This window comes from Streptomyces sp. NPDC001406 (assembly GCF_042895285.1).
GTDB lineage: Bacteria > Actinomycetota > Actinomycetes > Streptomycetales > Streptomycetaceae > Streptomyces.
On sequence record NZ_JBIAWG010000018.1, the window covers coordinates 126,560 to 182,690 of the forward strand.

Sequence of the window (56,131 nt, forward strand, 5' to 3'; positions counted from 1 at the left end):
GTCGCGGGTGACGGTCTCGCCCACGAGGCGGATCGGGTGGGAGCAGCCGCCGGTACGGTGGACCTGTTCCTGCCAGCGGTCGAAGCCGGGCGAGTTCGCCACCCGCAGCAGGTCGGCGAGGGTTAACGGGTCGGTGCCCAGGGAGGCCGCAGCACCGGCCACGGCCTCAGGGGCGACGGGGAAGACCGTCACGCGGCGACCTCCAGCCGCACCGGGGCCGGGGCGGGGGTCGAGCCGAAGTGCCGGTCACGCGGGCAGATCACGTCCCCGTCGTGGGTCAGGACGCGCAGGCTGTCGACCGCGACGCGGGTCCAGGCCGGGGCATGGGTGCCGCAGCCGGGGCAGGTGGCCGCCCGGGCGGGGACGTCCAGGAGGTCGAGGACGGAGGGGAAGATGCTCACGCCGCCCTACCTTCTTGAGTGCGTCCCGTGAGTTCGCGACTCTGGGACTGCGCGGGTGGGGCAGGGATGGTTTTCATGCTGGCTGCCCTCCATGGCTTCGGTGGCTGATCCCCCTGCTCCGCCACTTCTTCCGGACTGCTGATTAGGCTCTGCGGACCATCGCTGTGTAGGGCGAGGACGGGCGGAAGAGGTCGCGCCGCAGGTCGCACGGCGAGGGGAGCGTCATGTCCGCCACCGCAGGATTCGACATCGCCAAGGAGTTTCACTGGCTGACCGTCATCGACCACCGTGCCCGGCTCCTGGCCAGCCACCGGGTCGACAACGACTCCGCGGCCATCGCCCAGGCACTGGGGGAACTGCACGCCTTCGAAGCCGAACACGGCCCGGTCAGCGTCGGGCTGGACGTCGTCGGCGCGATCTCCGGCCTGCTGACCGCGCGGCTTCCGGCCGGGCGAACGAGTCGAGATCCTTAACGCTGGACTTGTGCCCGCCCCGGCGGAGGCCGCCGAAGCCCTCGGAGTGGCGGAGGGGGAATCTGTGGTCCAGCGGCGACGGCGCTACCTGGACGACGAGGGTGTAGTCACCGTGTCCACGTCGTGGCTGCCGGGGGATCTCGCCGAGGCCGCCCCGGAACTGATCGTCGCGGAAGCGCTGCCCAAGATGACCTTTGGTCTGATCGAAGAGCGCACGGGGCGGCGTGCTGTCCGCCGACGCGATGTAGTCGCCCTGAAGCCCGTGCCTGACGACATCGCCCCGCTACTCGACGCCGAGGCTGGGACGCTTGCCCTGACCATGACCAACCAGTACTGGGACCAAAACGGATCTTCGACGGAGTGCGCCATCGACTTCCTGGGAGCAAGCCGACAGCTCACAGCGGAGTACGACCTCAACTGAGTGACGCGGCCCGGTTACAGGTTTCTCTACCTCATCAAGCCCCGGCTGCGCTCCGCTCCGCCGGGCGCGCTTCCCGGCTCCGCTGCGGGCGACGCTCCTACCTCCGGCCCGCTCCGCCCGCGCTGCGCCGACGCGCGCCCACTGGTGGATAGGGCCGGTGGCCATGAGTCGAGCACCGCATAGCGGGGCCGCGGTCAAGGCAATGCCTCCGGCGGGGGATCGGCCGGCACCGGGATGGAGGGGGCGCCGTCGCCGACCGCGGGCACGTAGTGGCGTGCGCGGGGTGCTCCCATCCCATCCACCGTCGCCCCAGGCAGAGCCGAGCAGACGCGGCCCAGGGGCGTCAAGGTCGTTCGTACAGTGGCGCGCTCCACCTTGACGCCCCTGAACCACGCCCGCTCCACGGTGTGTGGGTCGAGGGCGGACGGGATGGGAGCTGTTGGCGGGGGACGTTGAGGTGTCCTTCGCGGGCGTGGTACTGGTGGGCGGCGGTGAGGTTGAGCTGCGTCGGAGTGGATGATCCACCGGCTCTCGGCCGGTTCGAACCGGGCGTCTTCCACCACCGTCTGAAGTCCGTCCGCAGGCGCCACTCGCAGCTGCGGGCTGACGGTGAGGTAGCGGCGCAGCACCTCCATCTCGGCTCGGCGCAGGCCGATCCAATGCTGATGCGCGGGCTGCGCGGGCTGCGCGGGCTGCGCCTCGCGCGGTGGCGGCGCTGCGGTGTGCGTGTGGGCGTAGGCGAGGGTGTCCCAGCCGTCGTCGGCGAGCAGGAACACGATTGCCTCGAGCGCGTTCATTAGGGCTCTCCACCGCCTGCCGCAGGCATCGAGGTCACCACGGCGGGCGCCCGACCAGCGCTGCGGGGACGCGCCCCCGCCCCTGCGGTTCCTGGACACCGTTTCCCGCTGCTCTGGCTGCCGAACGTTGCCTCCCGTACGCGGCCTGCGCGCAGCGGCATCAACGCAGGCATGGGCGCCCGGTGGCGCGGGACCTCACGATGGTCTACCTGCTATAAACCCACAGGAGTATGATTCATGCGCATGACATAAGGAGATCTGTGCGAATACGACGTGTCCTTACTGCCCTGGGTGCGGGCGCTGCAACGCTCATGCTCGTTGCAACCAACGCATCCGCAGCCACCGCTGAGATAGACCTCGCCACCGCCTCGCCCATGCCCGAGGGCAACAGCCAGGTATGTGCCGAAGGTGGCTGGTACACCGGCGCTGACAGCCACCGCACCACCGCCTGCTTCATGAAGACGGGCGACTGGTGGGTGATCACCGACACGCAGTCCGACGGCTACTCGGCAGTTGCTCTGTGGCAGGTCACCGACGGTCACGGGGACGTCGTACGGCAAGGGCGCGTGTACAACACCGCCGGCTGGGGCGAGACCCGCTACAAGAACAAGAACTACCCCGAGGGCTACGACATTTCGATCAGGGCATGCGTCGGGCACTGGAACGGTGGGGACAGCCCCACCGTTTTCACGGAGGGATGCAGCGCCCCGGTGTACACCACCACCTGACGGCTTAGTCAGTAGAGCAGCCCCGGCAGGGCATTCGAAACCCTGCCGGGGCTGCGGCGTACCCATAGCCGTCCACGTCCGCACCCCCGGCGAACCTGTCAAGCCCGCCCACGGTGGCTGACACCAACGCCTGACACCAACAGCCCCGAACAGCAGCGGTTGGCGTCGGATTCCCAGCGGATGGTCAGCCTAGGAGCACGGCTTATTGACCATCCTCACCGAGGCCCCATGATCGACCTGATAAGGATGAGGCCACAGGTTCAAATCCTGTTAGCCCCACAGCATGAAGACCCCCGGTCCAGCAGGGCCGGGGGTCTTCGCGTGTTGCGGCGCGTCGGATTCCAGGGGGCGCGAGAACGCCGGACGGCACACGAAAAGGCCCGACCGCTGGCGACGGGGGATGCACCAGCGGTCGGGCTGTGTCCAACAGTAACAAGGCTGTCGGCGCCGTGGGAGCCGACTCCTCGGCTGCACCGAGCAGTTGTGATCGGGATCACGCAAGCGCTGTCTGGAACGGTCGGTGACGTCACCGGCCGCAAGGCGGCTCGTACGAGAGCCTGGGCAGGTACTCCTGCCACTTCTCCGGCGTCAGAACGCCCCGGGTGATCGAGCAGATGTGGTCGATCGCCTCGTCCACGTCCAGCTTCCACAGCCGCACGGTGTCGGCGCCGCTGGACACCCCGAGCATGTGGCTGTTGGGGCTGAACGACAGGAAGTTGCCCGTCTTGGCGTTGGGGCTCATCGACTGGCCGATGGGAGAGGCCGAGGAGGGGTGGGCGACGTTCCACAGCCGGACCGTGTCGTCGTTGCCGCCGCTGGCCAGCGTGCGGCCGTCCTGGCTGAACGTCAGCGACACGACCGCCTCGGTGTGGCCGCTGGGAACGGGGCCGAGCCCCGTCGCCCGCACGGGGTCGGCGACGTTCCACAGCCGGACCGTGCCGTCGTCGCTGCCGCTGGCCAGCGTGTGGCCGTCGGGGCTGTAGGCGAGCGCGTTGACCGGCCCCAGGTGCTCCTTGAGGGGAGCGCCGAGGACGGTGGCGTGACGTGGGTCGGTCACGTTCCACAGGCGGACCGTCGTATCGGCGCTGCCACTGGCGAGAGTGCGGCCGTCCGGGCTGAAGACGAGCGCGTTGACGTATCCGGTGTGGCCGGTGAGGAGCTTGCCCAGGCGCCTCGGGCGGGCCGGGTCGGTGATGTCCAGCAGCTGGATTGTCCGGTCGTCGTAGTCGGCGGCCAGGGTGCGGCCGTCGGGGCTGATGGCCAGCGCGTCGCCGCCCGCGAACCGGGTCCGCAGCGCGAGCGGCCGGCCGTGGGCGACGGGATCACCGGGGTCGGCGACGTTCCACAGCTGCACCGTGTTGCTGGTCCCGGTCAGCACGGCGAGCGTGCGGCCGTCGGGGGAGAACACCAGCGACCGCAGGTCCCGCTCCCCGGTCGTGAAGGGCTCGCTCAGCAGGACGGGCCGGTCGGGGCTCTGCACGTTCCACAGCCGCACGCGCCCGTCGCGCGCGGCCGTGGCGAGCACCCGCCCGTCCGGGCGGTACGCCCCGATCCGGCCGATCATGTCCGAGGCCGGGATCGACCACAACCGCACCTTGTTGTCCCCGCTGCCGGTGGCCAGGGTCCGCCCGTCGGGGCTGAAGCCCACCGCGTACATCTCGCCGCTGCTGCCCGCGAGGGGCTCGCCGACCTGGGACGGGTAGGCCGGATTGCGGACGTTCCACAGGCTCGCCGTGCTGTCGGCGCTGCCGGCGGCGAGCATGGTGCCGTCCGGGCTGAAGGCCACCGACCAGATGGGACCGGTGTGCCCGGTGAGCGGCGCGCCGAACTGGCGGACACGGCGCGGTGAGCTCACGTCCCACAGGCGGATGGTGTTGTCCGCGCTGCCGGAGGCGAGGGTGCGGCCGTCGGGGCTGAAGGCGACCGAGTGCACGGTGGAGGTGTGGCCGGTGAGCGGGGTGCCGAGCGGCGCCGGACGGCGTGGGTCGGTGGTGTTCCACAGCAGGATCGTGTTGTCGTCGCCCCCGGCCGCCAGCGTGTGGCCGTCGGGGCTGAAGGCCACGGAGCGTACGGCGCCGGTGTGGCCGGTCAGGGTGGAGAGCGAGGTGGGCCGGGCCGGTGCGTGTACGTCCCACAGGCGTACGGTGCGATCTTCGTCCGCGGCGGCCAGGGTGCGGCCGTCCGGGCTGAAGGCGAGCAGGTAGATCGTGCCGTCGTGGCCGGTCAGGGGCTTGCCGAGGGCGCGCGGGTGCGCGGGGTCCCGTACGTCCCACAGCCGGATCGTCCCGTCGTCCGCGGCGCTGGCGAGGGTGTGGCCGTCGGGGCTGAAGACCGCGGTGCTCACCCAACTGGTGTGGCCGGTGAGGGGCTTGCCGAGGGGCCTCGGGTGGGTCGGGTCGGTCACGTCCCACAGCCGGACGGTCCGGTCGTAGCTGGCGGTGGCCAGGACGTGGCCGTTCGGGCTGAACGTGGTGAGGTAGACGGCGCCGGTGTGGCCCAGGAGGGGGGTGGCCAGCGGGGCGTTGACGATCGAGATCAGCCGGCTGTTCGTGCCCTCGTCGTCGGGCCGCAGACCGTGCGCCACCAGGTCGAGCTGGGCGGACAGCGACGGGTCCGTGTACTGGACGCGGTCGGCCTCGGCGACCACCTGCTGGAACACCGCGTCGTCGCGCTGCTGGCGGGCGATCACCGCCGAGCCGACGGCCAGTACGGCCAGGACGACCAGGGCCGACACGGCGGCACGGCTGATCCACACCGTGCGCCTGCGCAGCCGGACCGAAGCCTCCAGGAACTCCACCGCGCTCCTGGTGAGGAAGGTGTCACCGGCGGACTTCACCCAGTTGTGGGCCTGCTCCAGCCTGGAACCCCGGTAGAGCAGTGACGTGTCGCGCTCGGAGTCCTCCCAGGACCGGCCGTCCTCCTCCAGTCGCTGGCGCAGCAGATTGCCGCCCCGGTCCTCGTCGATCCAGTCGCGCAGCCGGGGCCAGGCGTGCAGCAGCGCCTCATGGGTGATCTCGACGGTCTCCGCGTCCAGGGTCACCAGCCGGGCACGCACCAGGGCCTCCAGCGACTCCTCCGTCTTGCCGGGGTCCGTCGACTCCTGGGCCAGCTGGCGTCGAGTGCCCCGGCGACGGGTGGCCTGGGTGTCCTCGCTCAGCCGGACCAGCCTGAGCAGGAGCAGCCGCGCTGCCGTGCGGGCCGCCGGGTCGAGGCCGGACCAGGCCCGTTCGGCGGTCGCCGCCACCGCCCCCTGGATGCCGCCCGCCGCGCGGTAGCCGGCCAGGGTCAGCCGTCCCGCCTTGCGGCGCTGCCAGGTGGCGAGCAGGGCGTGGGACAACAGCGGCAGTACGCCGGCGTCGTGCGCCCCCCGGGGGCCGTCGGCGCTCACCTCCCGGACTATCAGCTCCGCGAGCCCCGGCTCGAGTTCCACGCCGACGGCCTTGGCCGGACCCGTCACCGCCTCGCGCAGTTCCGCCGTGGTCAGCGGGCCGAGGACCATGTGCCGGTGCTGCAGCGCGTCGGCGAGTTCGGGGTGGCGCAGGCACTGATCGTAGAAGTCGGCGCGTATGCCCAGGACCACGAGCACGGGGGCCGGGTCGTCAGGGCCGCCGGGTGAGCAGGCGGTGTGCAGCAGCCGGACGAAGGTGCGCCTGCTCGTCTCGTCGGAGCAGAGGGTGAACGCCTCTTCGAACTGGTCCACGATGACGACCGGACGGGCGGCCCCGGGCGCCTCGCGCCGCGCCCATGCCGTCATGGCCTCCCGCACCGCCCGATCGAACTCCGGGGTGCCGGGTTCCTCCTTCGAGGAGAGGACCTTCTCCAGTTCGGGGATGCGGCGGACCAGTTCCGCGAGCGGATCGGCGCCGGGCATGAGCTGCAGGACGCCCCGGGCCGGGCTGTCCTCGTCGTCCGCCGCGCCGCTCTGCAGCGCGGGCACCAGACCGGCGTTCAGCAGGGAGGACTTCCCCGCGCCCGAGGCGCCGACGAGCACGACCAGACCACCGGTCCGCTCGGCGGCGCGGAGCTGGGCGACCAGGGCGTCCGTGCTGCGCTCGCGGCCGAAGAACCACCGGGCGTCCTGCCTGCGGTACGAGGCGAGCCCCCGGTACGGGCACACACCGGGGACGGCCCGGGCGTCGGCCGGAGCCTGTTCCTCATCCTCCGCGGATCCCGCGGCCCGGTCGCCCACCGGGTCGGCCACCGCGCGCTCCCACAGACGCTGCCACTGGGCCAGGTCGTACAGGCCCGCGGAGACCGGCGCGGGCTGCGAGCGCCGGGCCTGGGGGATCAGTACGTGCAGCACCGCGGCGAGCGCGGCGAACTGGGCCGGTACGTTCTTCGCCCGCCGCCAGTCGCTGATCCGCTGGGCGGACACCCGCACCGGACGCCCTCGTTCGTCGACCCGGTGAAGCCGGTCGACCGCCTCGGCCACGCGTTTGAGGGGAGGGTTTCCCGCCTCCTTGTACAGCAGCGCGAGACGTTCCGCGAAGGCTGTTCGTGCCCCTGAGTCGGAACTCAAGGTGTCCACCCCTTACTTCCCCCCGCACCTGGGCATCCGGACCGGAAAACCCACTCTATCCGGCTGACCTGCGAGGAAGCCGGTACCCGGACGCCCGAGCCTCCTCGGCGGGGGCCTCGACTGGCAGGATTCCGCCGTAGGGGCGGGTCCCGCGGACGCCGCCCGGACAGGCCACCTGCTCAGCGTTCGAAGAGACAGCTCACGACGCCGCATGTTCTCGGTCACCTTCCGGCGGCCTCACCGGACGGCGGTGTCGCTCTCGTCGTACGAGCTTGAAGGACCCGTGCGGACAGTCCCTCGAGGGCTGTCTCCAACCCACCTCGGGTCCGGCCTCCTCCGCGTCGTTCGGCGCCGGTCCCCACGTGGGGAGGGACCGGAGCCGAACGACGCGGCACAGCAGAGGTCCCGGTTCCGGTCAGCGGATCCAGCCCGCGGCACGAGCGGCGGCGACCGCGTGTCCCTCCGTGGCCTCGGCCGCGTCGTTCAGGGACGGGTCCCTTCCCGCAGCCGTCCCGCCCGCCGCGACCGCGGCGGCCCGGGAGGCGGCCAGGGCCGCGCGCAGCGCCTCGACGGCTTCGGTGCGGTCGTCGCGCGACTGGGCCACCTGCGCGGCCAGCGCCGCGGCGGCCGCGGCGTTCCGGGCGCACCGGGCGTCCGCCGCCGGGTCGGGTGCCCTCTCGGTGAACCCGGTGATCGACTCCCCGGACAGGCGCAGGGCGTTGGCGGCCCGTCCGGCGGGGCTCTTCGGCACGATCTCGGCCGCGTCCCGCTCGATTCCGGCGTGCCGGCACATGGCCGCGGCGCGGTCGTACGCGCTGTTCGCGCGGGCGGAGTGAAGTTTCCTGAGCGCCTCCACCGACACCGGATCCCCTACGCCCCGTACACCCTGTACGTCCTGTGCGTCTTGCGTGTCTCGCGGTTCAGTCATCCCTGCCTCCTCGTTCGCCCGTACGACGCCTGACGCTGCTCGGCGGCGCGGGCAGGGTGTCACGACGGGGGCGAAGAGACCAGAAGCGTGCCCTTGCCCGTCAAGGGGGCCGGTCCTAACCTTCTTCTGACGGACCGTCAGATATTGCATCGGCCAGTGAGAGGCGAGGCCATGGTCACCAGCGCCGGCGAAACCAGTGAGCTGCCGAAGGTCATCAGCGTGGACGATCACGTGATCGAGCCCGCGCACCTCTTCGAGACGTGGCTCCCGAGCAAGTACCGCGACAAGGGGCCGAAGCCGTTCACGGCGGGCATCGGCGAGCTCCAGTACATCGGCGGCAAGTACCGGTTCACCACCGACCCGGACGGCCAGATCACCGACTGGTGGGAGTACGAGGGGGGCCTGTTCCCGTACAAGCGGATCATCGCGGCCGTCGGCTTCTCCCGGGACGAGATGACGCTCGACGGCATCACCCGCGAGCAGATGCGCCGCGGCTGCTGGGACCCCAAGGCCCGGCTGGAGGACATGGACCTCAACCATGTCGAGGCCTCCCTCTGCTTCCCGACCTTCCCGCGCTTCTGCGGGCAGACCTTCGCCGAGGCCGAGGACAAGGAGGTCGCCCTCGCCTGTGTGCGCGCCTACAACGACTGGATGGTCGAGGAGTGGTGCGGTGACAGCGGCGGGCGCCTGATCCCGCTGTGTCTCATCCCGCTGTGGGACGTCGGGCTCGCGGTCGCCGAGATCCGGCGCAACGCCGCCCGTGGTGTACGGGCCGTGACCTTCAGCGAGATCCCCACCTACCTGGGGCTGCCCTCGATCCACTCGGGCTACTGGGACCCGTTCTTCGCGGCGTGCGAGGAGACGGGCACCGTGGTCAACATGCACATCGGGTCCTCGTCGCAGATGCCGGCCGCGTCGCCGGACGCTCCCCCCGCGGTCCAGGCCTCGCTGAGCTTCAACAACGCCATGGCGTCGATGATGGACTTCCTCTTCTCCGGGGTCCTGGTCAGGTTCCCGCGGCTGAAACTGGCGTACAGCGAAGGACAGATGGGGTGGATCCCGTACGCCCTGGAACGCGCCGACGACGTGTGGGAGGAACACCGGGCCTGGGGCGGGGTGAAGGACCTGATCCCCCAGCCGCCGTCGACGTACTACTACCGGCAGATCTTCTGCTGCTTCTTCCGCGACAGGCATGGCATCGAGGCGATCGAGACCGTGGGCGTGGACAACGCGACCTTCGAGACCGATTATCCGCACGTCGACTCGACCTGGCCGGACACGAAGCGGGTGGCCCAGGAGCATGTGGGCGGCCTGCCCGCCGACGTGGCCTACAAGCTGCTGCGCGGCAACGCGATCCGGATGCTGGAGCTGCCTTTCAAGTAGGCCGCGTAGGAGGGGGCACCGCTGGGAAGGGACCTCGCATGAAGGTCTCCATCGACGCCGGCCTCTGTTACGGTTCCGCGGAGTGCGCCCACCGCGCGCCGGCCGTGTTCGCGTTCGAGGACGGGTACGGCGTGGTCCGGCCCGGCCATGAGGACGCCGGCGACGACGGACTCGTACAGGAAGCCGCCGAGCGGTGCCCCTCCCAGGCCATAAGGATCAGCGAGAACGCATGAGCAGTGCCCTTTCCGAGGCCATGGTCACCCTCGGCCGACGCTATGTGCGTGACGCCCCGGGCTCCCTCGGCAAAGCGCTGCTGGCCGGGCGCTATCTGAATCCGTATCTGCGCGACCACCCGCGGCGGCGGGTGGTCGAGACCCGCGCCGGCGCCCGGTTCGCGGTCGACACCCAGGACCTCATCCAGCGCTATCTGTATCTCTTCGGGGTGTGGGAGCCGCACATGACCAGCTGGCTCCGGGGCCGGCTGCGGCAAGGTGACGTCCTGGTCGACGTCGGGGCGAACGTCGGCTGTCTGAGCCTGGTGGCGGCCCGCCTGGTCGGGGACACGGGCCGGGTGGTCGCCGTCGAGGCGTCACCCGACTTCCACCGCAGGCTGCTGCGCAACATCGAGCTGAACCGGTGCGGCACCGTCCGCGCGGTCAACGCCGCCGTCTCGGACAAGCGGGAGACGCTGACCTTCGTCCTGGCCAGCTCCCACAACATGGGCGCCAACAGCATCGTGCCCTACGACGGTCCCGCCGAGTCGAGCTTCGAGGCGCAGGCGTGCCCGCTGCCCGAACTCCTGGAGCCGGAGGAGATCGCCCGGGCCCGCGTCATCAAGATCGACGTCGAGGGCGCGGAGGGCGCCGTCGTCAAGGGCCTGGCCCCGATCCTCGACGAACTGCGCCCCGACGTGGAGATCGCCGTCGAGGTCACCCCGGAGCGCATGGCCAACCTCGGCTACTCGGTCGACGACCTGCTGGAGACCATGCGCAAGGCCGGGTTCCATACGTATCGCCTGCTCAACGACTATGCGCCGGAGAGCTATCCGGCGGCCCTGAGCCGGCCGGTGGCCCCGGTGCGATGGCGGGGACCGGTCGTGGGCGAGAGCGAGCTGGTGTTCTCGCGCGTCGACGCCGAGACGCTCGGGTGACGCGGCCTCGGCGAGTGTCCCGACCGTCGTGCCTCTTCCCCCCGGCGGATCCGGCGGTTCACGCAGGCGGATAGCGCCAGTCGACGTCTGCCAGCGCCCGCGCCCTCGCCTCGACGACCGCCATGCGCGCCTCGCGTTCCACCGGATCGACGTGGGAGGCCTGTCCGGTCGCCTGCCCCTCCCACTTCCGGTAGAGAAGTCCCACCTCCGCCGAGAACCAGCCACGGCTCACGGCGTTCAGCGCGAGCAGCAGACCGGTGTCCTCGGACGCCGGGAGGGCCATCCAGCCGCCGAGCGCGAGCAGCAGACCGCGGCGGACGAAGAGCGTCGCGGGGTGGACCTGGGCGCGGAAGCCGTTGGCCTTCCAGAAGTCGAGCACGGCCCCGCGCTCGACGGGGCCCTCGTCCGGGTCGCCCGGGAAGCCTGCGGTCGAGCCGTCGGGCAGCAGGTCCAGGACCCGGGAAGTGGCCCACCCGATGGTGCGGTCGGCCTCCAGAACGGCCAGGTCACGGGCGAGTGCGCCCGGCGTGAGCTGGTCGTCGGCGTCCAGGATCCTGACGTACTCGCCGTCCGCGTGCGCCAGGGCGATCGTGCGGGCGACGCCGGGACCGCCGGGCCGGCCCTGCCGGAAGGTCACCCGCACGTCGTCGGGGACGTACGGACGGACCTCGTCCGTCCTTCCGTCCTCCTGGACGACCCAGTGCCACTCCCAGCCGTCCGGGAGCCGTTGTTCGCACAGGGACTTGTACGCCTCCGGCAGGAACCGGGCCGAGGGGGCGTGCACAGCGGTGACGATGATGACGCGCCGGCTCACGGCGGCACTCACCACCTTTCCAGGGACGTGGTGAAGAGCAGTTCCGTGCGGTCGCCCGGCAGCGTGACGACGGAGACGTCGACCACGCGTCCGTCGATGTCGTACGAGGTCTTCCTGAGGACGATCACCGATGTGCCCGCCGGGAGCTCCAGCGCCTTGGCCTCCTCCGGCGTCGGGGGGCGGGCGGTGAAGCGTTCCTCGACGCGGTCCACCTCGATGCCGACGGTGTACAGCTGGTGCTGTGTGCCGCCGGGCCAGGGCTCCTTGGTCTCGTCCAGCAGGTCGGGGTTGGCCGCGATCATGTCGCGGACGAGATAGGAGGTGACGAGGTTGAAGGGTGCGGTCTCGGCCGCGTACCGCGTCCTGTACGTGCGTTCGAGCAGCGTCGTGCCCACCGGCACCCCGAAGGCGTCCGCCAATTCGTCGGGTGCCTCGAACTCGCGGTATTTCGCGTAGAAGACGAGGTCGTCGAGGCACAGACCGGTGTCGTGCTCCGTGGCTCCGGTCTCGGCCCGGGTGGCCTCGGGCGCACGGGCGCGGTTCTTCTCCCACTGGTGCCGCCCGTTGTCGCGGACCGCGAGCGTACGGGGGCGCCTGACGAAGTTGCCGCGGCCGTGCTGCTTGTCGATCAGGCCTTCCTCGCTGAGCAGCCGCAAGGCGCTCTGCACGGTCGGCACGCTCCGGCCGTAGTGCTCGGCCAGCGCGGCCTCGGACGGCAGCCGGTCGCCGGGCTTGCGCAGGCGCTCCCGGATGGACCGACGTATGTCGTCGGCGATCTCCTCGTAGGCCTTGGGCACGGATTCAGTCTAGCGACTCCTAAAGAGGTCTTGACGAGTTGAGGAGGAGGCCGGCCGTTTTGGGCGCGACGAGGACCCCCGGCCCGTGGAGGCCGAGGGTCCTGCCTGTTCAGTACGCAAGCTCGCCGTCACATCTGTCCTGCTCGTGCCGACCGTGTCTGTCAGCAGGCGAGGGGTGCTGTGCGTTCGCCCAGGGCCTCCAGCTCGTCCGCTTCCGTCGTGTCGTCGAGGGGGCGGTGGCGGCAGCTGGGGGATTTGCCGTGGGCCTCCGCGTGGATCCGTTGTTTCATCGTGGGGGGCAGGGCCCTGACGTTGGGTCGGGACGCGGTAGGGGACCAGGACCATCGGGACAACGACGGCAACGTGGGATGCGCCTTGCTGTTGCGCGGGGTCTCGGTCTGCGGTACCGCCGCGGCGGTGGTCGCCGAGACGAGTCCGAGCGCCGTGAACAGCGCGAGGAAGGCGGTGACGATGGTGGTCCACAGCTTCATGACCTTGTTCCGGGCCATGGCCCCTCACTTTCGGGTCGGGCGATTTGCGTACTTTCCTCATGATGTGTATGGGGGTCGCGAAGTGGTGGACCTCCGCCCGTGGCGCGTCGATGTTCTGATGAACACCACCCGGATGGAGGCACGGGCGTCGGAAATGTTCCAGAACGGGGCGGTAGAGCCCGAAGAGCGAACAAAGTGACCGTCCGTGGGGGTGTGATCACCCTCCGATCGGAGCGGCGCGATCCTCACCCATTGCCCTGTCGCGGGCGGGAGTTGGCGTCCGACGCAGGTCACCGATCGATATCGGTCGGTGTGTATAGTCGGGCGGCAGAGGTCCCCTACGTCAAGGAAAGACGAGGTCGCGCGGTGAAGAAGCTTCTCCTGGTCGCACTGGCCGCCATCGGCGGGCTCCTCGTGTACCGCCAGATCCAGGCGGATCGCGCCGAGCAGGATCTGTGGACGGAGGCGACTGACTCCGTGCCCACGGGTTCGTGAGTACCGATACCGGTATCTGATCAGACCCCGACCGCCCTCGCGGTCGGGGTTTTGTGTTGCCGGGCGCGGCCGGACGCGACCGGGCGCCGCAGGCACCGGGGGCAAGGGCTCCGAGACGGCGCTTTTCGGACGCTCGTCCGGATTTCGCGGATGGCGCGGGCGCGGGCGGGGCAGGATGGCCACGGTCCGGCACGACTCGGTCACGACGGCCGGTGTACGACGACGAGGGGGCGCGTGATGTTGCGGCGTACGGCGTGGCGGTGGACGGGAGGACACCGGAGCCTTCGTCGTCCACGTCATCCACGTCATCCACGTCATCCACGTCGTCCACGTGGTCCGCGCGCTGCCGCTGTGCGAGCCGTCGTCGCGGGCGCGGTGCTGTGCGCGGCGGGGCTGCTGCCGAGCGGGAGCGCCGTGGCGGCCGGTCCGGGCGGCAGCGCCTATGACTTCGCCCCGGGCGACCGTGGCGTCGCCGGAGCGAAAAGCACCACGGGCGCCGTAGCGCTGGAGCCGGGCCGGACGTACCGCAGCTCCATCGCCCACGGCGCCAAGCTCTCCTACCGCCTCGAACTCGACTCCACGACGACCGCGTACGTCCCCGTCACCCTCGTACCCCCCGCGAACGCCACCGTCACCGCCTCCGACGGCATCAGGGTGTCGCTGCAGGACGCCGACGGAACCCCCTGCTCCTATGCGTCCGCCCGCTTCGGCGGCGGACTGAGCCCGCGTCCCGTCACGGCGCTCGGGGTGCGCGAGAGCGGCAAGACGCTCTGCCAGGGGCCCGGCACCTACTACCTGCTCGTCGAGCGGCTCGACGCCACCGGATCCGGGAACACCGTCTCGCCCGGAGTCTGGGACCTGGAACTCGCTCCCGTCACGGAACCCCGTCTGAAGCAGGCCGGGGCCACGACAGCGCCCGAGGTCTGGAACTCCGCCTCCCCCGAGGCCCTCGCCGGCGAGCCCAGGAGCCGCGCCGGCGGAGCGGGCTTCGCCACGGCACGGGGTCTGGAACAGGGCGTGTGGCAGACCGGCATCGAGCCGGGACAGACCCTCTTCTACAAGGTGCCGGTCGACTGGGGCCAGCAGCTCTACGCCACCGCCGAACTGGGCAGTTCGAGCAGCGACGGCGGCTATGTCAACGGCGCCCTCGACCTCGCGGTGCACAACCCCGTCCGCGGCCGCGTCGACGACGTGGCCCGTGGTTACACCGGAAGCCAGACGACGGCCACCATCTCCCCTCTGCCCCCCGTCGAGTACCGCAACCGGTACGCCGTCGCCGAAGACGTGCGCGGCATGCGCTTCGCCGGCTTCTACTACCTCGTCGTCCATCTCAGCGCCAAGACGGCCGACACGTTCGGCAAGGGACCCTACGGGCTGACGCTGCGCGTGCGCGTCAGCGGCACCGCGCACTTTGGACCGGGATACGCGGGCCCGCCCGCGCAGCACAAGCTCTTCGAAGTCACCCGGCAGGACCGCCGGGCGGCGGCGGCCGGGGCCGCGGGGGAATCCGGCGGTGGTGACCCGGCGATGAGGGCGGTTGCGGTCGCCGGCCTCGGCACGGGCACCGCGCTGCTGATCCTGCTCGGGGTGTGGACGGTGGTGGCCCGGCGGCGGGCGGGGGCTCAGATCCGGGTCAGCGCCCAGAAGCCCACGGCGTAACAGGCCAGCGCGAGCAGCAGGATCGGGACCGCCGCCTTCGCCGGGGGACCGGGGCGGCGGGCGCGGCGCGCCCGGCGTCTGGAGCGCTGTGGCCGAGCCCCCGGCGCGGGCGGCGCGGGCGGCGGGAACTGCGGCTCCTGGGCGGTGTACGAAGCGGTGGAGGCGTCGACCCGCTGCTGCGTCACCGGTGTCAGGACCTGGGTGGGGTTCCACGGCTGATGCGGCTGGAACGGCTGGAACGGCGGGAGCGGCTGCTGGTACGGCTGCTGTTGAGGCTGGAACCCCTGGGGAGTGTGCGCGGTGTACGTCGGCTGGGCGGGCGTTTCCGGCGGCTCCTCCGGCTGGGCCGTATGCGGCGGCGGCAGATGGAAGCTGCCGGTGTCCGACATGGCGGAGGGCTGCGAGCCGGTCGCCCGGCGCGGATCGGCGGGTACGGCGGTATTGCCGGTGCCGGCAGTGTCGGCGGCGTCGGCGGCGGGCGTGGCCGCGCCGGCGGCCGGATTCGACGGCCGGGAGCCCGTGTCCCCCGCTCCGACGGCCTGAGCGCCCGTGTCCACACCTCCGTCCACACCCGGAGCCCGCTCCAGGGGCCCGTCGAGTGCGAAGCCCGGTGGGAGCGGCCCGAGTTGGTCGAAGATCTCGATCCACTCGTCGTCGGGGCCCGGCTCGGGCAGCAGCTCCCTGGCTGAGGCGAGGGCCTTGCGCGCCCCCGTCGCCGTACGGAAGCGGGCCTGTGGATCGGGCTGGATCAGCGTGGCCACGACCTGCCAGAGCGGATCCGGGATGCCCTTGGGCGCACCCGGTGTGCCGTGCTCGGCGAAGTACTGGACGAGTGCCTTGGCGTCAGGCTTGGCACCCTCCAGCAGATACAGCGCGACCAGGCCCACCGCGAACAGGTCGGACGGGAAGTCCGGTTCCGCGCCCATCATCTGCTCGGGCGCGAGGTAGCCGGGCGTCCCCACCACGAGGTTGGTCTCCGTCAGACGGGGTTCGCCCAGCCGCATCGCGATCCCGAAGTCGGACAGCCGCAGTCGCGGGCGTCCGGTGCCGGTCGCTTCGAGCAGGATGTTGGCGGGCTTGATGTCACGGTGCACCACCCCTTCCCCGTGGACCGCGGCGAGCCCGGACAGGAGCTGGTCGAGCAGCGTGCAGACGAACACCGGCGGCAGCGGGCCGTAGTCCCCGACCAGATGGACCAGCGAACCTCCGGCGACCAGGTCCATGGTGAACAGGACCTGGTCGTCGTCGGCGGCCCAGCTGGCCGGTGCGAGCACATGCGGATGGTCGATCCGCAGGGCCTGCTCCCGCACGAAGCGCAGGAGCGAGTGGGCGTCGCGCTGCTGCAGCACCTTGGCGGCCACATAGCGTCGGCGGCGGTGGTCCCAGGCGCGCCACACGGCGCCGACTCCTCCGCGGCCGATCGGGTCGACCAGTTCGTACCGGCCGGCGAAGACCTCACCCATGGCTGCTCGTCGCTCCTCCCCCTGCGGTTGCCCCCTGCTTCCCCCGTACTTCCCTCGTGCTTCCCCCGTGATGAGTGATACGACCCCTCCGTGCCCCGAGCCGTTCCCCGACCCCGATCCGCCGGACCCCCTCCGGTGGACCGGGCCGTGGGATCAGCTCTGGTGGGACTGGTAGTGCGCGACCGCGTCGGAGGTGCGGCCCGCGCCGTACACCCGGAGAAACTCTGCCAGTTCCGGGTGGGTCGGGGCGAGGGTGTCGGCGGCCTCGATGATGTCCCCCGCGGCGGCCACCGAACGCAGCAGTGACTGGATCTCCCGCACCACCCGCTTGACCGTGGGCGCACCCGAACTGGTCGTCGGCTGCGAGGTGTTGCTGAGCACGGAGCCCCCCTGCGACTTCTTGATCTCGTCCATGCGGTCCGTCGCCTCGGCCGCGCTCACGCTGCCGTCCGCGACCTGCGCCGCCAGGTCCTGCAGCAGCTGCACCCGCTGGACCACCGCGGGATTGCCGATCTTCGCGCGCTGGCCGCTCATCAGCTGTGACAGCATCGGCGCGGAGAGTCCCAGCACCGCCGCGAGACGAGCCTGGTTGAGGCCAAGATCGTCGATGAGCTTACGGAAGAGCGCCCCCAACGGCTCCCCGTACCAGTTCCGCTGCAGCTCCCGCGCTCTTGCGGTGGCTTCCTGCTGTGCGGCGTCCATTGCGTCTCCCCATCGCTTCCCCAGAACGTGGTTCGCTGTAGCGAACCACGACGAGCATCCTACGGAGAGTGGTCGTCCACGGGGACCCCCAAGTTTTTTGCGAGATACCGGGGGTGACCCGGTACTCTGGTCTGCGGCGCCCACCGGAGTGATCCGGCGGCTGCTTTTTGCACGGGGCCTTAGCTCAGTTGGTAGAGCGCTGTCTTTGCATGGCAGATGTCAGGGGTTCGACTCCCCTAGGCTCCACTTCTTCAGACCCCTCCGACCAGCGGGAACGCTGTTGGAGGGGTCTTTTTGTCCCGGTTTTCCGTGCTGGCGGACGTCTCGGCCGGTATGGGTGCGGGGCCGGACACCAGGTGTCCGGCCCCGCTGTCACCACCGCCCGCGCCGGCCCGCCGGGTCACCCCGTCGGGTCCGCCCCGGTCGGCAGGGGCGGTTCGGCCGCGACGCGCCGCCACTCCTCGTCGGTGAGGACCCGGGACCGGAGCAGGAAGCGCACGCCCTCGGGGGCTTCGAGGGAGAAGCCGCTGCCCCGGCCGGGGACCACGTCGACGGTGAGGCGGGTGTGCCGCCAGTACGCGTACTGGCCGGCGCTCATCCAGAACGGGGTGTCCCCGGCGACCCGGCCCAGCAGGACGTCCGCGGCGCCGACCCGGAACTCGCCGCGCGGGTAGCACATCGGCGCGCTGCCGTCGCAGCAGCCGCCGGACTGGTGGAACATCAGCGGGCCGTGACGTGCCGTCAGCTGCCGTACCAAGTCCTCGGCGGCGGCGGTCAGTTCGACTCGCGTCGCCCGCTCGCTCATCGTGAAACCCCCGGCCTAGAAGAAGCCGAGCTTCTGCTCCGAGTAGCTGACCAGGAGGTTCTTGGTCTGCTGGTAGTGGTCGAGCATCATCTTGTGGGTCTCGCGGCCGATGCCGGAACCCTTGTAGCCACCGAAGGCCGCGTGGGCCGGGTAGGCGTGGTAGCAGTTGGTCCACACGCGGCCGGCCTTGATCTCGCGGCCCAGGCGGTAGGCGAGGTTGCCGTTGCGGGACCAGACGCCGGCGCCGAGGCCGTAGAGGGTGTCGTTGGCGATCTTGAGGGCCTCTTCGGGGGAGTCGAAGGTGGTGACCGAGACGACCGGGCCGAAGATCTCCTCCTGGAAGATCCGCATGTCGTTGGTGCCCTTGAAGACGGTCGGCTCGATGTAGTAGCCGCCTTCCAGGCCGTCGACGGTGCGGGCCCTGCCGCCGGTGAGGAGTTCGGCGCCCTCCTGCTTGCCGATGTCGATGTAGGAGAGGATCTTCTCGAACTGGTCGTTGCTGGCCTGCGCGCCGATCATCGTCTCGGGGTCGAGCGGGCTGCCGCCCTTGATGGCCTTGGTGCGCTCCAGGACGCGGGCCATGAACTCGTCGTAGATGGAGGAGGCGATCAGGGCCCGGGAGGGGCAGGTGCACACCTCGCCCTGGTTGACCGCGAACATCACGAAGCCCTCGACGGCCTTGTCCAGATAGGCGTCGTCGGCGGCCATGACGTCGGACAGGAAGATGTTCGGGCTCTTGCCCCCCAGCTCCAGGGTGACCGGGATGATGTTCTCGGACGCGTACTGCATGATCAGCCGGCCGGTCGTGGTCTCGCCGGTGAAGGCGATCTTGGCGATGCGCGGACTGGAGGCGAGCGGCTTGCCGGCCTCGACGCCGAAGCCGTTGACCACGTTGAGCACGCCCGGCGGAAGCAGGTCGGCGATCAGCTCGATGACCTTCAGCAGGCTGACCGGGGTCTGCTCGGCGGGCTTGATGACCACGCAGTTGCCCGCCGCCAGGGCCGGGGCGAGCTTCCACGCGGCCATCAGGATCGGGAAGTTCCACGGGATGATCTGGCCGACCACGCCCAGCGGCTCGTGGAAGTGGTAGGCGACGGTGTCCTCGTCGATCTCGCCGACGGTGCCCTCCTGGCTGCGGACCACGCCCGCGAAGTAGCGGAAGTGGTCGACGGCGAGCGGGATGTCGACGTTCAGGGTCTCCCGGACGGGCTTGCCGTTCTCCCAGGTCTCGGCGACGGCGATCTTCTCCAGGCTCTCCTCGATGCGGTCCGCGATCCTGTTGAGGAGGTTCGCCCGCTCGGCGGTGGAGGTCCGGCCCCAGCGGTCGGCGGCGGCGTGGGCGGCGTCCAGCGCGAGCTCGACGTCGGCGGCGGAGGAGCGGGCGACCTCGCAGAAGACCTTGCCGTCCACCGGCGAGAGGTTGTCGAAGTAGCGGCCCTCGACGGGGGCGACCCAGTCACCGCCGATGAAGTTGTCGTAGCGGCGGGCGAAGTCGACGATGCTGCCTTCTGTTCCTGGCTGCGCGTACACCATGGCGGCTCTCCTCGGGGGATGGTGAGGGCTGTACGACGGCCCGTGCCGCCGTGCCGCCGCTCACTGTGAGCCCCGGAGGTTGGCGCGAGGTTGGCGTACCGGACGCCAGGAGCCAGGCGGCGGGTGTCAGTCGCGCAGCGCCGTGCTCAGCCGTCCCGCCGCGACCGCGCGGCGCGCGTCGCCCTGGTCGAGCAGGCGCAGCGCGTGCTCGTGCACCTCCGCGTCGTACGGGGCGCGCTCGCCGTAGCGCAGGGCGTGCTCCGGGCGGGTGCTCGCCAGTACGGCCTCGCGGACGGCCACCTCCAGGTACGCACGCCACTGCTCGATGCCCGGCGCCGCCGAGCGGGGCAGCAGCGGGCCGCGGTACAGGCGCAGGGCGGTCTCCGCGTCACCGTTCTCCAGGGCGCGCAGCACGTCCACGGCGTCGCAGGACACGGGGGTGGTCAGGGCGTAGCGGCGGGTGGCGATGCCGCCCGAGAGGGCCCGGCGCAGGTGGGAGATCTCCGCCTTGAACGTGGAAGCCGTGACGGGCCGGTCGCCGTACAGGGCCTCGCGCAGCCGCTCCGGTGAGAAGCCGTCCGGTTCGAGGGCGAGCAGGGTCAGGATCTCCAGCTGCCGGGGGCGCAGCGCAAGGGGCCGCTCCTCGCGGACGGCCTGGTCGGTCCCCAGGCAGGTCAGGCGCACCTGGCCCGGGTTGTCGCGGGTCAAGCGGGGCAGCTCGGTGCGCAGCCGTGCCTCGATGACGGACACCAGCGAGCGCACCGTGGACATGGCCAGCGGGTTCGACCGGTCCCAGGTGGTGGACATGTCCAGGACGCCCAGGACGCGGCCGTCCGGGCCGTGGACGGGGGCGCAGTAGCAGACCCACCCGTGCAGTGCCGTCACCAGGTGCTCGGCGGAGAAGACGGAGCTGGGGCGGCCGGTGCGCAGGGCGAGGGAGAGCGCGTTGGTGCCCATGGCCTGCTCGTCCCACCGTCCGCCGGGCGCGAAGTTGACGCGCTCGGCCCGGCGGGTCATGGTCCGGCCGCCGCAGGTCCACAGGATGGTCCCGGACTCGTCGGTGACCGCGGTGACGAATCCGGCGTCGTCGGCGATGCCGCGCAGCTCGTCGGCGAGGTCGTCGACCGGCCGGCGCAGCGGCGAGTCGGTCCAGCGGTGGTGCACCGTGCCGCCGTCGGTGACCGGGGCGCTGTCCCGGCCGGGGTCCACACTGCTGAGCGAGCGCGCCCAGGACTCGGTCACCTCGTGGCGCAACGCGTCGGCGCCACCGCCCGCCGCCGGCCCGGTGGTCTTCAGCCGCGGCACCAGGCGGAACCACTCGCCCTCCAGCGTGGCCTTGCGGCGCTGGAGGTCACTGCGCTGTGACATCTGCATTTCCCCTGCCGTCGAACGGGGACATTCGGCTATTGTCCGCGGGAACTTCACCGGCACACCTGACCTGTCGGGCCGTTTTCCCCGTCCGATCGGACAGGTGCCCCACCCGGACCGGCATGCCTAGCGTGGTCTTCGGTCTGTACAAAGTTTTATCGGCCAATCGGGCGGTAAAATCAAGGTTGCGTCCGCGTTGCGGGCCTCGCGCCCATGGGAGGTCGCATGACGCTCATGTCCGGCGCCGTGACGACCGGTGGCAGCGATCCGAGCGCCGACTGGAGTCGTGACGAGTACTGCGAGCTGCTGGGGCCGCAGGAGACGAGCAGTGACGCCGTCCGCAGGTCGGCCCGGCTGACCAAGTTCCACGTGCCCGAGGTCGTGTTCGGGCCCGGTTCGCTGACCGAGCTGGGGCACTGCGCGCTGCGCCTCGGCGGCCGTCGCCCGTTCCTGGTCACCGACCCCGGACTGCTGGAGGCGGGCTGGACGGACGAGGCGGTCGGCCATCTCAGGCGGGTCGGCCTGCGTCCCGTCGTATGGCACGACGTCACCCCCAATCCCAAGGACCACGAGGTCCAGGCCGCCTTCGAGAGGTACGCGCAGAGCGGCTGCGACGTGATCGTCGGGGTGGGCGGCGGCTCGGTCATCGACGCCGCCAAGGGCGTGGCGATCCTGTCCGGCAACGGCGGACACATTCTCGACTACGAGGGTGTGGACCAGGTCGTGCAGCCCATCCCGCCCACCGTGATGGTGCCGTCCACGTCGGGCACCGGGGCGGACGTCTCGCAGTTCACCATCATCACCGACACCACCCAGCACATCAAGATCAGCATCGTCAGCCGCACGCTGGTCCCGGACATCTCGGTGATCGACCCGCGCCTGCTGACCACCATGCCGGACTGGCTGAACGCCGCGACCGGGCTGGACGCCCTGACCCACGCCGTCGAGGCGTTCGTGTCCCGGGCCCACAACCCGCTGACCGACATCCACGCGCTGCATGCGGTGGAACTGATCACCGGCAACCTGATACGGACCCAGGTGCAGCCGAAGAACTTCGGCGCCCGGCTCGCCATGGCCCAGGCCGCCCTGGAGGCGGGCATGGCCTTCACCAACGCGATCCTCGGAGCGACGCACGCCATGAGCCACCAGGTCGGCGGACTGCTGGACGCGCCGCACGGCGTGGTCAACGGTGTCCTGCTGCCGCATGTCATCCGGTTCAACGCCGCGGCGTGGCCGGAGCGGTTCGTCGCGCTCGGCGCGGCGGCCGGCCTGCCGACCGACGGCGTTCCGCCGCACGAGGTGGCCGAGCGGCTCGCGGACCTGGTGCGCGCGCTCGCGGACGACCTCGGCGTCCCGAAGAGCCTGACGAGCCTGGGGGTCGCGGAAGCCGACGTGCCCGTGCTGGCCCGCACCACACTGAGGGACGCCTGCATGGCCACCAACCCCCGGGACGTCGACGTGCGGGACGTCGAGCGACTGTTCCGCGAAGCCCTGTGAGGCGATTCCGGTGAGCGTGCCAGAACGGTCCCCCCAGACCGCCGACCTGGGCGTCCTCACCGGGCTGCGGTCCGGCAAGCGGTCGTACTACCCGGCGTACGTGCGCTCCGCCGAGCGGCTGGAGCGGACGGTGGAGGCACTCGACGGGATCTCCCGCGCCCTGGTGCGCACCGCCGAGGGCCCGCGTGCCCTGGTCGAGGCGGTCGTCCGGACGGCGGCCGAGCATCTGCAGGCCCGCTGGCTGCTGCTGGCCGTGGCGGACGGAGCGCTGCGCGCGGCCCGGCCGCGCTTCCTGCTCTATGCCGACGACTTGCTGATCGACGACGAGAGCAGGGTGCCCGCCGAGGTGCGGGAGCATCTGGCGCTGCTGCGCAGCCACCCCTGGGAGGCCGGCACGCCGGACCGGGGCCGGGACTGGGTGCGCGCGCCGATGACCCTCGACGACGAGCCGGTCGGCGGGATCGCGGCGGCGCCCGGCCCCGGTGTCGAGGTCGCCGACACCGACCTGGCGATCCTGCGGGTCCTGGCCAACCAGGCCGCCGTGGCACTGCACCACACCTTCCTCTTCCACGCGGCGACCACCCTGCGCGGCCGGGCCGAGGAACTGTCCGAGGCGGCCGAGCGGCAGGCCCGCGACCTGGCCGCGCGCAGCGCCGAGCTGGCCGAGACACAGGCACGGCTGCTGGAGGCGCTGCAGCGGCAGGCACTGGACGACGAACGGCGCCGTATCGCGCGCGAACTGCACGACAGCGTCTCCCAGTACGTGCTCAGCGCGGGCATGACCGTCGAGGTGTGCCGGGCGGAGCTGGAGGCGCTCGGCGGGCCGGCCGCGGACATCGCCGAACGGCTGGCCGGCGCCAAGGACCTCAACCGGCAGGCCGTGGAGCGGCTGCGGGCCGCGATCTACGCCCTCCAGCACACCTCGCAGGAGCCCGCGGGGCCGCTGCCGGTGATGCTGGAGCGGCTGTCCACGGTGCACCTGACCACGGACCTCGACGTACGGGTACAGGTCACGGGCAGCCCGGTGCCGCTGCCGCCCGAGGCCGACCAGTCGATCCTCCGGCTGGCCGGCGAGGCCCTGTTCAACTCCGCCACGCACGGCAAGGCGGGCCGGGCACTGGTCCGGCTGCGGTATCTGCCCGAGGCCGTCGTGCTGACGGTGTCCGACGACGGCTGCGGCGATCCGGCCCAGCTGCGCCGCGCGCTGCGGCTGTCCACGGCCACCGATCTGGGCGGCCGGCACCGCGGCCTCGCCAACATGGTCACCCGGGCGGAGGAGTTCGGCGGCCGGCTGTCCATCCGCCGGTCGGGCATGGGCGGCGTCCTGCTGCGGGTCGGCATCCCGCTGCCGGTGAAGCACTGTTCAGGAGGCAGGCGATGACCACTCAGCAGTCGGCCGCGGCGCCCGCGCAGGCCCAGCGGATCGTCCTGGTCGACGACCATGCGATCGTCCGGCACGGCCTCAGGTCGATCCTGGAACGCGAGAGCGACCTGGAGGTGGTGGGCGAGGCGAGCACGGCCGCCGAGGCCGCCGCCGTCGTGGAGCGGACCGGCCCGTCGATCGTGCTGCTCGACCTGAAGCTGTCCACCGCGGCCGACACCGAGGGCCTGGACCTGTGCGCCCGGCTGACCCAGCGGTACCCGGATCTGGCGGTGCTGGTGCTCACCACCTTCCTCGACGACTCCCTGGTGGTGCAGGCGATCCAGCACGGTGCGCGCGGTTACGTCGTCAAGGACGTCGACACCACCGAGCTGCTGCGCTCCATCCGCGCGGTCGCCCGCAACGAGAGCGCCTTCGACTCGCACGCCGCCGCGGCGATGGTGCGGTCGATGCGCGTGCAGCCCGACCGGCCGAAGTTCACCGACCGCGAGCTCAAGGTGCTCCGGCTGCTCGCCCGCGGGCTGAGCAACCGGGAGATCGGCGCCGAGCTGTACATCTCGGAGACCACGGTGAAGTTCCACGTCCGCAACATCATGCGGAAGACGGAGGCCGGAAGCCGGGCCGAAGTCGTGTACGAGGCCAGCAAGCTGGGCGTGATCTGAGAACGGAAAGGGAGCGGGGTCAGCTCGCGTCGAGGACCAGCCAGCCGCCGTGGTGCGAGGTGACGCAGAAGCGGTGGCCGGTGCGGCGGCCCAGGGCGGTGAGCCCGGCCGGGTCGAAACACCGCACGTGCCCGTAGGCGGCGGTGGGTTCGTCCTCGTACGGCACGGCCACCACCACCCGTTGCCGGGCCAGCCGCAGTGCCTCCCGTACGACGGTGTCGCCGTGCCCGGGATCGAGGTGCTCCAGGACGTGGATGACCGTGACGGTGTCCACCGAGCGGTCCGGCCGGGGGACCTGTGCCGCGTCGCAGGCCAGGGTGTCCAGCGCGAGGCCGCGTGCCCCCGCCACGGCGGCCAGCAGGCGCATGGTGCCGCGTGAGAGATCCGAGGCGATCACCGCGTACCCCTCTCGCTCGGCGAGCAGCAGGGGCAGGAAGCCGAAGCAGGCGCCCATGTCCAGCACCGTGCCCGGGGCCACCAGGTCCAGGGTGCGGCGGTAGACGGGGGCGAACCCGGCGATCGACGAGTGACCGGCCGGCTTCGGCGCCCGCCAGTACTCCCGGATGCGGGCCAGTGTGTTGTCGTAGAACGTGGTCCAGGCGGGCAGCGCCCCGTCCACGCAGGAGCGCACCACCCCGGTGAAGACCCGCTCGAAGATGTCGCTGCCGGACAGCCAGCCGGGGGCGAACAGCTCCTCGGCGAGCAGGCCGGCCAGATCGTTGTCCAGTTGCCCGGGGCGCAGCGAGTGACCCAGCTCGACCCGGCGGCCCCGGCGGCGCAGGCTGAAGTGCTCGGTACGGACGATGGGCCGGGGGGTGGCGTCGTCGAGGCGAGGGCTGTCGCGGATCACCCGGACCAGGTGGTCGGCGTACGCGCCGGACGGGCAGGGAGCCAAGGGGTCGATGCGGCGCGCGGTGATCGCGCTGCGCAGGCTGGGCACGCTCATCGTCCGGTCACCTCCGTGGCCATGCGGTGGGCGGTGCGTTCGAGACCGGTGAGGTCGGAGACCACCTGGACGCGGTCGCAGTACTCGGCGTAGCGAGGCAGGTCGCAGGAGCCGAGGCCCCAGGAGAACCGGGGTTCCGGGGTCAGCCAGATCGTCTCGCGCACCCTGCGGGTGATCTCCTCGAAGGCGGGCAGCCCAGGGGGGTTGCCGTTGCCGCGTCCGTCGCCCAGGACCAGCAGGGTGGTACGGCGGTTCAGGGCGGGGGCGTGTTCGGCGAGCAGCAGCTCGAACGTCCGGCCGTAGTCGGAGTTCGCGTCCACGTCGAGCAGGCCGCCGGCCGGGAGGCCGTCGAAGACCAGGCCCAGTGCCCGCTCCAGGGGGTGCTCGGTGAACAGCTCGGTGATCTCGGTCGGTTCGTCCACGAAGGCGAAGGAGCGGACCTGTCCGAAGAGGGACTGCAGCCCGTGCACCAGGTGCAGGGTGAAACGGGCGGTGGCCCGCACGGACAGGGAGACGTCGGTGAGGATCACCAGGCGGGGGCGGTCCTCGGCGCGGGTGACGGTGACCGGGCGGAACGGCACTCCGTCGTAGCGCATGTTGCGGCGCATGGTGCGGCCCGGATGCACGCGCCCGCGTGGCGTGGTGCGCTTCCGGCTGGTCAGGGCGCCGTGCAGGGAGCGGCCGATGCGGCGCAACGCCTCCTCCAGCTGGGCGCGTTCGTGCTCGTCGACGGTTTCCGCGCGGGCATGCCCGGCGAGCCGAGCCGACTCCACGGCCACCGACTGGAGTTCGGCGAGGCGGTCCAGGTGGCGCCCCAGCAGTTCGGGCAGGTTGTCGATGACGCCTGCCGGCCCTCGTCGAAGCGCTCCGGCTCCGGGGTCGTCGGAGGCGTCGTCGGCGAGCCGGCCGAGCAGGGCGTCCTGCTGGGCCACGGTCAGTGTCGTGTCGATCGGATGTCCGGCCGCCGCCGCGAGCTGCCCGGGGATGCCGGCGCCGTGCAGCCGCTCGGTCTCCAGCTGGACGGCGGGGCCGCGCGTGCGGTCGGCGGCGCCGTCCTTGGACAGCACGATCTCGTCGGTCATCGAGGCCAGGTCGAGCTTGTTGGCCTCCTGGTGCAGGTTGTACCGCTGGGCCAGGTCCTGCTGGTCGAAGTAGTCGCGGATGTCGGCCGGCTTGCCGTGGCTGTGGCCCTGCTGCGGGGTTTCGGACGGCTCGTCGGAGACGGTGTACGACTCCAGTTCGCCGGTGTCGGTCAGGTCGTCGTGCTCATGGCTGTGACCGTGCCCGTCGGAGTCCTGGTGGACCGGGCGGAGCGAGAAGAACGCGGCGAACAGCTCGTCGAACAGCTCGTCGTCGCGGCGGTCCTTCACCAGCGTCAGGCGCAGGGCCTCGCGCAGTGTCCCGCGCCCGCCCAGCACGCCCGGCTGGGCGGCGGCGCGCATGGCGTCCATGGCCTCCGACACGGACACGCGCAGCCCGAACAGCCGTAGAACGCGGACGAATCGGTGCACCCCGGCTTCCATTGCGGCCTCCCGTGTCCTGTTGGTCCTGTCGTGGCGGGTCAGACCGCGCGGCGGCGGGCGATGGCGGCGAAGGCGCGGGCGCCCTGGCCGGCGCCGGGTGCGGTGCGGCGCGTCGGGCCGGGGCCGGGTGCGCCGTAGTAGCCGTCGTCGTGGCGGCCCTGCTGGTCCATGGCCGCCCGGATCGCCCGCCCGTCCACCTCGTGATCGTGGTCATGGTCGTGGTGGTGCCCGTGGTGATGATGGTGGCCGTGCCCGTCGTGCTGGTGGCCCGGCTCGGGCAGGGTGCGGTTGGGGTCGACGAGGCGGGGCAGGACGTCCAGGGCGCGGCCGAGGTCGCGTTCGTACTTGAGGACCACGTTGGCGGTGTCGGCGAGCACCTCGGGATCCAGCTCCTCGACGCCCAGCACGGCGAGGGTGCGGGCCCAGTCGACCGTCTCGGAGATGCTGGGGTTCTTGCGCAGCTGCAGCTCGCGCAGGCCCCGTACCACCTCGACCAGATGACGGGCGGTGGCCTCGGACAGCCCGGTGTCCTTGGCGCGCAGGATCTCCAGCTCCCGCTCGGCGTCCGGGTAGTCGAGGAAGAGGTGCAGACAGCGCCGCTTGAGCGCGGCCGACAGATCGCGGGTGTTGTTCGAGGTCAGGACGACGTACGGCGGGACCTTCGCGGTGTACGTGCCGATCTCGGGGACGGACACCTGGTACTCGGCCAGGCACTCCAGCAGTACGGCCTCCAGCGCCTCGTCGGCCCGGTCGACCTCGTCGATCAGCAGCACCGCCGGCTCCTCGCCGCGGACCGCCTCCAGCAGGGGGCGCGGGGCGAGGAACCGGTCGGAGAAGAACACGCTGTCCTGTTCCTCGATCCGCCGGACGGCCGAGGCCAGATCGGGCGCGTCGGCGGTCAGGTCGCCGATCTTGTCCCGGAGCATCTGGGTGTACAGCAGCTGCTTGCCGTAGTCCCACTCGTACAGGGCGCGGCTCTCGTCCTGGCCCTCGTAGCACTGCAGACGCAGCAGCCGGCGGCCGGTGGCGGCGGCCAGCGCCTTGGCCAGCTCGGTCTTGCCGACGCCGGCCGGGCCCTCCAGGAGCACCGGCTTGTCGAGTCTGGTCAGCAGGAACACGGTCGTGGCGAGCCGGCGGTCGGCGATGTAGCCCTGCGCGGCGAAGCGTTCGGTGATGTCCTCGACCGAGGCGAACTCGGCGGGGCGGGCGGGTGTGGCGGGCACGGGTCCTCCATGAGGTGCTGTTCGGCCGGGGAGGGGCGACGGGGCGGGGGACGGCGAGGGTGGTCCGTGCCCCGCCCCGGTCCGGAAGAGGGCTCGGTGGAAGCGGGTTTTCAGCCCAGGAGGTCGTCCAGGTCGCCGTTCATGCAGTGGTCGACGACCGGCCGGACGGTGTCGAACGTGCACTCCTTGGCGTTGCCCGGGGTGCAGGCGTCGCCGAGGACGTGGTTCGTGATGCGGTCGACGTCGGCGGCGTCGCCCTTGATCACCTGGGCCTGCTCGTAGTACTTCGTCGGGCCCTGGCCCAGCCGGTTCTTGGAGTAGGTGTCCTGCTGGACGTCCGTGAACTTCTCCGGGATGCCGACGTCGCGCAGCAGCCGGATGCCCGCGGCGAGCGCGGCATCGGCGGCCTGGACCTTGGTCATGCCGTGGGTGTCCACGCCCATCGCCTCGGCGATGTCCGCGAACCGCTCGTACTGCGCCGGCATGTTGAACGCCCACACGCGGGGCAGCGCGATGGCGTTGTTCAGCCCGTGGTGGGTGTCGTAGCACGCGCTGACCGCGTGCGAGATGGAGTGGATGATGCCCAGGCCGCCGGAGTTGAACGCCTGCGCCGCGATGTACTGCGCGTACATCATGCCCTCGCGCCCGGCCAGGTCCTGGCCGTTCCACACCGCCTGCCGCAGATGCCGGGCCGTGAGCCGGATGGCGTGCAGCGCGTTGCCCAGCGAGGGCTGGAAGTTGAGCCGGGAGACGTACGGCTCGGAGGCGTGCGCGAGGACGTCGAAGCCGCACTGCGCGGTGTAGTCGAGCGGGCAGTCGTAGTACAGGGTCGGGTCGTCGATGGCGAGCGAGGCCACCGAGGCGTCGTCGAAGGCGACGTACTTGTGCGGGTTGTCCGGGTCGGTGGTGGTGTCGGTGATGACGTACGCCCAGGAGGTCTCCGAGCCCGTGCCGGCCGTCGTCGAGACCGCGATGTGCGGCGGGTTCTTCGGGTTCTCGGACTTGTTGAAGCCCTCGAAGTCGTTGACGTTGCGGCCGTCGTGGGCGACGGAGATACGGGCGCCCTTGCACGCGTCGTGCGACGAGCCGCCGCCGATCGACACGAACGAGTCGCACTTGTTCTCCTGGTACAGCGCCACGGCGTCCATGACGTTGTAGTCCTTGGGGTTCGACTCGACCTTGTCGTACACCACGACCTCCAGGCCGTGGTACTTCAGCGACTCGACGATCTTGTGCACGGTGTCGCTGCCGCGCAGGCCCGTGGTCATCACCAGCGTGCGCCTGAATCCGAGCTTCTTGGCCTCCGGGCCGATCAGCTCATGGGCTCCCGGGCCCATCAGCGCCCGCGGGAAGGGATGGAATTCCTTGATCGGGAACGGCTTGAGAAGTTCTTCGACCTTCATGATCGCGACTGTCCTCTCCGCGCGGTGGGGCCGCGCGTGCTGCGTCGACTGCTCCCAGGGCCCGCCGGCGGGCAGAGGTCCGGGTGGAGCACGGACGTGCCGAACGAATGCGGCGTGCATCACCCTCCGGGACCGCGCGGCGGTGCGACACCGGCCGCTCGGACGGCAGGCGGGCGCGGACGAAGGGGATGTGCCCTGTCCGATCGGACGGGGTGAGCGCCGCTGACCTGCGGCGCAGCGGGCACACCTGTCCGACCGGACAGGGTGAGGGCGGCCGAAAGCAGGGCGAGACGCGAAGAGGACCGGCCTAGCGTCGAATACGGCCGGTCACCGCGTGACGGCACCGGCGCACATTCCCGACTCCCCTTTCGCTTCAGGAGGTTTGCCATGGACGAGGACCAGATCCGCGCCGAGCAGGAGACGGCCGTGGACGACGTGGTCGAGGAGATCCTCGTCGAGGAGGTCTCCATCGACGGCATGTGCGGCGTCTACTGAGCCGGCCGTCATGCCGTCCCCCTTCGACGCGGACCGGCCCTACCGGCTGAACCCCTGCGTCGCGCTGCGCCCCGAGCCGTTCGGGGCGCTCGCCTACCACTTCGGCAACCGTCGGCTGTCGTTCCTGAAGGCGCCCGAACTGGTCGAGCTGGTACGGGGGCTGGGCCGCCACACCAGCGTCCGGGAGGCGCTCGCCGGTGTGCCCGAGCGGCGCCGGGACGCCTTCCGGCGCGCGCTGGCCTCGCTGGCCGCCGCCGACATGATCATCCCCACCGAAGCGGAGCCGCAGCCGTGACCGTCACCCAAGAAGCGTCCGCCCCGGTCCCCGCCCTCGTCGAGCAGTTCAAGGGCGGGCTGCACGCCCCCATCTGCCTGACCTGGGAGTGGACGTACGCGTGCAACCTCTCCTGTGTGCACTGCCTGTCCTCCTCCGGACGGCGCGACCCGGCGGAGCTGTCCACGGACGAGATCAAGTCCGTGATCGACGAGCTCCAGCGCATGCAGGTCTTCTACGTCAACGTCGGCGGCGGCGAGCCGACCGTCCGCCCCGACTTCTGGGAGCTGCTGGACTACGCGATCGCGCACCAGGTGGGGGTGAAGTTCTCCACCAACGGGCTGCGGCTGACCCCGGACCGGGCCCGCCGCCTCGCGGCCACCGACTACGTCGACATCCAGATCTCCCTCGACGGCGCCACCCGCGAGATCAACGACGCGGTGCGCGGCCGGGGTTCGTACGACATGGCCGTGCGAGCGATGGAGAACCTCGCCGCGGCCGGCTTCCGGGACTTCAAGATCTCCGTGGTGATGACCCGTCAGAACGTCCCGCAGCTGGACGACTTGGCGTCCCTGGCCGACCGCTACGGCGCCCAGCTGCGCATCACCCGGCTGCGGCCGTCGGGGCGGGGCGCCGACGTCTGGGACGAGCTGCACCCCACCGCGGAGCAGCAGCGCGAGCTGTACGCCTGGCTCGTCGGCCACGGCGAGAAGGTGCTCACCGGTGACTCCTTCTTCCACCTCAACGCGCTCGGCTCGCAGCCCCTGCCCGGGTTGAACCTGTGCGGAGCCGGGCGTGTGGTCTGCCTGATCGACCCGGTGGGCGACGTGTACGCCTGCCCGTTCGCCATCCACGACGTCTTCAAGGCGGGCAACGTGCGTGCGCCGGGCGGCTTCGAGCGGGTGTGGCGCGACTCCGCGCTCTTCGCCGACCTGCGCCGGCCGGCCTTTGGCGGCGCCTGCTCGGGCTGTCCGGCGTACGACGCCTGCCAGGGCGGCTGCATGGCCGCGAAGTTCTTCACGGGCCTGCCGCTGGACGGCCCGGACCCGGAGTGCGTCAAGGGCCACGGCGCCACCGCCCTCACGGCCGACGACCGCACCGCGCTTCCGCTCCAGGGCAACGACCACTCCCACCGCACCGTGCCCCTGGGCATGCCCGCCGTCCGGACCAGACGGCCGGACCGCTTCTGCGACGAGAGCCCGCTGGCCGGCGCCGACGCCGTACATCACACGAAGGGAACGTCATGAGCAAGTGGATCGAGACGGTCGCCGAGGCCCAGCGGCTGGCGAGAAAGCGGCTGCCGAAGTCCGTCTACAGCGCGCTGCTCGCCGGTTCCGAGAAGGGCGTCTCCTACGACGACAACACCACCGCCTTCGCCCAGCTGGGCTTCGCCCCGCACGTGGCCGGACTGTCGGCCAAGCGCGATCTGGCGACGACCGTCATGGGACAGCAGATCGCCCTTCCGGTGATCATCTCCCCGACCGGTGTGCAGGCCGTACACCCGGACGGAGAGGTGGCCGTCGCCCGCGCCGCGGCGGCGCGCGGCACCGCGATCGGGCTCAGCTCCTTCGCCAGCAAGCCGCTGCCCGACGTCGTGGCGGCCAATCCGCAGACCTTCTTCCAGATGTACTGGATGGGCTCCAAGGACGAGATGGCGCGCCGGATCGAGTACGCCCGCGAGGCCGGTGCCAAGGGGCTCATCGCCACCCTCGACTGGTCCTTCTCCTACGGCCGCGACTGGGGCAGCCCGAAGATCCCCGAGCGGCTGAACCTCAAGGCCATGGCGCGGTTCGCACCGGAGACGCTGGCCCGCCCGCGCTGGCTGTGGGACTTCGTGAAGTCCCGCAGCCTGCCGGACCTGACGACCCCGAACCTCGCCGAGTCCGGCCAGGACGCGCCCACGTTCTTCGGCGCCTACGGCGCGTGGCTGCAGACCCCGCCGCCCTCCTGGGACGACGTGCGCTGGCTGCGCGAGCAGTGGGACGGGCCGTTCCTGCTCAAGGGCGTCTGCCGGGTGGACGACGCCCTGCGCGCCGTCGACGCGGGCGTCACCGCGATCTCCGTGTCCAACCACGGCGGCAACAACCTCGATGCCACCCCGGCACCGATCCGGGCCCTGCCCGCCGTCGCGGACGCGGTCGGCCACCAGGTCGAACTGCTGCTGGACGGCGGTGTCCGGCGCGGCAGCGACGTGGTCAAGGCGCTGGCACTGGGCGCCAGGGCCGTGCTGATCGGCCGCGCCTACCTGTGGGGCCTGGCGGCGGGCGGCCAGAGCGGCGTGGAGAACGTCCTCGACATCCTCAGCCGCGGCATCGACTCCGCCCTGCTCGGCCTCGGACGCTCGTCCGTCCACGAACTGACCCCCGACGACCTGGTGATCCCGCCCGGGTTCACCCGCACCCTCGGCGCGGTCTGAGATGGCCGCGGGCCCCGCGCGACTCACGGATCTGGCCTGGCCGGACCTCACGGCCCGCCGCCCCCTGGTGCTGCTGCCCCTCGGCTCCTGCGAGCAGCACGGCCCCCACCTCCCCCTCGACACCGACACGGCGGTGGCCGGCGCCGTCGCCGAGCGGGCCGCCGCCCGGCTCGGCGCGGAGGTGGACGTGCTGGTCGCGCCCGCCCAGCCCTACGGGGCCAGCGGCGAGCACGAGGGCTTTCCCGGCACGGTGTCCATCGGCCACGACGCGCTGCGCCTGCTGGTCACCGAGACCGGTCGCTCCCTGCTGCGCTGGGCGGGGCGCCTGCTGGTGGTCAACGGACACGGCGGGAACGTGGTGAGCCTGGCCGACGCGGTGACCGGTCTGCGCGGCGAGAGCCGCGACGCGGCCTGGTGGCCGTGTCTGCCGCCGGGGCCGGCGGCGAACACAGACGCCCATGCGGGCCGCACCGAGACCTCACTGATGCTGCGGCTGCGGCCGTCCGCCGTCCGCGGCGAGCGGGCCGCGGCCGGACCCACCGACCCCGTCCATCTGCTGATGGACCGCCTGGTCGCCGAGTCCGTTGGCGGGGTCAGCCCCTCCGGCGTCCTCGGCGACCCGGCCGGAGCCGGCGCGAGCGAGGGCGAACGGCTCCTCGACCGCATGGCGGACCGCCTCGCCGCCGACATCCGCGCCTGGCGGGTCTCCGCGCGGGGCAGGCTCGGCCTGCCCGATCGGCAGCCGGTCACCGCCCGAACGGGTGACGGGCGGTGACCGGCCGCCGGGTCGCCGTCGTCACCGGCGCCGCACGGGGCATCGGCGCCGCGACCGTACGCCGACTGGCCCGCGAGGGCTGGGCCGTCGTCGCCGTCGACCGGTGTGCGGACGACCCCGACGTGCCCTACCCGCTCGCCGACCCGGAACAGCTGGACCGCCTGGCCCATGGGTTCCCCCTGGTGCGCACGGTCAGGGCGGACGTCCGCGACGCGGCCGCGCTGCAGGCCGCCGTGGAGCGGGCCGAGCGCGAGTTCGGCGGGCTCGACGCCGCCGTGGCCGCCGCGGCGGTCATGCTCGGCGGCGGCCCGGTGTGGGAGCAGACCGACGCGCAGTGGCGGACGCTGCTCGACGTGGACGTGATGGGAGTGGCCAACCTCGCCCGAGCCGCCGTACCCGCGCTGTTGCGTGGGCCGCAGCCCCGCACCGGCCGGTTCGTCGCCCTCGCCTCGGCCGCCGCACACCGCGGGCTGTGGGGCCTGGGCGCCTACTGCGCGGCCAAGCACGCCGTGGTCGGCTTGGTCCGCGGCCTCGCCTGCGACCTGCGGGACACCGGGGTCAACGCGGTCGCGGTGTCACCGGGTTCCACGCGCACGGACATGCTGCGGGCCACGGCCGACCTCTACGAACTGCCCGACGTCGACAAGCTCGCCGAGCAGCAGCTGTCCGGGCGGCCTCTGGAGCCGCAGGAGGTGGCCGCGGTGGTGGCCTGGGCCTGCTCGGCCGACTCCTTCGCCGTCACCGGCTCCGTACTCCACGCGGACGGAGGGTTCACGACATGACACGGTTCCTGCGGGACGCGGACACGTCCCGGTCCGGACGGCACGCGGGCCCGGCCCGGCTCGTCGCGCGTGCGGGCGCCTTCCTGTTCAGCGGGCGCGCGGGCGGGTCCCTGCTCGCCGGGCACACGGGGACACCCGAGTGGTCCGAGCCGCTGCCGTCCCCGCCGCGGGACCGGCTGCCCGACGGGTTCGCGGTCGAACTCGCCGCCGACACCCACCGCTCCCGCGACGGCCACCTGATGCTCGGCGGCTCCCCGCCGAGGCTGCTGCGGCTCGGGGCCGCCGCCGTGCGGCTGCTGGCGGACGGCGGGTTCGAGGTGACGGACGTCCCGAGCGCCGCGCTCGCCCGCCGGCTCCTGGACGCGGGCGTCGCCCACCCCCGCCCCCCACTGCCCCCGGTCCGCGACACCACCCTTGCGATCCCGATCCGCGACCGGGCCGACCAACTCGACGGACTGCTGACCGCCTTGCGCGCCGACGCGTCCACCTCCACCCTGCCCGTCCTCGTCGTGGACGACGGCTCCCGGGACCCGGACGCCCTCGCCCGCGTGGCCCGGCGGCACGGCGCCCGGCTGCTCGTGCACCCGCGCAACCTCGGCCCGGCCGCCGCACGCAACACCGCACTGCGCCACGCCGAGACCGCGTACGTGGCGTTCTGCGACTCCGACGTCGTACCCGAACCGGGCTGGCTCGCCCCTCTGCTGGCCCACTTCGGCGACCCGGCGGTGGCTCTCGTCGCCCCCCGGATCGTCGCCCTGCCGGTGCCCGCGCCACGGCGGCTCGACCGCTACGAGCAGATCCGGTCGCCGCTGGACATGGGGTCGCGGGAGGGGCCGGTCGTGCCGGTGTCGATGCTCGGCTATGTCCCGAGCGCGACCATCGTGGTCCGCCGGTCCGCCGTCGGCGCCGGGTTCGCCCCCGGCATGCGGGTGGGGGAGGACGTGGACCTGTGCATGCGGCTGCACCAGGCGGGCTGGCGGCTGCGCTACGTCCCCGACGTGCGCGTGGGCCACCGGCACCGCACCGACCTGCGCGGCTGGCTCGCCCAGCGGGCCGGATACGGCACCGGCGCCGCCGACCTGGCCCTGCGTCACCCCGGCCGGGTGCCGCCGCTGTACGCCGCCCCCTGGTCGCTCGCCGCCTGCGCCCTGCTGCTGCGCGGCAGGCCGGTACCCGCGGCCAGCGCGCTGGCGCTGACCGCGCTGACCGCCGTGAAGGTGGCCCGGCGCATGCCGGACGCCGACCAGCCCGCCCGGGCCGGTGCCCTGCTGTCGCTGGCCGCGCTCGGCGGTACCGCCCAGCAACTGCTGCGCTGTGCCACCCGGCACCACTGGCCGGTCGCCGTGGCAGCCGCCGCCGTCAGCCGCCGGGCACGCTACGGCCTCGCTGCCGCCGCTCTCGCCGAGGGACTGGCCGACCACCACCGTTCCCGCTCCTCGCTGGGCCCGCTCACACACACGGCGATCCGCCGCCTGGACGACCTGGCCTACGGCTGGGGCGTGTGGCAGGGCGCGCTGCGCCGCCGTACCGCCGCGCCGCTGATGCCCCGCCTCGCCCTGCCCCTGCGCGGCCCGGCCGCGAAGCGCCCCTGGGAGCCCCGCTCCCTCGCGCCAACCTCGCACCAACCCGCCACGGCCACCGTGGAGACCTGGTGACGGACGGGTCGCCCGGCCTCCCGAGACCCGCCCGTCACCCCCACCCACACCTCTGGAGGAACCAGCATGACGCCGCGCTCCGAACTCCGCCCCGCACCCGGCAGCCCGCTCGCGGGTGGGGGCACCTCCCACGCCCTTGAGGCAGTGGGGGAGGCCGAGGAGGTGTCCCGGCTGTACGAGGAGGCCGCCACCGACCGCCTGGCGTTCTGGGCGCGGCAGGCGGAACACCTGCACTGGGAGACCGGCTGGTCCGCCGTCCTGGACCGGACGGACGCGCCGTTCGCCCGCTGGTTCACCGGCGGGAGGCTGAACGTCGCGTACAACTGCGTCGACCGCCACGTCGAGGCCGGTCACGGCGACCGGGTCGCCTTCCACTGGGAGGGCGAGCCGGGCGACACCCGGACCATCACCTACGCCGAGTTGCGGCGCGAGGTGTGCAGGACGGCCAACGCCCTGCTCTCGCTGGGCCTTTCGGCCGGGGACCGGGTCGCCATCCAGCTGCCGATGATCCCCGAGGCGGTGTTCGCCATGCTGGCGTGCGCCCGGCTCGGGCTGCCGCACAGTGTGGTCTTCGGCGGGTTCTCGCCGGCCGCTCTCCAGTCGCGTATCGAGGACGCCGAGGCCCGCCTCCTGATCACGTCGGACGGCCAGTACCGCCGGGGCCGGGCCGAGCCGATGAAGGCGAACACCGACGAGGCCACCCGGCACGCACCGAGCGTCGAACACGTCCTGGTGGTCCGGCGCACCGGAACCGACGTGCCCTGGACCGAGGGCCGCGACCTGTGGTGGCACGACCTGGTCGGCGCCCAGCCGGACGAGCACAGGCCGGAGTCCTTCGACGCCGAGCACCCACTGTTCATCCTCTACACCTCCGGTACGACCGGAAGGCCGAAGGGCATCCTGCACACCTCCGGCGGCTACCTCACCCAGGCCGCGTACACCCACCGCACCGCCTTCGGCCTCGACGCGGACACCGACGTCTACTGGTGCACCGCCGACATCGGCTGGATCACCGGGCACTCCTACATCGTGTACGGACCGCTCGCCAACGGCGCCACCTCGGTGATGTACGAGGGCACGCCCAACACCCCGCACGAGGGACGGCACTTCGAGATCATCGAGAGGTACGGGGTGTCGGTCTACTACACCGCCCCCACCGTCATCCGCACCTTCATGAAGTGGGGCGAGCAGCTCCCGGCCCGCTACGACCTGTCGTCGATCCGTGTGCTCGGCAGCGTCGGCGAGCCGATCAACCCGGAGGCGTGGCGCTGGTACCGCACGCACATCGGCGCCGACCGTGCGCCGGTCGTGGACACCTGGTGGCAGACCGAGACCGGCGCGGTCATGATCGCCCCCCTGCCCGGAGCGGCCCCCGCCAAGCCGGGCTCCGCGCAGCGGCCGGTGCCGGGCATCTCGGCCAAGGTGGTCGACGACCGGGGCGAGGAGGTCGGCAGGGGTGAGAGCGGCTACCTGGTGCTCGACGAGCCCTGGCCGGCCATGCTGCGCGGCATCTGGGGCGACGACGAGCGGTACCGGGAGACGTACTGGGCCCGGTTCGCCGGGCAGGGCCACTACTTCGCCGGTGACGGCGCCCGCTACGACGAGGACGGCGACATCTGGCTGCTGGGCCGGGTCGACGACGTCATGAACGTTTCCGGGCATCGCATTTCCACCGCCGAGGTCGAGTCGGCGCTCGTCTCGCACCCCGCGGTCGCCGAGGCCGCGGTGGTGGGGGCGGCGGACGCGACGACGGGGCAGGCGATCGTCGCGTTCGTGATCCTGCGCGGCGGCACGGTCCGGGCCGAGGGGTCCGATGGGGCCGAGGGGGCCGAGGGGTTCGACGGGGCCGAGGGGTTCGACGGGGCCGAGGGGGACATCACCCCGGCCCTGCGCGAGCACGTGGCCCGGGAGATCGGCCCCATCGCCAAGCCCCGCCAGATCATCGTGGTCCCCGAGTTGCCCAAGACCCGGTCCGGGAAGATCATGCGGCGGCTGCTGCGCGATGTCGCGGAGAACCGTGAGATCGGCGACGTCACGACGCTCGCCGACGCCTCCGTGATGGACCTCATCAACGCACACCGCCGTACTCACTGGAAGGCGTGACCCCCTGATGCGACTCGTCCTCATCGGCCCTCCCGGAGCGGGCAAGGGCACCCAGGCCGCCCTGCTCGGCCGGCGGTTCGGCATCCCGCACATCTCCACCGGGGACCTGTTCCGGGAGAACGTCGGCCGCGGGACACCACTCGGGCAGGAGGCCCGGCGATACCTCGACGCGGGCGAGCTCGTGCCCGACCATGTCACCGGCGCGATGGTCCGCCGTCGCCTGGAGGAACCGGACGCCCGGCGCGGCTTCCTCCTCGACGGATTTCCCCGCACCGTCGAGCAGGCGCACGCGCTCACCACCATCCTGGCCGCGACCGGAGCGGTCCTGGACGCCGTCGTCGAGTTCGACGCTCCCGAGCACGTCGTGGTGGAACGTCTGCGCGGCCGTGGCCGGTCCGACGACACCGAGGAGGTCATCCGGCACCGCCAGCAGGTCTACCGGCGGCAGACGGCCCCGCTCCTCGCCCATTACGCGGACATCGTGCTGACCGTGCACGCCGTCGGAGCCGTCGAGGAGATCAACGACCGGGCACTGGAGGCGCTCGCCGACCTGCCCGGAGCGGCATGAGTGGTTCCCCTTCGTGGTGGGGTCGTGACCGATGAGCTGGGTATTCGAAGGTCATGCGGGTGAGCGTGGTGGACGCGGGATCCAATACGGTCCGACTGGTGGTGGCCGACGCGGAGGGCGGTGTTCCACTGCCGGTCCATACCGTCAAATGGCGACTGCGCCTGTCCGAACAGGTCGAGCCCGACGGGACGATCGGTGAGGAGGCGGTGGCGCGGCTGGTGAAGGCCGTCGCCGCGGCGGGCGGTGCGGCTGAGCGGTGGCGGGCGGCGGGCCCGCTGGCGTTCGCGACCACGGTCGTGCGCAACGCCCCCAACCGTCAGGAGGTACTGGACCGGGTGCGGTCGGAGACGGGCATCCGGATGTGCACCCTGCCGGGGGAGACGGAGGCACGGCTGACGTTCCTGGCGGCCCGCCGCTGGATGGGCTGGCAGGCCGGCCCCCTCGCACTCCTCGACATCGGGGGCGGCTCGCTGGAGGTGGCCTTCGGGCGCGGCCGCCTGCCCGACTTCGCCGCCTCCCTCCCGCTCGGCGCGAACCGGCTGACCCGGGAGTTCCTCGGCGCCCAGGACCCGCCCGCCCAGGACGAGTTGAAGGCGTTACGGCGCAGGGTGCGCCATGAGCTGCGGGATGTCGCGGCGCGGGTCCGCTGGGAGGGTCCGCGCACCGCCGCCGTCACCTCCCGCACCTTCCAGCAGTTGGCCCGGTTGTGCGGTACCGCCCCCGGACGCCATGGCCCCTTCGTCCAGCGCGACATGCTCCGCGGCGACCTGCGCCGGGCCATCGGCGCGCTCGCCGCCCTCCCCGAGGCCGAACGCGCCCAGTTGCCCGGGATCTCCGCGCCCCGCGCCGCCCAGAGCCTGGCCGGAGCCCTCGTCGGGCACACCGCCATGAAACTGATGGGCCTGCACAGGGTCGCCGTCTGCCCCTGGGCCATCCGTGAAGGAGTCCTGCTCCGCTATATCGAGGACGGCGCCGGTTGGTGGGCGGACGTCACCAGCGACATCGGCACCGATACTGCCCTCGCGCCGTCCACCGCACTCCGTATCGCCACCCCGCCTGCCCGGGCGGATGTTCCACGTGAAACATCGCCGTGGGGCAAAAGACCCTGAAGTCTTCTGCCCCACGGCGATGTTCGCGACAACGGATGTCGGCGGCGTAGGTCAGTGGCGGTGCTTGTCGTCCTTCGCCGCCTGCTCCTCGGCCTCCTTGGCCTGCACCTCGGGGTCGAGACTGCCGTCCACCGACGACAGACTGCCGGACTCGGGCACCTCCGTGGCGGCGGGCGGTTCCACCAGCCAGTCGGGGTTGGTCTGCTTGTCCCACCACTTCCAGGCGACGAAGGCACTGGCCGCCACGGCGCCCAGCACGACCAGCACCTTGGCGACACGCCCGGCCTTCTCCCGCCGCTCGTGCCTGCGGACCAGCTTCTGGATCTCCTCCGGTGAGACCTGACCGCGCAGCGCGGCCAGCGCGGCGACACCCCGCGCGGTGGCCTCGTCACGCATCGGCCCCGCCGCCGCGACGGCCTGCTCGATCCTCGGCCGCGAATAGTCGGCGGCCTGCCGGGCAGCCTTGCGGGTGAGGACGGCCGCGTCGTGCGCGGCCTGGTCGACCTTCGGCGGCACATGGGCAAGGGCCTGTTCCAGGCGCGGTGCGAGATGGGCGTCGTACTGGACGCGGGCCTGCTCGGCGGCCTGGGACACCACGGGCGCAAGCCGTACGCGCGCCTCCTGCGCGTAGTACGAGGCACGCTCCTTGGCCGTGTCGGCGTAGGGCGCCACCACTTCCGCGGCGTGCAGCACGCTGTCCTTCGCCGAGCCGGTCGCGGCGCGCACGCTGTCAATGCGGGTCACGGCTTCCTCCTCCTCGGTGGCGTACGGTATTTCGACTTTCCACACTTTTACGGATCATGCCTGTCAAGCATCTGTGTCGCACGCGAGGGAGGGCATACGGGTGCCGATGCACTCGATCAAGCGCAAGCGAGAATGAATGACGAATTCTTGGACAACAGGAGCTTGTCGTCGACAATGCCACGGATCGCCGCCGTGCGCTCCCGCCCAGCGGGGACTCGACCTGTTTTCCGCAAGCGATTCGCGCGGATGAGCGCCCATCGACCTCGGCCGGGCGACGCCATGGCCCGGCCGTGCAAGGATCGTGGGATCACAGGAAGACAACGGAAGGCAGATCGTGGCCGAGCAGCTCTACGCCACCCTGAAGACCAACCACGGCGACATCGAGATCCGGCTGTTCCCGAACCACGCGCCGAAGACGGTCAGGAACTTCGTCGAGCTCGCCCAGGGTGAGCGCGAGTGGACCCACCCCGAGACCGGCGTGAAGGGCACGGACCGGCTCTACGACGGCACGATCTTCCACCGGGTGATCAGCGGCTTCATGATTCAGGGCGGTGACCCGCTCGGCACCGGCATCGGCGGTCCCGGCTACGAGTTCGAGGACGAGTTCCACCCCGACCTCTCCTTCAACAAGCCCTATCTGCTCGCCATGGCCAACGCCGGCCCGGCCACCAACGGCTCGCAGTTCTTCATCACCGTCGGCCCGACCACATGGCTGAACCGCAAGCACACCATCTTCGGCGAGGTCACCGACCCGGCCGGCCAGAAGGTCGTCGACGCCATCGCCAACGTGCCCACCACGCGTCCCAACGACCGGCCGGTCAACGACGTCGTCATCGAGTCGGTCGTCGTCGAGAAGCGCCAGGGCTGAGCCGAGCGGCTCGCCCATTTCTCCTGGAGGGAACCAAACGCCCCGCTCGTCCGTAAGGATGAGCGGGGCGGTGTCATTGCCCACCACGACCGAGGGGATCTCATGGACCAGGCTGCAGACAGCGCGCAGGACGCCCAGCGCGTGCCGGTGTGCTATCGGCACCCGGACCGCGAGACCGGCGTCCACTGCACCCGGTGCGAGCGTCCGATCTGCCCCGAGTGCATGGTCAGCGCGTCGGTGGGCTTCCAGTGCCCCGAATGCGTCCGCACCGGCTCGGGCACGGGGCACTCCCCGGCCGCGTCCCGGCCCCGGACGGTCGCGGGAGGCACGGTCAGTGCCGACCCACGGCTGGTCACCAAGGTGCTGATCGGCCTCAATCTGGCCTTCTTCGTGGTCCAGCTCGCCATGGGCGACCGCTTCACCGACCGGTTCGACCTGATCGGCCAGGCCTACGTCCCGCTTCTCGGCTCGGTCCAGGGCATTGCGCACGGCCAGGTGTACCGGCTGCTCACCGCGATGTTCCTGCACGCCAGCTTCATCCACATCCTGTTCAACATGCTCAGCCTGTGGTGGATCGGCGGCCCCCTGGAAGCGGCTCTCGGCCGAGCCCGGTACCTCGCGCTGTACTTCGTCTCGGGGCTGGCCGGCAGCGCCCTCAGCTATCTGCTGGCCGAACCCAACCGGCCCTCGCTGGGCGCCTCCGGAGCGATCTTCGGCCTCTTCGGCGCGACCGCCGTCCTGATGCGGCGGCTCAACTACGACATGCGCCCGGTCATCGCCCTGCTGGTGATCAACCTCATCTTCACGTTCAGCTGGAGCGGCATCGCCTGGCAGGCCCACATCGGCGGCCTGGTCGCGGGCCTTGTGTGCGGCTACGCCATGGTCCATGCCCCGCGCCGGCACCGGAACCTGATCCAGTACGGCACCTGTGCGCTGTTCCTGGCCGCGGTCGTGGTCCTGACGCTGCTCAGGACCGCACAGCTCACCTGATACCGAACCGTTGTCCACAGCGTGTGGCGGATCTTGTGCACGCTGTGCGGGAACAGCTGTGCCCCCTGCCGCTCACGTGTGTTTTCCCAGGTCGGACAGGGGGCGAACAAGCTTGCGGTCGCCGGTAGGCCAGTCACACCGGCGTCAACACTCGATGAGTTATCCACAGATCGTCGTTCTTTTTCCCCACTGTGGAAAACGGCTGTGGATAACTCAGCGGATAGCCCTGGGCAGAGCTGTGTTTCACCGGGAGGTGGCCGCTACTTCCACTGCGTGGAGACGCCGAATCCCGCCGCGATGAAGCCGAAGCCGACCACGATGTTCCAGTTGTCGAGCTTGTCGATCGGCAGCGAACCGTCGGTCACATAGAACACGACGATCCAGGCCAGGCCGATGAGGAACATCGCCAGCATGACCGGCGCGACCCAGGCGCGGTTGTTCAGCTTGAGGGCCGTCGCCTGCTTCGCGGGCGGCGGCGTGTAATCGGCCTTCTTGCGGATACGTGACTTCGGCACGAGGGTCTCTCCTGTCGATGCGCTGCGTGGCCGCGCAGGTAGCTGGGTCGGTCCGGGGCAGCGTACAAGGGGACACTTAGCGCTCCCCCGGGCGTCAGTTAGCGTAGTGCTTCCGCGGCGCCGAAGGAGATAAGGGTACGTTGAGCAATTCTGCCGACTCCCCCGGGACGGGATCAACGGGTTCCGGCCCTGCTCCCGCATCCCGTGTCCGGCCGGTGCGGATCCTCACCGCGGCCGTGTTCGCCCTCGCCGGGCTCATCTTCTTCACCAGTTTCAACACGGCCAAGGGCACCGACATCCGTACGGACGCCTCCATGCTGAAGCTCTCCGACCTGATCCAGGAGCGCAGCCACAAGAACAAGGGGCTGGACGAGTCCAACGCGACCCTGCGCGACAGCGTGGAGTCGCTGGCCCAGGGCGACGACGGCTCCACGGAGGCCGAGGACCGCAAGCTCGCGGCGCTGGAGGAGAACGCGGGCACCCAGAAGCTGACCGGCAAGGCGATCACGGTCACCCTCAACGACGCCCCGCCGAACGCCACCGCGAAGCTCCCCGGCTACCCCGAGCCACAGCCCGACTACCTGGTCATCCATCAGCAGGACCTGCAGGCGGTGGTCAACGCCCTCTGGAAGGGCGGTGCCCAGGGGATCAAGGTCATGGACCAGCGGCTGATCTCCACCAGCGCGGTGCGCTGCGTGGGCAACACGCTGATCCTCCAGGGCCGCGTCTACTCACCGCCGTACAAGATCACCGCGGTCGGGGACCCGGACAAGCTGCAGAAGGCGCTCGCGGCGAGCCCGGCGATCCAGAACTACATGGTGTACGTCAACGTCTACGGCCTCGGCTGGAAAGTCGCCGAGGACGGGACGGTGACTCTTCCCGGCTACTCGGGCACAGTGGATCTGCACTACGCGAAGCCCGTGCAGTAGCCGTCCGTCCAGGAGTCGCCGGTGCGCGTGATCGTCAGGTCCGTCAGCGAGCTCTGCATCACCGTCGGCGCTCTGATCGTCCTGTTCGTCGTCTATGTGCTGTTCTGGACCGGTGTGAAGGCCGACAGTGTCATGAACGACCAGATCGACCAGTTACAGCGGGAGTGGTCGAAGGGGGCGGCCGGGCACCCGGCGGCAGGCCCCGGAGCATCTTCGAGCCCGGCCAGGCCCGCGGCGTACCACTACGGCAAGCCCTTCGCGATCATGTACATCCCGCGGCTCGGTTTCACGTGGAACAAACCCGTGCTGGAGGGCACCGGCACGGACGTGCTGAAGAAGGGCCTCGCTCACTATGCCCGCACCGCCCGGCTGGGCCAGGAGGGCAACTTCGCGGTCGCCGGTCACCGGCGTACCTACGGTGATCCGTTCAAGGACTTTCCGGAGCTGCGCCCGGGGGACGCGGTCGTACTGACGAACGGGACGACCTGGTTCACGTATCGGATCGACAAAGGCCCTTACAAAACAGTTCCGACGGACGTTGAAGTGATCGACCCTGTGCCACGTAAGTCGGGGTATACGCGTCCAGGCCGCTATCTCACACTGACCACGTGCGATCCGGAATGGGGGCACAGTCACAGGCTGATCGTCTGGGCGCATCTGGACTCCACACAGCCTGTGGAGGCAGGCAAACCGAAGGCTCTGCGCCGTTAGTCTGGTGGCTGTACGGCGTGAGTCAGGTGCCGTGGCGCGACGGAAGGGACGGCATGTACGGCTGGATCTGGCGGCATCTGCCGGGCAATGCGTGGGTGAGGGCGCTGATCTCACTCGTGCTGGTGCTGTTCGTGATCTACGTCCTGTTCCAGTACGTCTTCCCGTGGGCCGAACCGCTGCTGCCCTTCAACGATGTGACGGTGGACAACCAGTGAGTGCGCGGATTCTCGTCGTCGACAACTACGACAGCTTCGTCTTCAACCTGGTCCAGTACCTGTACCAGCTGGGCGCCGAGTGCGAGGTGCTGCGCAACGACGAGGTGTCGACGGCGCACGCCCAGGACGGCTTCGACGGCGTGCTGCTGTCACCGGGCCCCGGCACCCCGGAGCACGCCGGCGTCTGCGTGGACATGGTCCGCCACTGCGCGGCCACCGGGGTGCCCGTCTTCGGCGTCTGCCTGGGCATGCAGTCGATGCAGGTGGCGTACGGCGGTGTGGTGGACCGCGCGCCGGAGCTGCTGCACGGAAAGACCTCCCTGGTCGAGCACGAGGGCCGGGGCGTCTTCGCCGGACTGCCGTCGCCCTTCACGGCGACCCGCTACCACTCGCTGGCCGCCGAGCCGGCCACGGTTCCGGCGGAGCTGGAGGTCACGGCCCGTACCCACGACGGGATCATCATGGGCCTGAGACACCGTGAACTCCCGGTCGAGGGTGTGCAGTTCCACCCCGAGTCGGTGCTGACCGAGCACGGGCACCGGATGCTGGCGAACTGGCTGGTGGAGTGCGGTGACCAGGGCGCGGTGGCGAGGTCGGCGGGGCTCGCCCCGGTGGTGGGCAGGGCCACGGCGTGACCGCGCTGCGCCCGGAGCGCGAGACCGATGCCTCGTACGGGGATCAGTCGTACGGGGCTTCCGGAGCGCTCGGGGACCAGTACGGGCAGGGGGGCTACGGAGAGCCGTATCTGCCCCCGGTCGACGAGGAGACGGTGGCCCTCCGTCTGCCGGACCCGCCACCGGGGACCGCGAGCAACGCCACATACGCCTCTGTCGCCTCATCCGCCTCCTCGGCCACCGGAACCCCGGTGGGCGGCCGAGCGGCCCGCAGAAAGGCCGCCAAGCGGCGTGGCGGGCGTCATGGCGGTGCGGCGAGGGCGCCGGAGCCGCGGAGGGAGGAGAACGGGGCCGGGGCGCCGCTCTCCCGAGTGGAGGCCCGGCGCCAGGCGCGGGCGCGCAAGCCGGGCGCGGCCGTCGTCGCGAGCCGGGCGATAGGCGAGGTGTTCATCACCACCGGCGTGCTGATGCTGCTGTTCGTCACCTACCAGCTGTGGTGGACGAATGTCCGGGCCCATGCGCAGGCGGGCCAGGAGACGAGCAGCCTGCAGAACGAATGGGCGAGCGGAAAGCGGGAACCGGGCACGTTCGAGCCGGGGCAGGGTTTCGCCATCCTGCACATTCCCAAGCTGGACGTGGTGGCGCCGATAGCGGAGGGCGTCAGCAACAAGAGGGTGCTCGACAAGGGCATGGTGGGGCACTACGGCGAGAGCCCGCTGAAGACCGCGATGCCGAGCGCGAAGACCGGCAACTTCGGGCTGGCGGCACACCGCAACACGCACGGGGAGCCGTTCCGGTACATCAACCGGCTCCAGCCGGGCGACGACGTCGTGGTCGAGACCCAGGACACGTACTACGTCTACAAGATGACGTCGATGCTGCCGGTGACGGCGCCCAACAACACGAGCGTGCTGGACCCGATCCCCAGGGGGTCCGGCTTCACCCGGCCGGGCCGCTACATCACCCTCACCACGTGTACGCCGGAGTTCACCAGCAAGTACCGGCTGATCGTCTGGGGCAAGATGGTCGAGGAACGGCCGCGCAGCAAGGGCAAGCCGGATGCGCTCGTCGAGTAAGGGCAGATGAACAGTGGCAGCGACCGCCGACGACACCGAAGAGCAGACGGACACGCCGGAGGCGGCGCCGGTACGGCGGCGCCGGGGCACCGGCCGTATCGCCACGGCGGTCAGCGTCTTCGGTGAACTTCTCATCACGTCGGGCCTGGTGCTCGGCCTGTTCGTCGTCTACTCCCTGTGGTGGACGAACGTCGTCGCCGACCGGCAGGCGGACCAGCGCGGTGACAAGGTCCGCGACAGCTGGGCCCACGACACCGGCCCCGGCGCGCTGGACACCAAGGACGGCATCGGCTTCCTGCACGTGCCGTCGATGCACAACGGCGAGGTCCTGGTCGAGAAGGGCACGTCGACGAAGGTCCTGAACGACGGTGTGGCCGGCTACTACACGGACCCGGTGAAGGCGACCCTCCCCATGTCCGGCAAGAAGGGCAACTTCACCCTCGCCGCCCACCGCGACGGCCACGGCGCCAAGTTCCACAACATCGACAAGGTGGAGAAGGGCGACCCGATCGTCTTCGAGACCAAGGACAAGTGGTACGTCTACAAGGTCTACGCCGTGCTCGACGAGACCTCGAAGTTCAACGTCAAGGTCCTCGCCCCGGTCCCGAAGGAATCCGGCAGGAAGAAGCCGGGCCACTACATCACCCTGACGACGTGCACACCGGTCTACACGAGCCGGTACCGCTATGTGGTGTGGGGCGAACTGGTCCGCGTGGACAAGGTGGACAGCAAGCGGACACCGCCGGAAGAGCTGCGCTGACCGATCGAGGTGCGGTGATGCGACAAGCAGAGCCCCGGCTCTCCTCACGGAGGAGAGCCGGGGCTCTGCTTGTCGTGGCCGGCCGGTCAGCCGCTGGTGCCGCCGAAGAGGGTGGCACCGCCGTCGTTGCCACCGTTGTTGCCGTTGCCGAAGCCCACGGTCGTCAGGGTGATCGTGGTGCTGTTCGGGTCGGCCGCGGTGCCCGCGCCCGGGTCCTGCTGGCTGACGAACGCGTTGTCGTCCTGCGAGCTGCCGGCGGCGAACTGGATGTTGTTGAAGCCGTTCTGCTGCAGGATCTTCTTGGCGTTCTTCACGGTCTGACCGACGACGTTCGGCACCTGCGTCTGCTGCTGCTGGGCCTTGCCGACCTGGATCTGCACCGTGGAGTTCTTGTCGACCTGCTGACCGGCCTGCGGGTTGGTCGAGATGACCTTGCCGACCTGGTTCGGGTCGCTGGTGTCCACCTCGACGCAGTTGCCGGTCAGGTTGTTGGCCGTCATCTGGGCCTTGGCGGCGTCACAGGTCTGGCCGGTGACGTCCGGGACGGTCGACTTCTGCGCGGCCTTCGCGATCGTGAGAGTGATCGTGGAGCCCTTCTGGACCTGCTTGCCGTCGACCGGGTTCTGTTCGAGGACGGTGCCCGGGTCTTCCGTGGACTCCCGGGTCTCGGTGTCGACCTTGAACTTGTAGTCGTCGCCCTCGAGCTTCGACTTGGCCTCGTCGAGGCTGAGCCCGATCACGCTGGGCACGGTGACCTTCGGCGCGCCCGTCGAGACCACCAGATTGACGGTGGAGCCCTTCTTGACCTTCGTGTCGGCAACCGGGTCCTGCGAGCAGACGTTGCCCTTGGTCTGGTCCTCGCAGGGCTTTTTGCTGATCGACACTTCCAGACCGACGTTGTCGGCCATCTTTCTGGCCGTGTCCGCCGGCTGGCCGACGAAGTTCGGCGCCGGGATCTTGCCGTCGCCCCCGGTGTTGCCGCTGAAGGCGTACTTCCCGATCAGGATCGCGCCGACCAGGACCAGGATGCCCGCCACGATGAGGAGAATCGTGGAGGTGTTGTTCTTCTTCGGCTGGCGGCGGCGGTCGGGGCGGTCGTCGTAGCCGTAGCCGCCGTCGTCCGGGTTCATCGGCGGCAGCATCGTCGTGGCGCCGGCGTCCGCGCGCAGGGCCGTCGTCGGCTGGTCGTCGGGGTAGCCGCCGTAGCCGACCGAGCCCATGGCCGCTGCGGCCGCCACGGGCTGGCCGTCGAGGCAGGCCTCGATGTCGGCGCGCATCTCGTCGGCGGACTGGTAGCGGTAGTTCGGGTCCTTGACCAGTGCCTTCAGGACGATGGCGTCCATCTCGGGCGTGATCTCGGGGTCGAAGACGCTCGGGGGCTGCGGTTCCTCGCGGACGTGCTGGTAGGCGACCGCGACCGGGGAGTCCCCGACGAACGGCGGCCGTACCGTCAGCAGCTCGTAGAGCAGGCAGCCCGTCGAGTAGAGGTCCGAGCGCGCGTCGACCTGCTCGCCCTTCGCCTGCTCCGGGGAGAGGTACTGGGCGGTGCCGATGACGGCCGCGGTCTGCGTCATCGTCATGCCGGAGTCGCCCATGGCGCGGGCGATGCCGAAGTCCATGACCTTGACCTGGCCGTTGCGCGTCAGCATGACGTTCGCCGGCTTGATGTCACGGTGCACGATGCCGCTGCGGTGGGCGTACTCCAGGCCCTGGAGGATGCCGATGGTCATCTCCATCGCACGCTCGGGCAGGAGCTTGCGACCGCTGTGCAGCAGCTCACGAAGCGTGGACCCGTCGACGTACTCCATCACGATGTACGGGATCGAGACCCCGTCGATGTAGTCCTCGCCCGTGTCGTAGACCGCCACGATCGCGGGATGGTTGAGCGAGGCGGCCGACTGGGCCTCCCGGCGGAAGCGGGCCTGGAAGGACGGATCACGCGCGAGGTCCGCGCGCAGCGTCTTCACCGCCACGGTGCGGCCGAGGCGGGTGTCATGCGCGAGGTAGACCTCCGCCATGCCACCGCGGCCGAGCACCTGGCCCAGCTCGTACCGGCCGCCGAGGCGACGCGGCTCTTCCATAGCTACCTACCAGCCCTCTCCGTCGGGTCTCGGCCGCGCACGTCCGTGTGCGGCCGGAGGCTGCCGTCCGGGCCTACCGTACCCGGCTGGCGCTGTGTGACCTGGCCAAGCCCGTCACCCGATACAGGACCGGTATCGCAACGTGCACCGATGTGAAGGGGACGTGAGCGGGGTCACTCACTTCTTGGACGCGATGACCGCCTCCATCACGCTCTTGGCGATCGGTGCCGCGAGGCCGCCGCCGGAGATGTCGTCGCGGTTGGCGTTGTCGTCCTCGATCACGACGGCCACGGCGACCGGCGAGCTGCCGTCGCTGAGCTTGGCATACGAGATGAACCAGGCGTAGGGGTTCTCGCTGTTTTCCACGCCGTGCTGGGCGGTACCGGTCTTGCCGCCCACGGTGGCGCCGGAGATCCGTGCCTTCGTACCCGTGCCCTTCTGGACGACCGTCTCCATCATCGACTGCAGGATCTGCGCGTTCTTCGCCGACAGCGGCTGGCTGAGCTGCTGCGGCTCGGTGGTCGCCACGGTGTCCAGGTTCGAGGACTGGAGCTTGTCGACCATGTACGGCTTCATCAGCTTGCCGCCGTTGGCGACGGCCGAGGCGACCATGGCCATCTGCAGCGGGGTCGTGGCGGTGTTGTACTGGCCGATCGAGGACAGCGCGGTCTGCGACTGGTTCATGCCGCTGGAGAACACCGAGGCGCTGGAGCGGGTCGGGACGAACTGCTCCTCGTCGAAGCCGAACTTCTTCGCCTCCGCCAGCATCTTGTCGTTGCCGAGGTCGGCGCCGATCTTGCCGAAGACGGTGTTGCAGGAGTACCGCAGCGCGACGCGCATGGGCGCGTTCTTGCAGGGGATGTTGCCCTCGTTCTTCAGCTCGGTGGTGGTGCCGGGCATGGTCCACGGCAGCGGCGACTTGGTGTTCGTGTCGGCGTCCGGGTACAGGTTGTTCTCCAGCGCGGCCGCGGCCGTGACCACCTTGAAGGTGGAGCCCGGCGGGTAGGTCTCGCGCAGGGCCCGGTTCAGCATCGGGTCGGCGGGGTTGTACTTCTTCTGGAGCTTCTTCCAGGCATCGGCGTCACTGTTCCGGTCACCCGCGAAGGTCGAGGGGTCGTACGACGGGTACGACGCCAGCGCCAGGATCTTGCCGGTGGACGGCTCCAGGGCGACCACCGCGCCCTTGCCGCCCTGCTTCGCCAGGCCGCTGAACGCCGCCTTCTGCGCGGCCCCGTTCAGCGTGGTCACGACATTGCCGCCCTGCTGCGGCTTGCCCGTGATCATGTCGAGGGTCTTGCGGAAGAAGAGCCGGTCGTCGTTGCCGGTGAGGATGCCGTCCTCGATCTTCTCCAGGAAGCTGCCGTCGAAGGCCTGCGAGGAGTAGCCGGTGATCGGGGACCACATGGCCCCGTTCTTGTAGGTGCGCTTGTACTTGTAGTCGCCGCTCTTGGTCTCGACCGAGCCGGTTATCGGGTTGCCGTCGACGATGATGTCGCCGCGCGGGTACGCGTACCGCTCGATGGCCACACGGCGATTCTTCGGGTCGGTGCGCAGTTTGTCGGCCTGGACGTACTGAAGCCAGTTGTCACGGATCAGCAGCGCCAGGACCAGGAGTCCGCAGAAGATCGCGATTCGGCGCAGTGGCTTGTTCACGTCCGGCCTTTCCACAAGCTAACAGGTGCGCCTGTTTGCTTCAGTCTCTCGGTGTCGCTGGTGCTGGCGCTCATCCTTGGCCGCCCACAGTCTAGAGGCAGTGACTGTGCCTCCAGGCGGGGCAGTCGACAACGACTGATCAATAGACGTACTGGAGGGGCGGAGGGTTCCAGTAGAAGCGGACGGCTTCCGTCCCGGCGAGTGCCGGGACCGGAAGCCGTCCGTCAGAGGTGTGCCGAGGGGCAGGTCAGCACTTCGGCGGGGTGTTGCCGCCGGCCACCCGGAAGTAGTGCGCGGAAGTGTATCCCCAGACGTTCTTGCTGGAGTTGACGTTCTTCACGTAGTACCAGGTGGTGTTGCCGTACACGCCCTCGCCCTGGACCTGGCACTTCACCGCGGCGCCGTCACCGAGGTAGCCCCGGTCGACGATCGCGGTGCCCGTGCTCGGGCCCTTGCGGACCTTCACGTCGTCGGTGGTCCAGTTGCCCCCCGTAGAGCGGAGCGGCCTGGGCGCTCGACGCGCTGGTGACGGTGAACAGTGCGGCGCCGAGCGCGGCGGCCGCACCCACCGCGATGCGCTTGCCGCGCGAATCCATGCGAAGCATGAAATTCCCCCTATGTGTTTCGTTTTCCCGTGGTCACGGGTCACAGCTGGTCGGCTGCGACTTTAGTGGGCGGCACGGGCGAAAACGATCTTCATTGAGGTGATCACGATCACCCGGTGGGGCCGGCGCTTCCGGGGCGCACGATCTGGGTCATCTCGGAGTCGGGATTGGCGACGGGGGTGGGCGCCGGGCGGCGGGCCGTGTCGCTGATGCGGATCAGGATGCCGATCAGCGCCCAGTTGGCCAGCACGGACGAACCGCCGGAGGCCAGGAACGGCATGGTCATACCCGTGAGCGGGATGAGGCCCATCACACCGCCGGCCACCACGAACACCTGGAGGGCGAAGGCGCCGGACAGGCCGACGGCGAGCAGCTTGCCGAACGGGTCGCGGGCGGCGAGGGCGGTGCGCACACCGCGTTCCACGATCAGGCCGTAGACCAGCAGGATCGCCATGATGCCCGCCAGGCCCAGCTCCTCGCCGAAGGTGGCGAGGATGAAGTCGGAGTTGGCGGCGAACCGGATGAGCTCGGAGTGACCCTGGCCCCAGCCGGTGCCGAGTGTGCCGCCGGAGCCGAAGGCCCACAGGGCCTGCTGCAGCTGGTCGGAGTGGGCGATGCCGTCATGGGTCACGATGCGGCTGAGCTCGTACTCGCGCATCGGGTTGAGCCAGGCCTGGACACGCGTCTGGATGTGGGGCTCGAAGCTCGCCACGCCGACGGCGCCGACCGCGGACATCAGCAGACCGAAGACGATCCAGCTGGTCCGCTCGGTGGCGACGTACAGCATGACGACGAACATGCCGAAGAACAGGAGCGAGGTACCGAGGTCGGTCTCGAAGACCAGGATGAGGATCGACATCGCCCAGACCACGAGGATCGGGCCGAGGTCGCGGCCGCGCGGCAGGTAGAGGCCCATGAAGCGGCGGCTGGCGAGGGCCAGGGCGTCGCGCTTCACCATCAGGTAGCCGGCGAAGAAGACGGCGAGGATGATCTTCGCGAACTCGCCGGGCTGCAGCGTGCCCAGGCCGGGGACCCTGATCCAGATCTTGGCGCCGTAGAGGCCGGCCCCGAGGCCGGGTACCAGAGGCAGGAGGAGCAGGATCAGGGCGCCGAACATGGAGATGTACGTGTAGCGCTGCAGGACACGGTGGTCCTTCAGGAAGATCAGCACGACGACGAACAGGGCGATGCCCAACGCGGTGTACAACAGCTGGCGGGGCGCCGCGCTACCGGTCTGGCCGATCGCCCGCAGCAGCTTGGACTGGTCGAGCCGCCAGATGGCGACCAGTCCGAGCCCGTTCAGCAGCGTGGCCAGCGGCAGCAGCAGCGGGTCGGCGTACGGGGCGAACTTCCGCACACCGAGGTGGGCGACGCCGGCCAGCAGGCCCAGGCCGAGCCCGTAGCCCAGCAGGCCGGTGGGCACCTGGTCATTGATGGCCAGACCCACGTTGGCGTACGCGAACACCGGGATGACCACGGCGAACACCAGCAGCGCCAGCTCGGTGTTGCGCCGGCTCGGTGCGCCGATGGCGCCGATCGTGGACGTGTGGTGCGTCGAACTGTTGGAAGTACTGCTCATCGTGTGACGGGGCCTCTCACGGCTTGCCTACTGCTTACCGCACAGCGAGACGACCTTCTGCTCATCCTCCGAGAGCGTGGGCCCGGGGCTGGGAGTCGCGGTCGCGGACGGGGTCGAGGACGGAGACTTCGAAGGGTTCGTCGAAGACGGTGCCGAGTTCGACGGGTTGGGTGTCGGTGAGGCCTTGGACGTGAGGGAGGTACGCGTGGTTCCCGTGGTGCCCCCGGCCTCGCCCTGGCCCGTCTTGGCGTTCTTCTCGCTCTCGGCGGCCGTGCGCTCGGCCTCCTTCTTGCAGGCGGAGGCCTGCACGGACAGCTCCTGGACCTTCGACTGGGCCTTGACGAGGTCGCCCTGCGGGATCGTGTTCTTGACCTGCTTCTGCTGGTAGGGCGGCAGGTACTTGAGTTCGATCTCGGGGTGGTCCTTCTCGACCTTCGACAGCGACACCCAGGCCAGGTCCTGGTTGATGCCGCGGTACAGCGCGACGTGCTCGCCCTTCGTGCCGACGTAGTACTGCGTCTGCGTCCAGCGGTAGCCGCCGTACAGGCCGCCGCCGATGACCGCGAGGGCGAGACCGCCGTAGAGGGATCTCTTCAGCCACCTGCGGCCCTTGCGCGGCTTGATGAAGTCGTCGTCGGTGTAGTCGCCGAAACTGCCCTCCGGCACGTAGCCGGTGGTGTCGCCGGAGCCGGGCGGGCCGAACTCGCCGCCGCCCTGGCCGTGTCCCTGGCGGCCGAGGTGGGAGGCGCGGCCGGCCGGGGTCTGCATGATGCCGTTGTCGTGCAGGTGGTGCTGGTTCTCGGCGACCGCGCCGACCACCACCGGGGTGTCGGACAGCTGGCCGGCGAGGGTGTCTCCGGTGTCCAGGTCGAGGACGTCGGCGACGATGACGGTGATGTTGTCCGGGCCGCCGCCGCGCAGCGCGAGCTGGATCAGCTCCTGCACGGTCTCCTGCGGGCCCTGGTAGCTGGCGAGGGTCTCCTCCATCGTCTGGTGGGAGACGACGCCGGAGAGGCCGTCGGAGCAGATCAGATAGCGGTCGCCGGCGCGGACCTCGCGGATCGACAGGTCGGGCTCGACATGGTCGCCGCTGCCCAGTGCCCGCATCAGGAGGGACCGCTGCGGGTGCGTGGTCGCCTCCTCCTCGGTGATCCGGCCCTCGTCGACGAGGCGCTGCACCCAGGTGTGGTCCTGGGTGATCTGCGTGAGCACACCGTCACGCAGCAGATAGGCGCGGGAGTCGCCGACGTGGACGAGGCCGAGCCGCTGCCCGGTCCAGAGCAGGGCGGTGAGCGTGGTGCCCATGCCCTCCAGCTGGGGGTCCTCCTCGACCATGGCGCGCAGCTGGTCGTTGGCGCGCTGCACGGCGGCGCCGAGGGAGGTGAGGATGTCGGAGCCGGGCACGTCGTCGTCGAGCGTGACCAGCGTCGAGATCACCTCGGAGGAGGCGACCTCACCGGCGGCCTGGCCGCCCATGCCGTCGGCGATGGCGAGCAGGCGGGGACCGGCGTAACCGGAGTCCTCGTTGCCCTCCCGGATCATGCCTTTGTGCGATCCGGCGGCGAAGCGCAGTGACAGACTCATGCGCACCTCGCCCGTCGGCTCCGGGTACATCCGCACGGTGCCCACCCTCCGGTCGGGAGCGCGCCGACGGCCGGCTTGCGGTCCGCCGTTGCGTGCTCGCTCCGCTCGCGCTCTTTCATGACGTGGTACTACTTCCGCAGCTCGATGACGGTCTTGCCGATGCGGATCGGCGCGCCCAGCGGGATCGGTGTGGGGGTCGTCAGCCGGGACCGGTCCAGATATGTGCCGTTGGTGGAGCCGAGGTCCTCGACGATCCACTGACCGTCGCGGTCCGGGTAGATCCTGGCATGGCGGCTGGAGGCGTAGTCGTCGTCCAGCACGATCGTGGAGTCGTGTGCGCGGCCCAGGGTAATGGTCTGGCCCTGGAGCGCCACCGTCGTGCCCGTGAGGGTGCCCTCGGAGACGACCAGCTTGGTGGGGGCGTTGCGGCGCTGACGGCCGCCGGCCTGCTGGCCGCGCTGCTGCGGGGGCGCGGCCTGCTGCTGCCGTGCGGCCTGCTGCGGCCGTGCCGCCTCCCTGCGCGACCCGCGCTGGGTGACGCGCGTACCGAACAGGTCGCTGCGGATGACCTGCACGGCCACGATCACGAACAGCCACAGTACGGCCAGGAAACCCAGCCGCATGACCGTGAGGGTCAGCTCTGACATTGCCCCCGCTTCACCCTTCGGCTTGCCGGTAAATGATGGTGGTGCTGCCCACGACGATCCGCGAGCCGTCGCGGAGCGTAGCGCGGGTGGTGTGCTGCCCGTCCACCACGATGCCGTTGGTGGACCCGAGATCCTGGATCGTCGAGGGCGTTCCGGTCCGGATCTCACAGTGCCGGCGGGAGACGCCGGGGTCGTCGATCCGCACGTCGGCTTCGGTGCTGCGGCCCAGCACCAGCGTCGGGCGGGAGATCTGATGGCGGGCGCCGTTGATCTCGATCCAGTAGCGGGTGCGGCCGCCGCTCGCGTGGGCGGCCGGGGGCCGCTGGGCGGCGGGCTGCGGGTATCCGTAGCCGCCGGGCCGGCCGCCGGGCGGCGGCGCGGACGGCATGGGCGGGGCTCCCGCGGGCGCGGCGGCCGGCGGGTAGCCGTAGCCGCCCGGGGCGCCCTGGCCGGGCCTGCCGGCCGGCGGGGCCTGCTGGCTGCTGGAGGAGGCGAGCGTACGGCTGCGCACCCGGTACAGACCGGTGTCCAGGTCGTTCGCCTTCTCCAGGTTGACCTTGATCGGCCCCATGAAGGTGTAGCGCTGCTGCTTCGCGTAGTCACGCACCATTCCGGCGAGCTCGTCCCCGAGCTGGCCGGAGTAGGGGCTGAGGCGCTCGTGGTCCGGCGCGCTCAGCTCCACGATGAAGTCGTTGGGTACGACGGTCCGGTCGCGGTTCCAGATGGTCGCGTTGTTGTCGCACTCACGCTGGAGCGCTCCGGCGATCTCGACGGGCTGGACCTCGGACTTGAACACCTTGGCGAAGGTGCCGTTGACCAGA

General features: G+C 70.9%; 55 protein-coding genes and 1 tRNA gene (2 of these 56 cut by a window edge). 30 read left to right on the forward strand and 26 right to left on the reverse strand.

What is annotated here, in order from left to right; genetic code table 11:
- On the reverse strand, positions 1-192 hold the start of the coding sequence (repSA, locus tag ACFY1J_RS36310) for a replication initiator protein RepSA (RefSeq protein ID WP_390732673.1). It extends 1,227 nt beyond the left edge of the window; only the first 192 of its 1,419 coding nucleotides appear in the window; it begins with the start codon at positions 190-192; its stop codon lies off the left edge, out of view.
- Positions 189-401 carry a hypothetical protein gene (locus ACFY1J_RS36315; protein ID WP_390732674.1) on the reverse strand — a complete coding sequence of 71 codons (213 nt, stop codon included), beginning with the start codon at positions 399-401 and terminating at the stop codon, positions 189-191. Before ACFY1J_RS36315 ends, repSA begins: the two co-directional genes overlap by 4 nt.
- 224 nt (positions 402-625) lie before the next feature.
- On the opposite strand from ACFY1J_RS36315, the gene ACFY1J_RS36320 reads away from it, so the two are divergent.
- Positions 626-874 carry a transposase gene (locus ACFY1J_RS36320; RefSeq protein ID WP_390732675.1) on the forward strand — a complete coding sequence of 83 codons (249 nt, stop codon included), beginning with the start codon at positions 626-628 and terminating at the stop codon, positions 872-874.
- A 10-nt stretch (positions 875-884) separates the two neighbouring features.
- Positions 885-1,295, forward strand: coding sequence for a UTRA domain-containing protein (locus ACFY1J_RS36325; protein WP_390732676.1), 411 nt, complete (start codon positions 885-887; stop codon positions 1,293-1,295).
- 194 nt (positions 1,296-1,489) lie between these two features.
- On the opposite strand, the gene ACFY1J_RS36330 is transcribed toward ACFY1J_RS36325, so the two are convergent.
- Entirely contained in the window at positions 1,490-2,092 is a 603-nt protein-coding gene (locus ACFY1J_RS36330; RefSeq protein WP_390732677.1) for a hypothetical protein, read from the reverse strand.
- Positions 2,093-2,403: 311 nt separating this feature from the next.
- On the opposite strand from ACFY1J_RS36330, the gene ACFY1J_RS36335 reads away from it, so the two are divergent.
- The gene (locus ACFY1J_RS36335; RefSeq protein WP_390732678.1) at positions 2,404-2,820 is read left to right on the forward strand and encodes a hypothetical protein; all 417 of its coding nucleotides are present in this window, start codon (positions 2,404-2,406) and stop codon (positions 2,818-2,820) included.
- A 526-nt stretch (positions 2,821-3,346) separates the two neighbouring features.
- Here ACFY1J_RS36335 and ACFY1J_RS36340 read toward each other — a convergent pair.
- Both ACFY1J_RS36340 and ACFY1J_RS36345 read right to left on the reverse strand, forming a co-directional pair.
- Entirely contained in the window at positions 3,347-7,348 is a 4,002-nt protein-coding gene (locus tag ACFY1J_RS36340; protein ID WP_390732679.1) for an AAA family ATPase, read from the reverse strand.
- A 406-nt stretch (positions 7,349-7,754) separates the two neighbouring features.
- On the reverse strand, positions 7,755-8,267 hold the full coding sequence (locus ACFY1J_RS36345) for a hypothetical protein (protein WP_390732680.1): 513 nt from the start codon (positions 8,265-8,267) through the stop codon (positions 7,755-7,757).
- A 171-nt stretch (positions 8,268-8,438) separates the two neighbouring features.
- Between ACFY1J_RS36345 and ACFY1J_RS36350 the strand changes: the two genes are divergently transcribed.
- Genes ACFY1J_RS36350 through ACFY1J_RS36360 form a run of 3 tightly spaced genes read left to right on the forward strand, consistent with a single transcriptional unit; the run spans position 8,439 to position 10,800 of the window.
- Positions 8,439-9,650: an amidohydrolase family protein gene (locus ACFY1J_RS36350; protein WP_390732681.1), complete on the forward strand. Its 1,212-nt coding sequence runs from the start codon at positions 8,439-8,441 to the stop codon at positions 9,648-9,650.
- Positions 9,651-9,688: 38 nt separating this feature from the next.
- Positions 9,689-9,883: a ferredoxin gene (locus ACFY1J_RS36355; RefSeq protein WP_263210617.1), complete on the forward strand. Its 195-nt coding sequence runs from the start codon at positions 9,689-9,691 to the stop codon at positions 9,881-9,883.
- Positions 9,880-10,800: an FkbM family methyltransferase gene (locus ACFY1J_RS36360; protein ID WP_390732682.1), complete on the forward strand. Its 921-nt coding sequence runs from the start codon at positions 9,880-9,882 to the stop codon at positions 10,798-10,800. The genes ACFY1J_RS36355 and ACFY1J_RS36360 overlap by 4 nt, the downstream gene beginning before the upstream one ends.
- A 58-nt stretch (positions 10,801-10,858) precedes the next feature.
- Here ACFY1J_RS36360 and ACFY1J_RS36365 read toward each other — a convergent pair whose 3' ends face one another.
- The 3 genes from ACFY1J_RS36365 to ACFY1J_RS36375 all read right to left on the reverse strand — a co-directional run bounded on the left by ACFY1J_RS36365 (position 10,859) and on the right by ACFY1J_RS36375 (position 12,920).
- Positions 10,859-11,614 carry a glycosyltransferase family 2 protein gene (locus ACFY1J_RS36365; protein WP_390732683.1) on the reverse strand — a complete coding sequence of 252 codons (756 nt, stop codon included), beginning with the start codon at positions 11,612-11,614 and terminating at the stop codon, positions 10,859-10,861.
- Between the two features lie 8 nt (positions 11,615-11,622).
- Positions 11,623-12,411, reverse strand: a complete 789-nt coding sequence (locus ACFY1J_RS36370) for a GntR family transcriptional regulator (protein ID WP_390708326.1) — start codon at positions 12,409-12,411, stop codon at positions 11,623-11,625.
- A 161-nt stretch (positions 12,412-12,572) separates the two neighbouring features.
- Positions 12,573-12,920 carry a DUF6344 domain-containing protein gene (locus tag ACFY1J_RS36375; protein ID WP_390732684.1) on the reverse strand — a complete coding sequence of 116 codons (348 nt, stop codon included), beginning with the start codon at positions 12,918-12,920 and terminating at the stop codon, positions 12,573-12,575.
- Between the two features lie 348 nt (positions 12,921-13,268).
- Between ACFY1J_RS36375 and ACFY1J_RS36380 the strand changes: the two genes are divergently transcribed.
- Together ACFY1J_RS36380 and ACFY1J_RS36385 are read left to right on the forward strand one after the other, a co-directional pair.
- Positions 13,269-13,397 carry a DLW-39 family protein gene (locus ACFY1J_RS36380; RefSeq protein WP_003999697.1) on the forward strand — a complete coding sequence of 43 codons (129 nt, stop codon included), beginning with the start codon at positions 13,269-13,271 and terminating at the stop codon, positions 13,395-13,397.
- A 351-nt stretch (positions 13,398-13,748) separates the two neighbouring features.
- The gene (locus ACFY1J_RS36385) at positions 13,749-15,056 is read left to right on the forward strand and encodes a hypothetical protein (RefSeq protein WP_390732685.1); all 1,308 of its coding nucleotides are present in this window, start codon (positions 13,749-13,751) and stop codon (positions 15,054-15,056) included.
- On the opposite strand, the gene ACFY1J_RS36390 is transcribed toward ACFY1J_RS36385, so the two are convergent.
- Positions 15,020-16,519, reverse strand: coding sequence for a serine/threonine-protein kinase (locus ACFY1J_RS36390; protein WP_390732686.1), 1,500 nt, complete (start codon positions 16,517-16,519; stop codon positions 15,020-15,022). The genes ACFY1J_RS36385 and ACFY1J_RS36390 overlap by 37 nt on opposite strands.
- A 153-nt stretch (positions 16,520-16,672) precedes the next feature.
- Complete coding sequence (locus ACFY1J_RS36395) at positions 16,673-17,221, reverse strand: DNA-binding protein (RefSeq protein ID WP_263210626.1); 549 nt, start codon at positions 17,219-17,221, stop codon at positions 16,673-16,675.
- A gap of 173 nt (positions 17,222-17,394) precedes the next feature.
- On the opposite strand from ACFY1J_RS36395, the gene ACFY1J_RS36400 reads away from it, so the two are divergent.
- Positions 17,395-17,467: transfer RNA gene (locus tag ACFY1J_RS36400), tRNA-Ala, on the forward strand.
- Positions 17,468-17,621: 154 nt separating this feature from the next.
- Here the strand turns inward: ACFY1J_RS36400 and ACFY1J_RS36405 are convergent.
- The 3 genes from ACFY1J_RS36405 to ACFY1J_RS36415 all read right to left on the reverse strand — a co-directional run bounded on the left by ACFY1J_RS36405 (position 17,622) and on the right by ACFY1J_RS36415 (position 20,927).
- A complete protein-coding gene (locus tag ACFY1J_RS36405) occupies positions 17,622-18,026 on the reverse strand; it encodes a DUF779 domain-containing protein (RefSeq protein ID WP_390732687.1) in 405 nt (134 codons plus the stop codon).
- Positions 18,027-18,041: 15 nt separating this feature from the next.
- Positions 18,042-19,559 (reverse strand): aldehyde dehydrogenase, encoded by a 1,518-nt coding sequence (gene adh / locus ACFY1J_RS36410; RefSeq protein ID WP_390732688.1) that lies wholly within the window; start codon positions 19,557-19,559, stop codon positions 18,042-18,044.
- A gap of 126 nt (positions 19,560-19,685) precedes the next feature.
- Positions 19,686-20,927, reverse strand: coding sequence for a transcriptional regulator (locus tag ACFY1J_RS36415; RefSeq protein WP_390732689.1), 1,242 nt, complete (start codon positions 20,925-20,927; stop codon positions 19,686-19,688).
- A gap of 225 nt (positions 20,928-21,152) precedes the next feature.
- Here ACFY1J_RS36415 and ACFY1J_RS36420 point away from each other — a divergent pair, with 225 nt between their 5' ends.
- From ACFY1J_RS36420 to ACFY1J_RS36430, 3 genes are read left to right on the forward strand one after another with little or no spacing between them, the layout of a single operon-like run.
- Positions 21,153-22,424: an iron-containing alcohol dehydrogenase gene (locus ACFY1J_RS36420; RefSeq protein ID WP_390708319.1), complete on the forward strand. Its 1,272-nt coding sequence runs from the start codon at positions 21,153-21,155 to the stop codon at positions 22,422-22,424.
- Positions 22,425-22,434: 10 nt separating this feature from the next.
- Positions 22,435-23,805 carry a histidine kinase gene (locus tag ACFY1J_RS36425; RefSeq protein ID WP_390708318.1) on the forward strand — a complete coding sequence of 457 codons (1,371 nt, stop codon included), beginning with the start codon at positions 22,435-22,437 and terminating at the stop codon, positions 23,803-23,805.
- Positions 23,802-24,467, forward strand: a complete 666-nt coding sequence (locus tag ACFY1J_RS36430; protein WP_390732690.1) for a response regulator — start codon at positions 23,802-23,804, stop codon at positions 24,465-24,467. Before ACFY1J_RS36425 ends, ACFY1J_RS36430 begins: the two co-directional genes overlap by 4 nt.
- Before the next feature lie 19 nt (positions 24,468-24,486).
- Here ACFY1J_RS36430 and mftM read toward each other — a convergent pair whose 3' ends face one another.
- The 4 genes from mftM to mdo form a co-directional block, all read right to left on the reverse strand.
- Complete coding sequence (mftM, locus tag ACFY1J_RS36435; protein WP_390732691.1) at positions 24,487-25,413, reverse strand: mycofactocin oligosaccharide methyltransferase MftM; 927 nt, start codon at positions 25,411-25,413, stop codon at positions 24,487-24,489.
- Positions 25,410-26,924 carry a VWA domain-containing protein gene (locus ACFY1J_RS36440; RefSeq protein ID WP_390732692.1) on the reverse strand — a complete coding sequence of 505 codons (1,515 nt, stop codon included), beginning with the start codon at positions 26,922-26,924 and terminating at the stop codon, positions 25,410-25,412. Before ACFY1J_RS36440 ends, mftM begins: the two co-directional genes overlap by 4 nt.
- Positions 26,925-26,974: 50 nt before the next feature.
- A complete protein-coding gene (locus tag ACFY1J_RS36445; protein ID WP_390732693.1) occupies positions 26,975-28,159 on the reverse strand; it encodes an AAA family ATPase in 1,185 nt (394 codons plus the stop codon).
- 110 nt (positions 28,160-28,269) lie between these two features.
- Positions 28,270-29,562, reverse strand: a complete 1,293-nt coding sequence (gene mdo, locus ACFY1J_RS36450) for an NDMA-dependent methanol dehydrogenase (RefSeq protein ID WP_390708313.1) — start codon at positions 29,560-29,562, stop codon at positions 28,270-28,272.
- A 387-nt stretch (positions 29,563-29,949) separates the two neighbouring features.
- On the opposite strand from mdo, the gene mftA reads away from it, so the two are divergent.
- From mftA to ACFY1J_RS36500, 10 genes are all read left to right on the forward strand, one after another.
- On the forward strand, positions 29,950-30,057 hold the full coding sequence (gene mftA, locus ACFY1J_RS36455) for a mycofactocin precursor MftA (protein WP_363296179.1): 108 nt from the start codon (positions 29,950-29,952) through the stop codon (positions 30,055-30,057).
- Positions 30,058-30,067: 10 nt separating this feature from the next.
- Positions 30,068-30,352 (forward strand): mycofactocin biosynthesis chaperone MftB, encoded by a 285-nt coding sequence (gene mftB, locus ACFY1J_RS36460; protein WP_390708312.1) that lies wholly within the window; start codon positions 30,068-30,070, stop codon positions 30,350-30,352.
- Complete coding sequence (mftC, locus tag ACFY1J_RS36465) at positions 30,349-31,578, forward strand: mycofactocin radical SAM maturase (RefSeq protein WP_390732694.1); 1,230 nt, start codon at positions 30,349-30,351, stop codon at positions 31,576-31,578. Before mftB ends, mftC begins: the two co-directional genes overlap by 4 nt.
- Entirely contained in the window at positions 31,575-32,747 is a 1,173-nt protein-coding gene (mftD, locus tag ACFY1J_RS36470) for a pre-mycofactocin synthase MftD (protein ID WP_390732695.1), read from the forward strand. The genes mftC and mftD overlap by 4 nt, the downstream gene beginning before the upstream one ends.
- Position 32,748: 1 nt before the next feature.
- Positions 32,749-33,522 carry a mycofactocin biosynthesis peptidyl-dipeptidase MftE gene (gene mftE / locus ACFY1J_RS36475; RefSeq protein WP_390732696.1) on the forward strand — a complete coding sequence of 258 codons (774 nt, stop codon included), beginning with the start codon at positions 32,749-32,751 and terminating at the stop codon, positions 33,520-33,522.
- Positions 33,519-34,304, forward strand: a complete 786-nt coding sequence (locus tag ACFY1J_RS36480; protein ID WP_390708308.1) for a mycofactocin-coupled SDR family oxidoreductase — start codon at positions 33,519-33,521, stop codon at positions 34,302-34,304. Before mftE ends, ACFY1J_RS36480 begins: the two co-directional genes overlap by 4 nt.
- Positions 34,301-35,959 carry a mycofactocin biosynthesis glycosyltransferase MftF gene (gene mftF / locus ACFY1J_RS36485; protein WP_390732697.1) on the forward strand — a complete coding sequence of 553 codons (1,659 nt, stop codon included), beginning with the start codon at positions 34,301-34,303 and terminating at the stop codon, positions 35,957-35,959. Before ACFY1J_RS36480 ends, mftF begins: the two co-directional genes overlap by 4 nt.
- 66 nt (positions 35,960-36,025) lie before the next feature.
- Positions 36,026-38,062 (forward strand): acetate--CoA ligase, encoded by a 2,037-nt coding sequence (gene acs, locus ACFY1J_RS36490; protein ID WP_390732698.1) that lies wholly within the window; start codon positions 36,026-36,028, stop codon positions 38,060-38,062.
- 7 nt (positions 38,063-38,069) lie between these two features.
- Entirely contained in the window at positions 38,070-38,630 is a 561-nt protein-coding gene (locus ACFY1J_RS36495) for an adenylate kinase (RefSeq protein WP_390732699.1), read from the forward strand.
- 53 nt (positions 38,631-38,683) lie between these two features.
- Positions 38,684-39,739: a Ppx/GppA family phosphatase gene (locus ACFY1J_RS36500; protein WP_390708304.1), complete on the forward strand. Its 1,056-nt coding sequence runs from the start codon at positions 38,684-38,686 to the stop codon at positions 39,737-39,739.
- A gap of 51 nt (positions 39,740-39,790) precedes the next feature.
- Here ACFY1J_RS36500 and ACFY1J_RS36505 read toward each other — a convergent pair whose 3' ends face one another.
- A complete protein-coding gene (locus ACFY1J_RS36505; RefSeq protein WP_390708303.1) occupies positions 39,791-40,483 on the reverse strand; it encodes a DUF5324 family protein in 693 nt (230 codons plus the stop codon).
- A 334-nt stretch (positions 40,484-40,817) separates the two neighbouring features.
- Between ACFY1J_RS36505 and ACFY1J_RS36510 the strand changes: the two genes are divergently transcribed.
- Both ACFY1J_RS36510 and ACFY1J_RS36515 read left to right on the forward strand, forming a co-directional pair.
- A complete protein-coding gene (locus tag ACFY1J_RS36510) occupies positions 40,818-41,351 on the forward strand; it encodes a peptidylprolyl isomerase (RefSeq protein ID WP_390708555.1) in 534 nt (177 codons plus the stop codon).
- 102 nt (positions 41,352-41,453) lie between these two features.
- Positions 41,454-42,341, forward strand: coding sequence for a rhomboid family intramembrane serine protease (locus ACFY1J_RS36515; RefSeq protein ID WP_390708302.1), 888 nt, complete (start codon positions 41,454-41,456; stop codon positions 42,339-42,341).
- 260 nt (positions 42,342-42,601) lie between these two features.
- Here ACFY1J_RS36515 and crgA read toward each other — a convergent pair whose 3' ends face one another.
- A complete protein-coding gene (gene crgA, locus ACFY1J_RS36520; protein ID WP_363296191.1) occupies positions 42,602-42,856 on the reverse strand; it encodes a cell division protein CrgA in 255 nt (84 codons plus the stop codon).
- Between the two features lie 140 nt (positions 42,857-42,996).
- Between crgA and ACFY1J_RS36525 the strand changes: the two genes are divergently transcribed.
- Genes ACFY1J_RS36525 through ACFY1J_RS36550 form a run of 6 tightly spaced genes read left to right on the forward strand, consistent with a single transcriptional unit; the run spans position 42,997 to position 47,161 of the window.
- A complete protein-coding gene (locus tag ACFY1J_RS36525; RefSeq protein ID WP_390732700.1) occupies positions 42,997-43,785 on the forward strand; it encodes a DUF881 domain-containing protein in 789 nt (262 codons plus the stop codon).
- A gap of 21 nt (positions 43,786-43,806) precedes the next feature.
- Entirely contained in the window at positions 43,807-44,496 is a 690-nt protein-coding gene (locus ACFY1J_RS36530; RefSeq protein WP_390732701.1) for a class E sortase, read from the forward strand.
- Positions 44,497-44,513: 17 nt separating this feature from the next.
- On the forward strand, positions 44,514-44,711 hold the full coding sequence (locus ACFY1J_RS36535; protein WP_390708299.1) for a hypothetical protein: 198 nt from the start codon (positions 44,514-44,516) through the stop codon (positions 44,709-44,711).
- Positions 44,708-45,346, forward strand: coding sequence for an aminodeoxychorismate/anthranilate synthase component II (locus tag ACFY1J_RS36540; RefSeq protein ID WP_390708298.1), 639 nt, complete (start codon positions 44,708-44,710; stop codon positions 45,344-45,346). The genes ACFY1J_RS36535 and ACFY1J_RS36540 overlap by 4 nt, the downstream gene beginning before the upstream one ends.
- Entirely contained in the window at positions 45,343-46,401 is a 1,059-nt protein-coding gene (locus tag ACFY1J_RS36545; RefSeq protein ID WP_390732702.1) for a class E sortase, read from the forward strand. Before ACFY1J_RS36540 ends, ACFY1J_RS36545 begins: the two co-directional genes overlap by 4 nt.
- A 13-nt stretch (positions 46,402-46,414) precedes the next feature.
- Positions 46,415-47,161, forward strand: a complete 747-nt coding sequence (locus ACFY1J_RS36550; RefSeq protein ID WP_363296197.1) for a class E sortase — start codon at positions 46,415-46,417, stop codon at positions 47,159-47,161.
- 86 nt (positions 47,162-47,247) lie between these two features.
- On the opposite strand, the gene pknB is transcribed toward ACFY1J_RS36550, so the two are convergent.
- The 7 genes from pknB to ACFY1J_RS36585 all read right to left on the reverse strand — a co-directional run.
- Positions 47,248-49,242, reverse strand: a complete 1,995-nt coding sequence (pknB, locus tag ACFY1J_RS36555) for a Stk1 family PASTA domain-containing Ser/Thr kinase (protein ID WP_390732703.1) — start codon at positions 49,240-49,242, stop codon at positions 47,248-47,250.
- Between the two features lie 177 nt (positions 49,243-49,419).
- Positions 49,420-50,895, reverse strand: coding sequence for a peptidoglycan D,D-transpeptidase FtsI family protein (locus ACFY1J_RS36560; RefSeq protein WP_390732704.1), 1,476 nt, complete (start codon positions 50,893-50,895; stop codon positions 49,420-49,422).
- 247 nt (positions 50,896-51,142) lie between these two features.
- On the reverse strand, positions 51,143-51,361 hold the full coding sequence (locus ACFY1J_RS36565) for a hypothetical protein (RefSeq protein ID WP_390732705.1): 219 nt from the start codon (positions 51,359-51,361) through the stop codon (positions 51,143-51,145).
- Positions 51,362-51,609: 248 nt separating this feature from the next.
- The gene (locus ACFY1J_RS36570) at positions 51,610-53,079 is read right to left on the reverse strand and encodes an FtsW/RodA/SpoVE family cell cycle protein (protein ID WP_390732706.1); all 1,470 of its coding nucleotides are present in this window, start codon (positions 53,077-53,079) and stop codon (positions 51,610-51,612) included.
- Between the two features lie 27 nt (positions 53,080-53,106).
- The gene (locus ACFY1J_RS36575) at positions 53,107-54,693 is read right to left on the reverse strand and encodes a Stp1/IreP family PP2C-type Ser/Thr phosphatase (RefSeq protein ID WP_390732714.1); all 1,587 of its coding nucleotides are present in this window, start codon (positions 54,691-54,693) and stop codon (positions 53,107-53,109) included.
- A 98-nt stretch (positions 54,694-54,791) separates the two neighbouring features.
- Positions 54,792-55,310, reverse strand: coding sequence for an FHA domain-containing protein (locus ACFY1J_RS36580; RefSeq protein ID WP_263210673.1), 519 nt, complete (start codon positions 55,308-55,310; stop codon positions 54,792-54,794).
- Positions 55,311-55,320: 10 nt separating this feature from the next.
- On the reverse strand, positions 55,321-56,131 hold the 3' portion of the coding sequence (locus ACFY1J_RS36585) for a DUF3662 and FHA domain-containing protein (protein ID WP_363296201.1). The gene runs 38 nt beyond the window's last position; 811 of the gene's 849 nt are visible here — the last part of the coding sequence; the start codon falls outside the window, past its right edge; it ends in the stop codon at positions 55,321-55,323.

Coding starts and splice junctions, on each gene's coding strand:
- ACFY1J_RS36320 (WP_390732675.1), top strand. CDS start 626: ATGTCCGCCACCGCAGGATTCGACATCGCCAAGGAGTTTCACTGGCTG.
- ACFY1J_RS36330 (WP_390732677.1), bottom strand. CDS start 2,092: ATGAACGCGCTCGAGGCAATCGTGTTCCTGCTCGCCGACGACGGCTGG.
- ACFY1J_RS36335 (WP_390732678.1), top strand. CDS start 2,404: ATGCTCGTTGCAACCAACGCATCCGCAGCCACCGCTGAGATAGACCTC.
- ACFY1J_RS36345 (WP_390732680.1), bottom strand. CDS start 8,267: ATGACTGAACCGCGAGACACGCAAGACGCACAGGACGTACAGGGTGTA.
- ACFY1J_RS36350 (WP_390732681.1), top strand. CDS start 8,439: ATGGTCACCAGCGCCGGCGAAACCAGTGAGCTGCCGAAGGTCATCAGC.
- ACFY1J_RS36355 (WP_263210617.1), top strand. CDS start 9,689: ATGAAGGTCTCCATCGACGCCGGCCTCTGTTACGGTTCCGCGGAGTGC.
- ACFY1J_RS36360 (WP_390732682.1), top strand. CDS start 9,880: ATGAGCAGTGCCCTTTCCGAGGCCATGGTCACCCTCGGCCGACGCTAT.
- ACFY1J_RS36375 (WP_390732684.1), bottom strand. CDS start 12,920: ATGGCCCGGAACAAGGTCATGAAGCTGTGGACCACCATCGTCACCGCC.
- ACFY1J_RS36390 (WP_390732686.1), bottom strand. CDS start 16,519: ATGGGTGAGGTCTTCGCCGGCCGGTACGAACTGGTCGACCCGATCGGC.
- ACFY1J_RS36395 (WP_263210626.1), bottom strand. CDS start 17,221: ATGGACGCCGCACAGCAGGAAGCCACCGCAAGAGCGCGGGAGCTGCAG.
- ACFY1J_RS36405 (WP_390732687.1), bottom strand. CDS start 18,026: ATGAGCGAGCGGGCGACGCGAGTCGAACTGACCGCCGCCGCCGAGGAC.
- adh (WP_390732688.1), bottom strand. CDS start 19,559: ATGGTGTACGCGCAGCCAGGAACAGAAGGCAGCATCGTCGACTTCGCC.
- ACFY1J_RS36415 (WP_390732689.1), bottom strand. CDS start 20,927: ATGTCACAGCGCAGTGACCTCCAGCGCCGCAAGGCCACGCTGGAGGGC.
- ACFY1J_RS36420 (WP_390708319.1), top strand. CDS start 21,153: ATGACGCTCATGTCCGGCGCCGTGACGACCGGTGGCAGCGATCCGAGC.
- ACFY1J_RS36430 (WP_390732690.1), top strand. CDS start 23,802: ATGACCACTCAGCAGTCGGCCGCGGCGCCCGCGCAGGCCCAGCGGATC.
- mftM (WP_390732691.1), bottom strand. CDS start 25,413: ATGAGCGTGCCCAGCCTGCGCAGCGCGATCACCGCGCGCCGCATCGAC.
- mdo (WP_390708313.1), bottom strand. CDS start 29,562: ATGAAGGTCGAAGAACTTCTCAAGCCGTTCCCGATCAAGGAATTCCAT.
- mftA (WP_363296179.1), top strand. CDS start 29,950: ATGGACGAGGACCAGATCCGCGCCGAGCAGGAGACGGCCGTGGACGAC.
- mftB (WP_390708312.1), top strand. CDS start 30,068: ATGCCGTCCCCCTTCGACGCGGACCGGCCCTACCGGCTGAACCCCTGC.
- mftD (WP_390732695.1), top strand. CDS start 31,575: ATGAGCAAGTGGATCGAGACGGTCGCCGAGGCCCAGCGGCTGGCGAGA.
- mftE (WP_390732696.1), top strand. CDS start 32,749: ATGGCCGCGGGCCCCGCGCGACTCACGGATCTGGCCTGGCCGGACCTC.
- mftF (WP_390732697.1), top strand. CDS start 34,301: ATGACACGGTTCCTGCGGGACGCGGACACGTCCCGGTCCGGACGGCAC.
- acs (WP_390732698.1), top strand. CDS start 36,026: ATGACGCCGCGCTCCGAACTCCGCCCCGCACCCGGCAGCCCGCTCGCG.
- ACFY1J_RS36495 (WP_390732699.1), top strand. CDS start 38,070: ATGCGACTCGTCCTCATCGGCCCTCCCGGAGCGGGCAAGGGCACCCAG.
- ACFY1J_RS36500 (WP_390708304.1), top strand. CDS start 38,684: ATGCGGGTGAGCGTGGTGGACGCGGGATCCAATACGGTCCGACTGGTG.
- ACFY1J_RS36515 (WP_390708302.1), top strand. CDS start 41,454: ATGGACCAGGCTGCAGACAGCGCGCAGGACGCCCAGCGCGTGCCGGTG.
- pknB (WP_390732703.1), bottom strand. CDS start 49,242: ATGGAAGAGCCGCGTCGCCTCGGCGGCCGGTACGAGCTGGGCCAGGTG.
- ACFY1J_RS36570 (WP_390732706.1), bottom strand. CDS start 53,079: ATGAGCAGTACTTCCAACAGTTCGACGCACCACACGTCCACGATCGGC.
- ACFY1J_RS36575 (WP_390732714.1), bottom strand. CDS start 54,693: ATGTACCCGGAGCCGACGGGCGAGGTGCGCATGAGTCTGTCACTGCGC.
- ACFY1J_RS36580 (WP_263210673.1), bottom strand. CDS start 55,310: ATGTCAGAGCTGACCCTCACGGTCATGCGGCTGGGTTTCCTGGCCGTA.